Source organism: Flavobacterium frigidum (assembly GCF_048286735.1).
GTDB lineage: Bacteria > Bacteroidota > Bacteroidia > Flavobacteriales > Flavobacteriaceae > Flavobacterium.
This window is the reverse complement of sequence record NZ_JBLVPU010000007.1, coordinates 1-57671: the sequence shown is the minus strand read 5'-3', so window position 1 is coordinate 57671 and position 57671 is coordinate 1. Positions and strand designations below refer to the sequence as shown.

Genomic DNA, 57671 nt, shown 5'->3' with positions numbered 1-57671 from the left:
AAAATATGCATCAAAAAATCAAACCTACAATACATTATAGTTATATTTTCAGCAAACAAAATTCCACAAATCAGATTGACAGCATATTTAATGATGTAAAGAAAAACAATTTAGATTTTATAAAATTATTTTCTGTTAAGGATGAAAATACATTTGATGAATTAATGGTTCGTGCAAATCAAGAAAAGAAAATCGTTTGCGGACACTATCCATCCAGCGTTTCAATGAGCAAAGTTTTAAAATCAGGTTTTAAAAGTATTGAACACTTATCTGCTTATCCAAATGATGAAAACATTAACAACTTAGATGAAAATATAAAATTAACTAAAGAAAACAACGTTTATAATTGCCCAACATTTGATTATTTTGTTACTGTTTTTAATTATCAATATCCATATGATTACAAAACTAGATTAACTTATCAAAAAGCACCAAAATCCTATATAGACAAATGGGAAAAAGATTTGAAAGCAAAAATTGAAAAAGTCGGAGAACAAAAGTTTTTAGAATATGGTGAAAATTACAAGGCAAAATTTGAAAAACAAAAATTAATTTTTACAAAATTGTATAAAAACGAATGTCTATTACTTGTTGGAAGTGATCCATCAGGTTTGTTTCAAATAAGTGGTTTTTCAATGCACGACGAAATGTTATTTTGGTCAAAGTTAGGAATTGATAATTATACTATTTTAAAATCAGCAACCTTAATTCCTGCTCAATTCTTCGAGGAACAAAATGAATGGGGAAGTGTCGAAGTTGACAAAGTTGCAGATTTAATAATTTTAAATAAAAATCCACTTGAGGATATTAGAAATCTATCAACAATAGAAACTATTATCAAACAAGGAAATGTATATAACCAAAAGGAACTATTAAATAAATTTAAATAACACCCCTAGGTCCGCAGTATCTTTTTATAAAGCAACTCTCTCTCGAGTTTCATTTATAAAAAGCGTATTTGCTCCCATCTGGGCTATTTGACAACGATTTTTTTCAGAATAAAGTTTTCGAATAAAGTGCTTTATTAGAGTATAGAATCTGTTACTTTTCATATTTGATAAAAAGACGATTACTTATTTGTAAGAAAATTATAATGTATTTAAAAAGAAATAAACCGAAACAAACCTTTGTCAATTTATCTATTTTTAGGTGGATATACGAAGGTTTATTTCGTATGTATATGAGTTGTGTACCATTTTACCAAAACGAACCAAAAAACGAAAAAACAAAAACTTAAAATTTTAAAATGAAATTATTCTTAAAAGTTATTATCTTTTTTACACTATTTAGTTCAATAAAAAGTCAATCTCAAACAATTGATACTTTGGTGGATGTAGGAAATCATAAACTACATTTTACCATTATAAAAGGTTCAGGAATTCCAATTCTTTTTGAAGCAGGTGCTGGAAGTGCTGGAAGAGTTTGGAATTCTATTCTGCAACCAATTGCAGATTTAACTGGAGCAACAATAATAACATATGATAGAGAAGGTTTAGGTAAAAGCACTATGAATACTTTAGAAACTGAAGACTCAAAACACGGTATGTTAAATAGCCTTGTTGATTTAGAAACAGGATTAAAAAAATTGGGTTACAATAAACAAATTATGTTAGTTTCTCATTCTTTTGGCGGTTACTTTTCAACTTTATATTCAGTAAGGAATCCAAATCTTGTAAAATCGATTGTATTAATAGATGTAAACCATAATTTTATGGAAAAGTTTGTAGAAAGCGATTTAAAAAATCAAGAACTACTTATTCCAGAATGGAAAAAAAACAATCTCCCTATATATTACATGGCGGCAAATATACGCGAAACTGTTAAAATGATGAGTGAAATTTCAATTCCACAAAATATTCCAGTTGTAGATTTAATTAGTGGAATTGCATCTTTTAAAGAAACTGAAAAAGTAGAACATTGGAAAGAATGTCATAAAAATTTTGTTGCTAGTCATCCAAAAAGTATCGGTATTACCGCATTTGAATGTGGTCACGGAATTTGGTTTGATAATCCAACTTTAGTCATAACAACAATAGCTAAAAGTTATGCTGAAACTCTAGATAAAAAACAGAAAACAGAAGTTTATGAACGTACTCTAAATTATGCCATTAGTTCATCAAACAACGTCAAAAAAGAAAATATTACTTACATACATTCGGAAGACAATCTGAATAATTTAGGTTACGAATATTTAAACAAGAACGAGAATGAAAAAGCTTTAGAAATTTTCAAATTAAACGTATTATTATATCCTACCAGTGGAAATGCTTACGATAGTTATGGGGAAATACTATTAAAAATTAACAAAAAAGAAGAAGCAATTAAAATGTATAAAAAGTCTATTGAATTAAATCCCGAAAATGAAAATGGCAAAAGAGTTTTAGAAGAACTTTTAAAACAATAGTAAATGAAAAAACGTACGCAAAACAGCCATTTTGAGCTAGCTGGAATTTAGTGGAATTATCGTTTCGCATCAAGTTTTCGTTAAGCCGATAATCAATGGTTACAAATTTTCAGCCATCTCAAAGTGGCAAAACATTGACATTAAACACCTCAAATATCGAATAAAATATGAACTACATTAGCGAAATAGAAAATATTCTAGTGAATAAAGAAAATTTTATGCAAATAGAATATCAGAAAACAGAAAATGGTGATCAAATAATATTCACTCCAAAAAATCATCAAACAGCAGTTCTAATACTCGTTCATGTTTTGCCTTTTTTCTTATTGTACTTTTATATTAAAGACGGTTTAAAATCCGAACAAATACTTTATTTCTTCGGTATACTAATTTTTCAATACGTGATTGCCTATAAATATTTCGAAAAATTGAATAAAGTAATTATTGATTTTAAAATTAAAGAAGTCAAGATTGAAAACAATTCTATGATTAGGAAAATTTATGATAAAAAGGCTATAAATTTTAAAGATATAAATTGCATTGAAGCTAAATATTCAAATAAGCATCAAGATAAATTCATATTAAAAACTACTAAAGAAGTTGAACATTATATGTTTGCAGGAAGTACAATAATGTTTAATGGTAGAGAATACACAAAAAAAGTTGCTAATAATCTAACATATTTAATCAAATTACAGAAAATATAATAGCTACTGCCAAAAGTTAGAGTTCTTCGTTTCCTGCGTCGCACGAACAATGAAGACGCTGTTGAACGCTACAGATTATATGCAGTAAACACTTAAGGATTTATCGAAATCCTTTTAAAAGAATAACAAAATGCATGTGAGTCTCTATTTATATGCGGTAAAATCAAGATGGTTTTTACGTGTTTTCCTTCACATTTGGACATAAATCTAAAATTTTACTAAGTCTCCCAACTTCAATATCGATATACAAAAGCCGAAAGCTAGTATTTTCAAATTCGGATTTAGGTGTACTACCTTAATACTATTTTCCGGTATAGTTAGGGCAACCAAAACACTTTCTATCCAAATTAAATTGATAGGTCAAAGAAAGTTCATAGATACCACCAGTTTTTCCAATTTTGGATGTATTAAAATCATAAGCGAGTCCCAATCGTAAATGATTGTATTGCAACCCCGTAAAAAGATTGACAGAGGTAAGCAACTGGTTATTAAAACCATTTTTAGCAGGATTTGTTACGGCAGTTGCCCCAAAAAACATTTTTTCGAATAAAATAGAAGCCCCAATATCAAGTCGGTTATAGCGGCCTTGTTGCATGTAATTTGAAATTACAAACATTTAAGTAGTGTACGGAAAAAATTTCATGTCGATAAATTTTTTAGCTTCTAATAGTGATGTGTCAAAAACCTAAAAAAACGCATTGCCCCTATTTTCTACTCTTTATAAAATTCCCTATTTTTGCAATCTAAAATTTTAGTCATGCCAAATAAAAAGTACAAAATAGCGGTCATTCAATTGAATCTTAATGATATTGCCGAAAACAACTTGAAAAAATGCATCAGTTGGGTTCGTGATGCCGCAAAATTGGGAGCCGAAGTGATTTCGTTACCGGAATTATACAGCAGTCATTATTTTTGTCAAAGCGAAGATGTAGATAATTTTGCTTTGGCAGAGCCTTTATATAGTACTTCGTTTATTGCTTTTAGCGCTTTGGCAAAAGAATTAGGTGTGGTTATTATTGTTCCTTTCTTCGAAAAAAGAATGGCAGGAATTTACCACAATAGCGCGTACATAATCGATACCGATGGATCAGAAGCGGGATTGTACCGTAAAATGCACATTCCGGATGATCCTCATTTTTATGAAAAATTCTATTTTACACCTGGTGATTTAGGTTTTAAAACCATTCCAACTAAAAAAGGAAAAATAGGAACCTTAATTTGTTGGGATCAATGGTACCCAGAAGCAGCTCGTTTGACTGCTTTGCAAGGTGCTGAAGTCTTGTTTTACCCAACAGCAATTGGATGGCATCCTCAAGAAAAAGAACAATATGGAGAAAATCAGCATGGTGCTTGGATGAGTGTCATGAAAGGTCATGCCGTGGCAAACGGTGTATACGTTGCAGCAGCAAACCGTATTGGTGTAGAACAATACTTACCAGATACGGCGGGAATTCAGTTTTGGGGATCTTCCTTTATTGCGGGACCACAAGGTGAAATTTTGGCGCAAGCCTCACACGACAAAGAGGAAATTCTGATTGCTGAAGTAGATTTAGACTTACAAGAAAATGTGCGTCAGAACTGGCCTTTCTTTAGAGATAGAAGAATAGATGCTTTTGGAGATATTACAAAAAGAGCGATTGACTAATTTGTCTTTCGAAAATTAAAAAATCCCTGCTGAAAAATAATTCTTAGCAGGGATTTTTGTTTAAAGAAAACGTATAAATCTAATTCAAATCTGGTTGGAATATTTTAACGACACCATCGCCTTCACTGCTCACTACGATCAAACTTCTTTTGGTAGGACTTTTCGAAGCTGGAATAAAAAGTAAGCCCTCAGGCGCATCGCCCGTTTTAAAAGTCTGTAAAAATTTTGGAGCAGCAGGATTCGAAACATCATATACCATAACCGCATCAGCTCTTTCTAAACCGACGAAAAGAATCGTCTTGTCGCCCATTTTAGTTACCACAACTGATTCTGGCTCTACAGATTTATCATCACTTCTAGCATCATCATATATACCCAATTCTTGTGCTTTCTTGTCTAATTCATTTTTACTGTCGAATACAATCTCTCCAGTGTTTCCATTCCAAATGGAGAAAGAACGGGCTCCAAAAGAAACTAATTCATCAAAATCACCATCACCATCCGTATCACCCATTTTTGTATTGATATTCAATCTACCCATACTTGCCTCAACTTTTAAAGCTGCAGCATTAGGGAATACTATTGGATCAAGCACAACAGTAGAACTACTGATTCTTTTTACATCAACAAAACCAGTATACTCTCTAGCATCTCCTTCATTTGCAGTTACAAAATAAGGGATTTTATTAATTTCAAAATTAGTTATAGCATCCGGCTGAAACATTCCTTTGAGTTTCCATGCAGTAGCCAAGACACTACCATCTTTATCGCTGATATCAATAGCATTTTCGGCAAGATTGTAGTTTTTATAGCCTAACGGAAAAATATTCGTAATCGTTTTGGTTGCCAAATCAATTTTAGCCACTCCGTTATTCTCCTGTAAAGTAACCCAAGCCGTTTTAGAATCCGCAGATATCGTAATATATTCCGGTTCAATATCAGAAGCAAAATTATTAGTTGGACTTGCAATTCTGAATCCTTTCGTTTTCAACGTACTTAATTGATTGCTAAAACTTTCGAAACTTAAAGTCGTTACTGCATAATTAGCATTAACGGCAATAATAGATACAGAACCGTCCGGATCTATTGAATATGTATCATTTGGTTCTCCTTCATTAGCAGTCATGATGAAATTTCCGTCTGGAGAAAAAGTAATCATATCCGGCAAAGCACCAACCGTAATTTCTTTGATGACACTGTAATTAGCCGTATCAAAAACAACTACTTTTCCAGGATCTTGCTTATTAGGTTTTGCTTCTAATGCCACTGCTAATTTACCATTATAAGTCGCCACACTATTTGAAGTTCCATTGAACGGAGTTAAATCGATACTTGTTACAAATACTGGACTGGACGGATTCGATAAATCGATAACATCAATCCTATTCGTATTACTGTTATTTACAGTAAATAACTTTTTAGAAACTTCATCATATGCACTTATTTCAGCTGCTCCAGCGCCACCGATTGTAATGGAACCAATTTCTTTGAAAGTGGCAGCGTTTTCATTTACAACTAACTCAGGAGATTCCTCTTTATTAGAGTCATTTTCGCAACTTAATAAAATCATAATTGCAGCTAATAGTGTAATACCATATTTTTTCATAAGTATATTTTTTTTCCAAAAATAACTAGCCGAAGCCCAACAAAAATTAACTCAATATTATATAATCATTACCAAAACTATTCTTATAAATTTATAGAATGTCTGAAATGAATGGTTGCCAACTATTTTAAAATCCTACTGAATGTTTATATTTGCAGTCTTTATAATTAGAAACGCTGTATGACTACAAATAATAGAAGATTTCCCGCCGAATGGGAAAAGCAACAAGGAATGTTACTGTGTTTTCCGCACAACGGTAAGGATTGGCCAGGAAAATACGAAGCGATTCAATGGGCTTTTGTAGAATTTATTAAAAAAGTAGCCACTTTCGAGCAAGTATTTTTAGTAGTTGCCGATGAAAACCAAAAAGAAAAAGTAAATACGATGCTGGAAACAGCTCATGTTGCGCTAACCAATGTTTCTTACATCATTCATAAAACCAATAGAAGTTGGATGCGTGATTCGGGTCCGATTATTGTAAAAAACGGAACCGAAAGAGAAGCTTTGAACTTTAATTTTAATGGTTGGGCCAAATATAAAAACATTCAATTAGACAAATTTGTTCCTGCCAAAGTGGGCGAATTCTTAAATATTCCTTTGACGCAAGTTATGTACAAAGGAAAACCGGTAATTGTAGAAGGTGGTGCGATTGACACTAACGGTCGTGGAACTTTATTGACATCAGAAGAATGCTTGATGCATCCTGATATTCAAGTTCGGAATCCAAATTTTACCAAAGCAGATTACGAAGCCGTTTTCAAGGAATACCTCGGAATTACCAATGTGATTTGGCTAGGCGACGGAATTGAAGGTGACGATACTCACGGTCATATTGATGATTTATGCCGATTTGTAAACGAAGATACGATTGTGACTATTGTAGAAACAGATCCAAAGGATCATAACTACAAACCATTACAAGACAATTTAAAACGCTTGCAAAACGCCAAACTGGAAAATGGAAAATCACCGGTAATCGTGGTTTTACCGATGCCAAAACGTTTGGAATTTGACGGCTTACGATTGCCAGCCAGTTATGCCAATTTCCTGATTTTGAACAATTGTGTTTTGGTTCCTACTTTTAACGACAGTAATGACCGAAAAGCGTTGAACATCCTTGCAGAATGTTTTCCGGATAGAGAAATAATCGGGATCAGCGCTACTGATTTAATTTGGGGATTTGGAACTTTGCATTGCTTAAGCCAACAAATTCCAGAATAGATTTAGAAAAAAAGTAAAAAAAAAGACTTGTAGAATAATTTTCTACAAGTCTTTTTTCATATCTATAATACCTGTTTATTTATCTCTTGTAAACGGTATTTTCTTTCCGTCAGGAACCAACATTTCAAACCCACTTAAACTTTCATTAAACTCAAAGGTAAGTCCAGCTTGTTTTGATTCAAATTTGTTTTTGCCAACTGATTCTGCTGAAAAACTTGGATAGCCTGTAATCAAAACATTCAAGGTACCGTTTTTCTCTGAAAGCGTAATTTTAATTGGAGCCATAACTGTCGAGAAGGTACCAAGATAACCATCTAAGATGACATCTTTTTCAATCGTGTCTTTGTCATCTTTCCACACGTTATTTGCTGTATTACTATCCGGTAAAACATGGTCTGGATCTAATGTAATACTTGCAATTTCCTCAGTCGAATTGTGCTTGAAAGACCACACTTTATTTTTTTGCCATACTTCTACAGGCAAAGTAACTCGGGTTATTTTACCACTTTTCGTTTTTACGTCTAAACTTACTGGCATAGCCATTTTTTCGAAATTTTCAATCGTAATTACTACACCTTGTTTGGGATCATTTTTTACATATTTGATTCCATTAATACCTTGGTCTAAACGCCAGTTGTATTGAAACCAACCTCTCCAAAACCAACTCAAATCCTCACCTGCAACATTTTCAATTGTTCTGAAGAAATCGTCTGGTTGCGGATGTTTGTATGCCCAACGCTCAATGTAAGTTCTTAGAGCTAAATCAAAACGCTCTTTACCAAGTACTTGCTCTCTTAAAATAACTAATCCTGAACTTGGCTTCGAATACGCCAATAGTCCAATGTTTTTCTCCTTCATATTATCTGGAGAACTCATGATCGTTTCAAGATTTGGGCTCGTATATACTTCTGCTCTTTGCTGCATATCCGCTTTTGGTTCTTTATACTCACCATTATTAAAATCAAGGGAACTCAATGAATTAATAAACGTATTAAAACCTTCATCCATCCAAGCAAACAATCTTTCATTAGAACCCACTATCATAGGAAACCAAATGTGACCAAATTCATGATCTGTAACTCCCCATAAATCTGCTCCTTTAGACTCCCAACTGCAAAAAACGATTCCAGGATATTCCATTCCGCCCTCGTTTCCAGCCACGTTAGTAGCTGCAGGATAAGGATATTCAAACCATCTTTTAGAATAATTTTCTATCGAAGCTTTAGTATATTCGGTAGAACGACCCCAAGCAGCGTTACCTGCACTTTCTACTGGATAAACTGAAATAGCTAATGATTTTTTACCGCTTGGTAAATTAATTTTTGCAGCGTCTAAAATAAATGATGCAGAAGAAGACCATGAAAAATCACGAGAATTCTTGATTTTATAATTCCACGTTTTTGTAGTTGTAGCTGCATTTTTTGATGAAACGGCTACTTCTTCAGCAGTACGTATAAAAACCGTTTTGTCACTTTGTTTAGCTTGAGCCAATCTACCTTGTTCAACAGTTGAATAAACAGCTGTAGGATTTATTAATTCACCTGAACCCACCACTACATGATTAGCAGGCGCTGTAATACTTACATCAAAATCTCCATATTCTAAGTAAAATTCTGAAGCTCCTAAATATGGATTGGTATTCCAGCCTCGTACATCATCATACACGCACATACGCGGATACCATTGTGCAATAGTAAATATTTTACCGTTTTTAGTTTCTAAAATACCCATTCTATCTGAACCTTCGTAAGGAGCTATAAACGAAAAATCAATTTTAATTTTTACCAAACCGCCTTTTGCGTTTAATCCTTGCGGAAGAAAAACCTGCATTCTAGTATCTGTTATTAGGTACTTGGCATCGACTTCGGTAGATTTTCCGTTTGCGGTGGCAATTACTTTTACAGATTTAATTTTGTGACCGCCATCAAAAACTTGACCTCTTGCCCCATTTCGACTGCCAGTTAAAGGCACTAAAGCGTTTCCACGCGAATCTGCACTAAATAAATTTTGATCTAAATTCATCCAAACAAAAGCCATTTTATCAGGACTGTTATTTGTGTATGTAATAATTCCTGTTCCAGAAATTTCGTTGTTTTTTTCATCTAGTTTAGCCGTCAATTGATAATCAGCTCTGTTTTGCCAATATTCGGCACCCGGCTGACCACTTGCTGAACGAGTACTTGTTCCATTTTTAGAATAAAAATGTGTAGCAAAAGCATCGTGATAATCATACTTTGAAACTGCAGTATTAGCAGAATTTGTTGGGGTTTGTTGCGCCCAAACAGACGCAACTCCGAATAATAAAGTCAAATGTAATAAGACTCCGAAGCGAATATTTTTCATTTTTATAAAATTTATATCACAAATAAATGAAAAAAAAGAGGATTTTGAGCTATTTTAAAAATAGATTTTAATCAAAACAATAAAATCTTGGTGCGGTAGAATCAGAATTAAAAATTATAAAATATATTTACAATAAAATTTAACTTCAAATACCTCTTGTGATAACTACACTGAAAAACAATACGCTTACCGCGCAAATTCAACATTTAGGAGCTGAATTGATTTCATTAAAATCGAATCAAGGGAAAGAATACATTTGGGAGGGAAATCCTGAATTTTGGGGAAAACATTCTCCAGTTTTATTTCCAATTGTTGGCACTTTAAAAAACAATACTTTTCATCATAACGAAAAAAACTACCACTTGTCTAGGCATGGATTTGCTAGAGAAATGGAATTTCAATTAATTGATTCGACAGAAAATAGCGCAACTTTCTCTATTCAATCTTCTGAAGAAACATTAAAAGTATATCCTTTTGAATTTGAATTGCATTTGATTTACACCTTGGAAGAAATGACCTTATCAATAGCTTATCAAGTTATTAACATGGGGTCATCAAAAATGCCTTTTTCTATTGGTGCGCATCCTGCTTTTGCTTTACCAAACAAATTTGAAAACTATGCTGTTGCTTTCGATTCAGATGAATCTTTGGAATATTACCTTTTGGAGAATAATTTAATTTCGAATAAAACGAAGAAATTAGACCTTCAGAATAAACAAATTCCACTGACGTATGAATTGTTTAAAAACGACGCTTTGATTTTTAAATCAATACAATCTAAATCGTTGACTATTTTAGAAAATGAAAATCCAATTTTAAGAGTACATTTTGAGGATTTTCCAAGTTTAGGAATTTGGACAAAAATGAACGCGCCCTTTATTTGTATTGAACCTTGGTTTGGCTACTCTGACACCAAAGAAAATTCTGGAAATTTATTTGAAAAAGAAGGCATTCAAGTTTTAGAATCCAATGCAACTTTCCATTCAAAATTCAGTATTGAAATCCTTTAATTAAAAAATGCAAATATGTTAACTATAAATTTCAATCCATTTCCAAATTTAGAAACCGAACGCCTGCTTTTAAGAAGAGTAGATTCTAATGACATAAAGGAGATTTTCGCCTTGCGATCCAATCCAGAAACGATGACGTACATACCAAGGCCTTTGGTAAAAACCGATGAAGAAGCTTTAGCACACATTGCCATGATAGATGGCAAAATAGACAGTAATGAAGGGATAAATTGGGCGATTACTTTGAAAGATAATGCAAAATTAATTGGGATAATTGGTCATTATATGATCAAGCCAGAACACTATCGTGCAGAGATTGGATATATGTTACTCCCGGAATACCATGGAAAAGGAATTGTAACTGAAGCAGTGAAAGAAGTGGTTAAATACGGATTTGAGGTGATGAAATTACATTCTATCGAGGCTGTCCTTGACCCTGAAAATTATGGATCTGCAAAGGTTTTAGAAAAAAATGGCTTTGTAAAAGAAGCGCATTTAAAAGAAAATAGTTTTTTTGAAGGACGGTTTTTAGACACTCTAATTTATTGTATTCTAAATAAATAGTTTCCACACTAGCATCTATTTAATATCTTAACATACGTTAAAACATACACGAAGCACAAAAACTTAAAACTAAACAAAACATTAAGCGCTACATTTGCGTTTCTTTTAAACTCCGTAAAACATTAAAAGTACGATTTTACAACCTATGAAAAAATTATTCATCCTTTCTTTTGCTCTAAGCTCTATGCTATTGACTGCACAAACCTACATAAAAGCAAATGCTTTTACAACAATTTTGACGCTACCCAATATAGGTATCGAAACGAGCATTGGAGAAAAATCGACGTTACAAGTTGATGTGCTAGCGTCGTTTTGGAAATCAGTAAACGGTAAACCTCGGGAATTTTACACGTTCACGCCTGAATATCGATACCATTTCAAAGAAAAGCATAATGGCTTTTATGCAGGTGCACACATTGGGGCAAGTATTTATAATTTTCAAAAATGGAACTATCTAAATACAGATCTATATGAAAAGGGTTTTGGATACTTTATCGGTTCAACAATTGGTTATCAAGTGAAAATAAATGAGAAATTTATGTTGGATTGTTTTTTAGGAGGTGGCTGGCATCAAGGATACTATAAAGGTTATTATATCAGTACAGGAGAGCGTTATGAAACTGTAAAAAACTATAATAAAAGTGGCGAATGGTTGCCATATCGTGGAGGCGTAATGGTCTCTTATAAATTAAACTAAACGTTTTGAACGAACTTTGACTGTGATTTAAGGTATAACTCCTCAACTTGTTTTCGAGCCCAATCCGTTTTGCGTAGAAAAGTTAAACTAGATTTTACGCTTGGATTAGCAGTGAAACACTTAATTTTAATGAGTTCCCCTAAAGTGTCAAACCCATAATGTGCTACTAATTGTTCTACTATTTTTTGAAGTGTAATACCGTGAAGCGGATCTTTTGATTTTAAATTTTCCATTTTGTAAAGATATAAAATCAGTAAATACTAATTTTTTAAAATTCATTTTTATGAAAAAACTACTTTTGATATTCGCTTTTTTCGTTTTCCAATTGAATTTTGGACAACAAAAAGCAACTACTTATTACTTCATTCGACATACTGAAAAAGTAGATAATTCTCAAAATCCAGACTTGTCCGAAAAAGGTTTAGAAAGAGCCAAACTTTGGAACGAGATATTTGCTGAAATTAATTTTGATCAAATATATGCTACTGATTATAAGAGAACAGTTCAAACTGCTCATGTTACTGCTGCTACAAAAAAAATAGAAATCAAACTATACAATCCTAAAAACATCATTAAAAATGATTTCCTTAAAGAAACTGTAGGCAAAACAATTCTTATTGTTGGACACAGTAATACTACTCCAAATTTTGTCAATCAAATAATCAACCAAAATATATATACAGATATTCCTGATAGCACTTTTGGAAATCTTTATATTGTGACTATAATAGGCGATGTGATTACGCACCAACTCTTGAAATTGCCCTAAACCGTTGCTAAATCTTTAATTTTTGTTACCTTTGTATTATGCTAAAAACTGTAAACATATTCAATAAGAGAGCTAAATTCGACTATGAAATAATTGAAACATTCAATGCTGGAATTGTATTAGCAGGTACGGAAATAAAATCCATTCGATTGGGAAAAGCGAATATCACTGAGAGCTTTTGTGAATTCAGCAACAGCGAACTTTTTGCAATAAATACATATATTGAAGAATATACTTTTGGAAACCAATTCAACCACAAAGCGAGAAGCGAACGAAAATTGCTTTTGAAAAAAAAGGAATTGAAAGGGCTACTAAAAAGTGTTCAAGCCAAAGGTCTTACCATAGTTCCTTTGAAATTGTTTACCAATGAAAAAGGGTTGGCAAAACTACAAATTGGTCTTTGCAAAGGAAAGAAAACCTACGACAAACGCGAATCCCTTAAAGAACAAGACACAAAACGCGATCTAGACCGAATCAAAAAATCATTTTAAATTGAAAAAAGAATGAATTAAATTTTTTTATTTGTCAAAAAATGACTAAATTTGTCAAGACAATATAAAACATATTTAAAATGAAAACACTTCTCAAAAATGCAAGAGAACAAAAAGGGCTCAAAACCAGAGAAGTGGCGCAACTTTTAGGAATTGACCAAGCTTTAATAAGCAAGTTTGAAAGTGGCACTAGAAAACCCACTCGAGAACAGGTGGTCAAGCTTGCGGCTCTTCTAGAAATAGATCTAGAGACCATCATGGTTGCTTGGCTGAAAGAAAAAATACTTTACGAAATAGGTCAAGATGAGTTTGCACTTAAAGCATTATTGGTCGCAGAGCAGGAAATTAGATATCAAAGCAAACCCACAAAGAAAAAAATATCAGTAACACTTCAGAAAATTTTAGATGAAATAGATACTTTAAAGACACAACTAGATGGGTTTCGCCAGTTTGATAGCTACAGGATCGCACAAGCATTAGAGCTAGAATATACGTTTGAAAGTAATCGCATCGAGGGAAATACAATGACTTTGCGCGAAACAGATTTGGTTATCAATGAAGGTTTAACGATTTCCGGAAAAAGTATGCGGGAACATCTAGAAGTCATTAATCATCAAGAAGCAATTGCTTACATCAAAGATTTAATGCAAAAAAATAGTTCTATAAATGAACGCGAAGTACTGTCTATACACAATCTAATTTTGAGAGGAATTCAACCCGAAGATGCTGGACGTTATAGAAAAGTTCAAGTAATGATCCAAGGTAGCAGTCACATGCCACCCCAACCTTTTTTGGTAGCTAAGGAAATGGAAGATTTCTATATTTGGTATGAAACTAATAAATCAACACTACATCCGATAGTTTTGGCTGCCGAAATGCATGAACGTTTGGTTACTATTCATCCCTTTATTGATGGCAATGGTAGGACTTCGCGCTTAGTCATGAACTTGATTTTATTGCAACATGGCTACATCATTGCTAATATCAAAGGGGATTATGAAAGTAGAATGCGCTATTATCAAACACTGGAAACCGCACAAACTAAAAACAATAAAGAAGATTTTTTACTATTCATCGCCCAAATAGAGAAAGAAAGTCTAGAACGCTATTTGAGTATTATTGGTCAATAAAATCCATCTTCTGCTCCCTTCCCTTTGGGAAGGGCTGGGGATGGGATTTTAGTTTTTATCTTCTAATAATGGAACAAATCGAAATTCTCCAAACTCATGTTTTTCAAATTGAGTTTCATTTTTTCGAATAAGTAACGTCATTATTTGAACATCTTCTCCTAAAGGAATAACAAGCCTACCACCTATTTTTAATTGCGCCATCAACGGCTGAGGAATAAACGGCGCTCCTGCTGTAACTATAATACTATCAAATGGAGCATAACTTGGCAAGCCCTTGTAACCATCACCAAAAGAAAGATGTTTGGGACGAATATTCAATTTTGGAAATAATATTGAAGTTTGTTTGAACAATTCTTTCTGTCTTTCAATACTATAAACCTTAGCACCTAATAAGCACAAAACGGCAGTTTGATATCCTGAACCTGTTCCGATTTCTAAAACTTTATGCTCTTTTTTTACCTCTAATAGTTGAGATTGAAAAGCAACAGTGTAAGGTTGCGAAATTGTTTGGCCTGCGCCAATGGGAAACGCTTTGTCTTGATAGGCGTAATCTTCAAAACTGGAATTCAAAAATAAGTGTCTTGGGATTTTTTTTATAGCATCCAAAACATTTTTATCGACAATCCCTTTTTGCTCTAAAACGTTTACTAATTGATTGCGAAGTCCTTGATGCTTGGCTGTATCTTTCAAAATTTACTATTTTATTTTGGTAAAAATAGCAAAGAATTTCTGATTTCAAATGTTAGATTTTAAAATTAAATTTAACGGAATAATTGTCTCATATCGATAATAGATTAATCATTTTATTGCTATTTTTGTAAAAATTACATCGTTATGCTGAAAATTGGAGTATTAGGTGCTGGTCATCTAGGAAAAATACATTTGCGTTTATTACAACAATCTGATCAATACGAATTGGTTGGTTTTTATGATCCCAATCAAGAAAATGCAGAAAAGGTTTCGAAAGAATTTGGATACAAACATTTTAGTACCATCGCCACTCTTATTCACGCAGTAGATGTAATTGATATTGTAACACCAACGCTTTCTCATTATAAATGTGCAAAAGTTGCAATTAAATCAGGCAAACACGTTTTTATCGAAAAACCCATTTCAAATACCGTTGAAGAAGCTGAAGAAATTATCGCTTTAGCCAATGAATACAATGTAAAAGGGCAAGTAGGTCATGTGGAGCGTTTCAATCCAGCATTTATCGCTACAAAAAACATGATTGAAAACCCAATGTTTATTGAAGCACACCGTCTGGCTGAATTTAATCCTCGTGGAACCGATGTTCCTGTAGTTTTAGATTTGATGATTCATGATATTGATGCTATTTTGAGTGTTGTTAAGTCTAAAGTAAAAAATATTAGTGCCAGCGGCGTTTCGGTTATTAGTGACACACCAGATATTGCAAATGCTAGAATTGAATTCGAAAATGGTTGCGTAGCTAATTTAACAGCAAGCCGAATTTCGATGAAAAACATGCGTAAATCTCGTTTTTTCCAAAAAGACGCTTACATTTCAGTGGATTTCTTGGAAAAGAAATGTGAAGTGGTAAAAATGAAAGATGCTCCGGAAGTTCCTGGCGATTTTGATATGATTTTACAAAATGCCGAAGGTGTAAAAAAACAAATTTACTTCTCGAATCCAGATGTAGAACAAAACAATGCCATTCTGGATGAACTAGAATCGTTTGCCGATGCTATCAATACTAACTCAACTCCAACAGTGACTTTAGATCAAGCTACAGAAGCACTTCGCGTAGCCTATCAAATTATTGATTGTTTTAAGAGATAATCTTTCCATTTTAAACTTTAAAATATTTAAATCCAAAATAAATAATGAAGACAATAGCCGTAATCGGAGCAGGAACAATGGGTAATGGAATTGCTCATACTTTTGCACAAAGTGGTTTTACCGTAAAATTAATAGATGTTTCTGAGCAATCTTTAGATAAAGGTATGGCTACTATTGCCGCAAATTTAGATCGAATGATCGCAAAGGGAACGATCACCGAGGAAGATAAAGCCAAAACAATAACTAACATAATAACCTATACCGATATAAAAGATGGTGTTGTAGGTGTCGATTTAGTGGTTGAAGCAGCTACTGAAAACGTAGAATTAAAGCTAAATATTTTCAAGCAATTGAATGATGCTTGTTCTCATGATACCATTTTAGCAACCAATACGTCTTCCATTTCTATTACTCAAATTGGGGCTGTTGTGGCACATCCAGAACGTGTTATCGGAATGCATTTTATGAATCCAGTGCCAATTATGAAACTGGTAGAAATCATTCGTGGGTACAATACTAGTGCTGAAGTGACAAAAACCATCATGACACTCTCAGAGAAACTGGGAAAAACACCTGTTGAAGTAAATGATTATCCTGGTTTTGTTGCTAATAGAATTTTGATGCCGATGATTAATGAAGCAATCGAAACATTATACAACAAAGTAGCTGGAGTTTATGAAATTGATACCGTAATGAAATTAGGAATGGGTCAACCTATGGGGCCATTACAATTAGCTGATTTTATTGGGCTTGATGTGTGTCTAGCTATTTTAAATGTGATGTATGATGGGTTTAAAAATCCAAAATATGCCCCTTGCCCATTATTAGTAAATATGGTTCGAGCAGGAAAAATGGGAGTTAAATCTGGTGAAGGTTTCTATGATTATTCTGAAAGTAAAAAAGCCGAGAAGATTTCTAAACAATTTATATAGTCTCAATGTTTAAAAGTCGAAAGTCTTAAAGTCCGTTTCTTTAGACATTCGACTTTAAGACTTTAAGACTTCTGACATAATTATGGCTAAAATAGTTCCTTTTAAAGCAGTGAGACCTACGCGTGACAAAGTTTGTCTCGTAACGTGTAGATCTTATGAAGAATACGTAAATGCAGAGCTTGCAGCGCAATTAGATTTTAATCCGCTGTCTTTTTTACACATTCTAAAACCCGCGTATACCAATCAAGAAAGCGTATCTTTTGAGAAACGATACCGACAGGTACATCAAAAATATGAAGATTTCAAAAATGAGGTCATTTTGGTAAAAGATAAAAAACCAGCCTTATACATTCATAAAATTGTGACCAAAACACAATCATTTACAGGGATTATTGCCGGAACAAGTGTAGCTGATTATTGCAATAATATCATAAAAAAACACGAAGATATTATTGCATTCCGTGTGCGATTACTCAAAGACTACATGAAATATTCAAGGTTCAATACCGAACCGGTTTTGATGACGTATCCAGATAATAAAACCATTGAGAACTGGATTTTTAACTGTACTCAAAAATTAGCGGATTTTGAATTTTCGACGACCAAAAAGGAAATTCATTACTTATGGAAAATTGAAGATACCTTAGAAATAAATTGGCTTCAGAACATTTTCGAAAAAACGGAAAGTCTTTATATTGCAGATGGACATCATCGAACTGAAGCTCTTAAATTGCTGTCAGAAGAAAATAAGGGTGCTGAAAATCAAGCAACAAATCATATTCTTAGTTATTTAATTGCTGAGAATAATGTAAAAATATATGAATTCAATCGCTTGGTAAAAGACTTAAACGGACTATCAAAAGAGGATTTTTTAATAGCACTTGCAAAGGATTTTACTGTAAACAACAAATTACAGCAACCATTTCAGCCAACGGAAAAGCATCAATTTGGGATGTATCTTGATACTGAATTCTATAGTTTAGATTTAAAATCTAAAAATGAAAATTTTGATACTGCCTTAGACAGTTTAGACACTCAGATTCTTTATAAAAAAGTATTACTTCCTATTCTTGCAATCGAAGATTTACGTAACGATGAACGAATCGAGTATCTCTCTGGAAAGCAATCTGTGCAAGAAGTAAAAAATAAAATAGATCAAGGAGAATTTGAAATTGGTTTTATTATGTTTCCTTCTAATATAAGTGAGATAAAAGCTTTAGCCGACGCTAATCTTATCATGCCGCCAAAAAGTACCTATATTGAACCTAAATTTAGAAGCGGATTAGTGGTTTACGAACTTTAAAAATAATGCTACTATTAAAAAAATAAAAATATTTAAAAATGTCAATAGCTCAAAATTTACTTAATATACTTACATCTTTACCGCAAAATGTTACTCTTGTTGCCGTTTCTAAAACAAAACCAATTCCTGACTTGATGCAAGCTTATGAAGCCAGTCAACGCATTTTTGGAGAAAATAAAATTCAGGAAATGGCAGAGAAATGGGAAGCTATGCCTAAGGACATTCAATGGCACATGATAGGTCATGTTCAGACCAATAAAGTAAAATCTATGGCTCCGTTTGTAAGCTTAATTCATGGAGTCGAAAGTTTTAAATTACTACAAGAAATTAATAAACAAGCGCTAAAAAACAACCGAGTAATAGACTGCTTACTTCAAATTTACATAGCCAAGGAAGATACTAAATTTGGACTTGATCAAGCTGAACTAGATGAAATACTAGCATCAAATGAATTTCAATTTCTGAAAAACATTCGCGTGGTCGGTTTAATGGGAATGGCAACTTTTACAGACAATAACGACCAAATAAAAAATGAATTCACCTATTTGAAATCAATTTTCGACAAAACAAAAAAACTGAAAATTGAAAATTGTCAACTAGAAATTATCTCCATGGGAATGTCAGGCGATTACCAATTAGCAATAGAATGTGGTAGTACCATGGTTCGTATAGGAAGTAGTATCTTTGGAGGAAGATAAATTTCAATGGCAATGGCAATTTCAATAAAAAAATAAAAGCAAATGGAAGTTAACGAACCCAATTTTGATAAAATCTACAATTTTGAAGACCGTTTAGTTAGATTTGCAGGTGAATGCATTTTTTTTGTTAGAAAATTAGAAAAGTCTTATGAGATTGATTATTACAAAAATCAACTGATACGATCCTCTGGAAGTTCCTCCTTAAATTATGGAGAAGCTCAAGGAACGATAACAAATAAAGATTTTATTTTTAAAGTTTCTCTTTCCGTCAAGGAGCTCAAAGAGTCTAGAAATTCATTAAAAGTTCTAGATTATATAAAAGCAGGAGATTTAGAAGAAAGAAAGTGGCTTTTAACAGAAGTTGAAGAACTAATAGCTATCGCTTCAAAAATGATAAACAATAAAAAATAATTCAATTACAATTACAATTGCAATACCAATATTCAATTTTTTAAAATTGACTTTTAAAATTGCTATTGCTATTGATTTTTGACATTGACATTGAAAATGTACGCAATACTAGACATAGAAACCACTGGAGGACAGTTCAACGAAGAGGGAATCACTGAAATCGCTATCTATAAATTTGATGGTCATGAAATAGTGGATCAATTCATCAGTTTAGTTAATCCTGAAATCCCAATTCAACCTTTTGTAGTCAAACTTACTGGCATCAACAATACCATGTTGCAGGGTGCTCCCAAGTTTTTTGAGGTTGCAAAACGCATCATCGAAATGACCAATGACTGTATTGTTGTGGCTCATAACGCATCTTTTGATTACAGAATCCTACGAACTGAGTTCAGACGATTAGGGTACGATTTTGAAGCACGAACGCTCTGCACCGTAGAATTATCAAAAAAATTATTGCCAGAACAGCCTTCCCACAGCCTAGGAAAACTAGTTCGCGCACTTGGCATCCCAATGGCAGATAGACATAGAGCCAGCGGAGACGCACTAGCTACAGTCAAATTGTTTAAAATTCTTTTAGAAAAAGATTTAGAGAAAGAGATTGTTAAGGATTTTATAAAGCTAGAAATTGAGAAAGGAATTACGCCAAAATTATTGGATATCGTGGCTAGCCTACCTGCAAAAACAGGAATCTATTACATCCACAACGAAAAAGGAAAACTGATTTATATTGGCAAAAGCCGAAACATCAAAAAGCGAATTAACCAGCATTTTACTGGGACAACTACAAAGTGCAAGAAAATACAAGATGAAGTATTTACAGTTACCTATGATGAAACAGGTAGTGAATTGATCGCCTTACTCAAAGAAAGTGAGGAAATAAAAATCAATAAACCAATTTATAACAGAGCACAACGAAAAAGTATTTTTCAACTCGCTTTATATGCCGAGAAAGATGAAAAGGGCTATCTTAACCTAAAATTACAGAAAGCAGACGGTCGAAAAAAAGAAATCACCTCTTTTACTTCCATCCAAGAAGGAAAAAACGCCCTGTTTAGAATAACGTCTCATTATCAATTATGCCAAAAATTGACAGGCTTGTATGTCACTAAAACCAACTGTTTTCAATATACTATAAAAGAGTGTGATGGTGCCTGTATTGGAGCAGTATCATCAGAAGAATACAACGCTAGAGTACAAAATTTCATCGATAAAAATAGTTTCGAAAACCAAAATATGCTGCTTATCGATAAGGGAAGAACCATCAGCGAACGATCAGTTGTTATGATCGAAAACGGCATCTATAAAGGATTTGCCTTTTACGATTTAAATTACCAAATCAATAATATAGAGATCCTCCGTAACATTATCATCCCAATGCAAAATAATCGTGACACAAAAAACATCATTCAAGGTCATGTACGAAGAAACAAAACGCTGAAAATAATAAAATTTTAAAAGTCTAATTTAATTTGTAGCTATTCCAGCTGTGCACTGCAACTCCTCATTATTCCAGTTGTTTTTCTAGGGCATAAAAGGAACTTCCTTTGGTCGTTCTTTTAAACCCATAAAAACTAACTTTCATAATTCCGGGGTTTTCGCTACCATCTGGGCTAAAAAAAATGAAATACTTAATCACTATTATCGGACCAACAGCCATCGGGAAAACTTCCTTAAGTATCGTTTTGGCTAATTACTTCAAATGCGAAATCATTTCCTGCGACAGTAGACAGTTTTTCAAGGAAATGACAATTGGGACAGCAGTGCCAAGCAAATCAGAGCTTGAAAGTGTAAAACACCATTTTATCCAGAACAAATCTATTTTTGAAAACTATACAGTAGGTGATTTCGAAAAAGAAGCAATTACAAAACTAGACGAATTATTTTTAACAAATGATTATGCCATAGTAGTAGGTGGATCAGGTTTGTATGTAGACGCCATTTTAAAAGGTTTTGATGAATTTCCAGAAATAGAAGCTTCAGTTCGCACTACTATAAACACTAATTACGAAAAACTGGGCATCGGATATTTACAACAAAACCTCGAAGTACTAGACCCTAATTATTATAAAACACTATCCATCGAAAATCCACAAACCTTGCAAAATCCGCAACGCATGATGCGTTTTGTAGAAGTATGTGTAGGTTCCGGAAAACCATATTCTTCCTTTATAAATCAAAAACAAAACAGTCGCAGCTTTACACCTATTTTAATTGGTCTGGAAGCCGACAGAAAAATAATTTATAACCGAATCAATCATCGCGTAGACCTCATGATAAATGACGGACTTCTAGCTGAAGCAAAAACGTTATTCCCAAATAAAGAGCTGAATGCACTGCTAACGGTAGGTTACAGAGAACTATTCAGTTATTTTGATAGAGAAATTTCATTAGAATTTGCTATCGAAGAAATAAAGAAAAACACCAGACGATTTTCTAAACGCCAACTGACCTGGTTTAAAAGAAATGAAAATACAAAATGGTTTGATTTTGAAACGCCTTATGAAACTGTTATTGCATACATTAATTCAAAGAAATAATCCATAATTTCTATACCTACAATTCAAATTTATAATTTATAATTCATAATTCTCAACATGCCTATCTCTCCAAATTTCACCTCAATTTTAAGCAAAGACTGGGAAATCAACTTTACACAATGTACCCCAAATGGCTATTTAAAATTCACGGATCTGTGTAATATTTTGCAGTTAACAGCGGCAGCACATTCAGAAGTTGGTGGCATCAGTTTTACAGACATGCAGGAATTCGACCAAGCATGGGTTTTGAGCCGAATGCGTGTTGAAATCTCTAAATTACCAAAATGGGGAGATACTGTAACCGTAAAAACATGGATCAACTCCTTAGAGAACTCGCGTTCCGTTCGGGCATTGGAAATGCATGTAAATGGAGAAAAAATTGTGGGTTCTGAAACTTTTTGGGCAGTTTTTAACACAAAAAAACGTCGGCCAGAAGGGTTGGCTTTACCGTATGAACATTTTGAATTATATCCTGAAAAAAGAGCAACACTAAATGGTTTTTCTAAAATAAACTTCAACAATGAGAAGGAAATCCTTTTTGAAAAAATAGTATTCCTATCTGATTTAGATATTGTAAACCATGTCAATAATGTCAAATACCTAGAATGGTGTTTGGATTTGATTGATGAAAATATAATATTAAATCAAAAAATTGAAAGTTTTGAAATGAACTTTTTAAAAGAATTATCCCTGAAAGACAAAGTGATAATTCATGAAAGTATTTCCAAAACTGAAACGGTTTTTAGCATCACAAAAGAGGATAAGACCTGTTTTGCTCTACAATTGAACTGGAGATAGCACAATTTCATTTGGAATTTTTCCGAAAACTTTCTGCTACAAAATAAAAGTACTTTATTCTACAAAGTCCTAGCCCTGATAGCAGTGAAAATCCTTTTTTCTCGTTTCTTTAAGGAGAAAAAAGATTGAAACGAATAGCAGGAAATGGCTTCAAAAAAAAGCCTCAATTTCTTGAGGCTTATATCTATTTATTGTGCTACTTTATTCTTAACCACTAATCTAAATCCTTCTCCGTGAATGTTCAAAATTTCAACATCTTCATCCAGTTTTAGATATTTTCTCAACTTAGCGATGTAAACATCCATACTTCTAGATGTAAAATAGTTGTCATCTCTCCAGATTTTTGTCAATGCTAACTCTCTTGGCATCAAATCATTTTCGTGAAGAATCAACATTTTCAATAATTCATTCTCTTTTGGAGATAATTTTATTGGTTCTTCAGTACTAAAAGTTAAAAAACGTAGTTTAGAATTCAAATGAAATTTACCAATATTAAATTCAAATTGAACTTGTTCCGCTTTTGTATCAGATGCTTTTCTTTGAATTATTGCTTTAATTTTCATAAGCAAAACTTCAGAGTCAAAAGGTTTATTCAAGTAATCATCAGCACCAGCTTTATATCCTTTAAGCACATCTTCTTTCATTGATTTTGCTGTCAAAAATATAATTGGAACTTCATTATTTTTCTCTCTAATTTCTTTTGCTAAGGTATAACCGTCTTTATACGGCATCATTACATCCAGAATACATAAGTCATACGTATCCTTTTTGAACTTTTCAAATCCTTCCATCCCATTCTTTGCCAAGGTTACATCAAAATCATTTAGCATTAAATAATCTTTTAAAACCGCACCAAAATTTAAGTCATCTTCAACTAAAAGTATTTTTTTATTTACATTTTCCATATACTAATTTATTAATGGTAATTTTATTATGAAGGTACTTCCCTTTCCCTTTTCACTTTCTACGTATACTTGACCATTATGGTCTTCAACAATTCTCTTCACGTAAGCTAGACCTAAACCATGTCCTTTTACATTATGAATATCTCCCGTATGCTCTCTGTAAAATTTTTCAAAAATTCTTTTTTGAGCTATTTTACTCATACCTAGACCACTATCTTTTACTTTGATAATAATCATGTCTTTTACGTTCTCGGTAAAAATTTCAATTTCGGGAACATTAGGAGAATACTTGATAGCATTTTCTAAAATATTCACAATCACATTCGTAAAATGAACGTCATTAATTAAAACTGTTGTTCTAATGGCTTTAAAGTAGCAGGTTATTGTCCCTTGCCTATCTTCTAAAATTAAATTCACGTGATCTATTGCATCTTCAATAGTTTCATGAATGTTATTTGATTCTTTGGTTATATCTAACTCTTTCTTTTCTAATTTTGAGATTCGCAATACGTTTTCTACTTGAGCATGCATGCGTTTATTTTCATCTTTAATCATCTGAAGGTATCTTAAAACCTTCTCCTTGTCATCTATTATCTTTGGATTCTTTATCGCATCCAAGGCTAAATTTATTGTTGCAATTGGTGTTTTAAATTCATGAGTCATATTATTTATAAAATCATTCTTGATTTCAGAAATCTGACGCTGACGAATTAATTGATTCAATGCACTTGTATACGCAATCAAAATAATTAATGTAAAAACAATAGAAAGCACAGTAATACTAACAAGTTCCGACAATAAAAATTTCTTTTTTAAAGGAAAAGTGACCAATAATTGGTATTTACTATTTCCTTCATTATCCGTAAAAATTGGAATGGTATACGTAGCATCTTTATCGTATTCAAAATCGCTAGACTTAATATTCGTTGCTAAATTGCCACTATAAATACCAAATTCAAATTTTGTTTCGATGCCATACTCTTCTAATTCTTTTTTAATTAATTTTTGCAAAACCTCAGTAGAAACACGTTCTTCCAGAGGCATTGCTGATAAAACATCCTTAGCCGAAATTTCAAAAAGAGCGTTATCCAAAATATCTAAATTTCCGGACTTCTCAATCCTAACGTCTGGTATCAAACTCTGATTAACACCAGATTTATCCAGATTATTATTGTTGTAAACTTCGGTTACCCGTTTGGAACTAAAATTTTTAAATTTTTCACTATCAAATTTTTTATTAAGAAACGTTGGCGAAATATTATAGTCTTCAGAAATAATACTGTTAGAGTATATTATTGTTTTATTAGTTCGTGAATTTTTTTGAACATAATAAAACTCTAAAATATCATCCTTTTTTGGAACTTTCCCCGTACTATCCTTGTAATGGTTTATTTTATCATAAAAATTATACGACTCTTGTTTCTGAAGTTTATCTGCCACATTACCAATGATTTGCGTAACATGGAATTTAAACTGCTCATCATTATTTTTGAAAGAAGTATTAAACCAATACACTTGAACAAGAATTATCCCTATTAGGGATAGACTCATTAATACAACAAGTAATTTAAAAAAAAATTTATTCATTGAAACAAATTTAGTATTTTAACGATATATTAAATAATACATTAACCAAACATTAACACCTATGGTTGTTTTTATGTAATCTTTAATAATTTAAGAATTTTATCAACTTCTAATTCTGTAGATTCGATCGTGATATTTTGAATGATAAAATCACTTTTTGAAATGCGCTGTTCATCAGTCCACTGCGCCTTAATCCGTTTCAAAACAAGTTCTTTTGTAGTGTGATCTCGAGCAATTACGCGCTGTATCCTTGATTCTAAAGGAGCTGTGACAGTTATTATATAGTCACAATTTTTATAATTACCGCTTTCAAATAAAATAGCTGCTTCATAAATAATTATAGGATGATCTTGCTGTAGAGATAACCACTGCGAAAAATGTTTTCGAACTGCTGGATGTACTATACTGTTAAGATTTTCTAATTTTTCAGTATTATCAAATACAATTTTGGCTAATTCTTCTCTGTTCAATGTATCATGATCAAAAACAGTAGTGCCAAAGACTTTTTTGATTTCGGCTATAATGGTTTGAGATTCCATAATTTTCCTAGCTTCATCATCAGCAATATAAACAGGCACACCATGTGATTTAAAATGATTTGCAATGGTCGTTTTCCCGCTTCCAATACCTCCAGTTAAACCTACTATTTTAGTCATACTACACTTTAAAAAATAATTCTGGAAATGCAACTTGTGGTTTCTGCTTCAAAATAATAATCTTGTAATACGATTTCATAAAACCTGTTCCATATCCGTAAAATTGTTTCCAAACCGCTATCAGCGATAAATATGCAATTTTAATACTTTTATTTTGGTACGCTGATGTTAAAAATAGCACCAAAAAGTAGACAAAATACAGTTGTAAGGGCAAATCAAAATTAAAAATAAGCATTACTAGAAAGGAACAAAAGAGTCCAATTATAAATACGGATGGAAAGAAAAAAGTAAGCTTATTGTGTTTTGGATACCAACTGTTAAGTATTGGCCTTGCTTTGCCAAATTTATTCACCTGAGCAGAAAATTTATCCCAATCAATTCTTCGCTTGTGGTACACGTAGGCATCAGGAATCAGTCTGGTTTCAAAACCCAAATTCCACAATCGAATAGACAAATCAGGATCCTCGCCAGGATGAATATTTCCAAAACCATTTGAAGCTTCAAATGCTCTTCGAGACAATCCCATATTGAAACTTCTAGGTTGAAACTTATCTATTTTCTCTGAACCACCGCGAATTCCGCCAGTAGTCAAGAAAGAAGTCATTGCAAAATTGATAGCTTTTTGAATATCTGAAAAACTGTCTAAAGCCCTATCTGGACCACCAAAACAATCTACAAAGTTTTTACTTAAAGCTGCATCAACTGCTGATAAATACTCTTTTGGAATAATACAATCTGAATCAAAGATGATAAAATAGTCACCTCTGGCTTTTTTCATTCCATAATTTCGAGAATCTCCAGGTCCTGAATTTTCCTTAAAATAATAGGAAATATCAAGTCTGTCTCCATATTTACTAGCAACATCCTTGGAGGCTAACGTAGATCCATCTTCTATTAAAACAATTTCAAAAATATCGGTATAAGTAGACTGGGACAAGCTCTCTAAAAGTTCATCCACTTCATCTGGACGATTATAAACTGGAATAATTAAGGAAAATAACATAACGTAGAAATGTGGTATTAAAGAAATTTTAAAGCTCAAAAAATTTTAACAAAGATAATCTTTATCCATAAAAAAACCATCAACAATTAAGTGATGGTTTTAGATATATTTCGTTTGCTAGAGTACCATTAACTTATACTGTCAATGTGAACCAATTCATTTGTATCCGTTTTATAATCAATTCCTTCTACGTCAAATCCAAATAAATTATAAAAATCCTTTCTGTATCCTTCTAAATCTCCTATTTTAGATAAATTTTCAGTTACAGCCTCAATCCACAATTTTGCTACTTTTTCTTGAACATCAGGACGCATTTCTAAATCATCAATGCGAATTCTTCCGCTTTCATCAACTGGAATTTCAGTACCAGTATACAATCTTTCTTGATACAAGCGTTGAATTTGTTCAATACATCCTTCATGAATTCCTTCTTCTTTCATTATTTTATATAATAAAGAAATATACAATGGAATAACCGGAATGGCAGAACTAGCCTGCGTTACCAGCGCTTTATTTACCGAAACAAAAGCTTTTCCATCAATGGCTTTTAAGCTATCTGTGATTGCAAATGCCGTTGCTTCAAGATGATCTTTGGCACGACCAATAGTTCCTTTTCTATACACTGCCTCTGTTAATGAGGGTCCAATATAAGAATAAGCTACAGTTGTAGCGCCAGGAGCCAGCAAGTTTTCTGCTTTTAAAGCATCAATCCATATGGCCCAATCCTCGCCGCCCATTACGGCAACTGTATTTTCAATATCGTCACCACTACACGGTTCAATAGAGATTTCAGAAACTTTACCCGAATGAAAATCGACTGTTTTATTAGTAAATGTTCCTCCAATTGGTTTCAAAGTAGAACGATGCAAAACTCCAGTAACTGGATGCAGACGAACTGGCGACGCTAAACTATAAATAACTAAGTCCACTTGTCCTAAATCGGCTTTTATAAGGTTTATTGTTTGTTGCTTTACTTCATTAGAAAAGGCATCTCCGTTGACACTTTTTGCATATAAACCGGCAGCATGCGCCTCTTGTTCAAATGCTGCAGAATTGTACCAACCTGGCGAAGCTGTTTTTCCTTCGGTTGGAGGTTTTTCAAAAAACACCCCAATAGTTCCTGCATTCGAACCAAACGCACTTGTGATTCTCGAAGCCAACCCAAATCCAGTTGAAGCTCCAATCACCAAGACTTTTTTAGCTCCGTTTATCGCTCCTTTTGATTTGATATATTCTATTTGATTTTTAACATTTTGCGCGCATCCTGTAGGGTGAGAAGTCGTGCATATAAATCCTCTCATTCTTGGTTCTATGATCATATTCTTGCTTATTCGTTTTTATAAATTTTATTAAAATTGTTCGATTATAATTAAAAAAAGACTCGTTTTAAAAGAAACAAATATAGAAGAAAATATTAGTTCAACAAGGCCTTGGCATGATTTAAGGCCGAATCAGAGACAACGGTTCCTGATAACATTTGAGCAATCTCTACCAATCGCTCCTCGTCATTTAATAACTTTAATTCAGATAATGTATCATCGCCAACCGTAGATTTAAATACTTTGAAATGCGCATTTCCTTTGGCAGCAATTTGTGGCAAATGTGTAATGGCAAAAATTTGCATTTCCAGACTCATCTCTTTCATAATTTCTCCCATTCTAATGGCAATTTCTCCAGAAACTCCGGTGTCAATTTCGTCAAAAATCAGCGTTGGTAATTTCGAATATTTCGCTAATATGGCTTTAACAGCGAGCATAATTCGCGACATTTCTCCACCAGAAGCAACTTTTTTTAATAATCCAAAATCAGTTCCCTTATTTGCAGAAAATAGAAACTGAAGGGAATCTTTACCATTTTGAAAATACGTTTCAGTTGCATTAATATCAATATTGAATCGAACATTTGGCATTCCAAGTGTTTCTAAAATCGTGGTAAGCTGTTGCGATAAAACAGGTACAGAATCCAATCTATTAGCATGAATAGTATTCGAAAAAGTGTCTAGCTCTATTGTTTTTTGCTCAATAGCAACCGTTAACGCTGCAATATCTTCTTCCATGCTACCTAATTCTAAAACTGAATTTTCAAGGTTAGATTGAATTTCTAGTAATTCCGCTACAGTTGAAACTTGATGTTTCTTTTGCAAATTAAAAATCACTTGAAGCTTTTGACTAATCAAATCTAATTGTTCCGGATCATTTATCAACTTTTCTGCACTGCGATTCATTTCGCTTGCTATATCATCAAATTCGATGGTAATACTCGTAATTCGCTCCAACAAAGAATGATATTCTGAAGAAAATGGAGCGATCTTTTGTAAGGAAACCTTAATTTCATTCAAATTATGCAATACTCCTATTTGATCTTCATTGGCAATAGCCAACGATTTATCAATTGCTTCTTTTATCACTTCTACATTGTTCAACTGCTCAAAATCTGCCTCAAGCAATTCTTGTTCCCCTGCTTTTAATTGTGCAGCAACTAGCTCATCTAATAAAAAAGTATTGTATTCTTGTTCTTTTTTAGATTCGCTTTGTTTTTTTAAAAGCGAATTTAATTTCGATTTATCCGATTTATAGCTTTTTAAAACCGCCTGATATTCAATTATAGTTTCTTTATTATTGGCAATGGCATCGATAATCTCGAACTGTACATTTTCATCTGAAAGTTCTTGGGTTTGCTGTTGCGAATGAATATCAATCAAGAACAAGCTCAATTCCTGAAGCTCTTGAAGGTTGACCGGACTATCATTGATAAAAGCACGAGATTTCCCAGACGGAAGAATTTCACGTCTAATTATGGTCTCATTCTCATAATCTAGATCGTTTTCTTCAAAGAATGGAATCAAATTGTATTTTGAAATTTCAAAATGTGCCTCTATAACACACTTTTCTTCTTTGTTTTTTAAAGAAGTTAAATCGGCTCTTTTACCTAAAACCAAACCTATTGCTCCTAATATAATTGATTTTCCAGCTCCAGTTTCTCCAGTTATTATTGAAAAACCTTTTGAAAAATCGATGGACAATTTTTCAATTAAAGCATAGTTTTTTATCGAAAGTGACGTTATCATTTACTGTTGTATTTTGTGATGTGAAACTGAATTACCTAAAAATTGAAAACCAATTAATATTTTATCAGCATCCATTTACTTGAATTCAAAGGAGAGACTTTATTCAGATTATTGACCAAATCAGAAATGGTAATGCTAGGACCACCAGAAAAAATAGACACAATTTCATCTGATTTAGCATCGAAGAAAACACGAGTCAAAAAAGCGTTTGGTCGTGCAGTATTTAGTTTAACTAAATCACTAACAGATACTTTTACTTTATCTTTGGAGGCTTTCAAATCTCGATGCATCAAATCTAAACCAGTATGATAGTCTAGCATGGTTTGACGTATTTGTTTAAAAGCAGGTGATAAAATATCGTTAACTAAAAAGTATCGATTTTGATTTCCGTCAGCCTGACTCCATCCTTTTGAACCGCCTTGTTGAGCAACGTTTAGTATGTTTTGAGCCGTTTCGAAGTAAAAATTTCCAGATTCAGAAACAAATGTGTCTGCATCCAATCCTAAAATCATATAGCTGTAAAAGGCCAAAACTGAAACTAAATTTGAATCAAATGTTGTCGGACTAAATACTAAATTTTCAAACTCGGTATATCTAAAATTAAAATCCTTATCGTTATAATTTAATACTGGAGACGAATACGACGAATTAAATATTGGTCTTGACGATTGAACTTGAATGGTGGCTGTAAATTGATCAGAACTATTAGCCGAAACCGTAATGTACATCGAACAATTAATTTTTTCGTTTTGCTTTACTGCTTGACCTGTCCAATCTGTTTTGTTTACAAATTCACTAATTGATGTTTGCAACGTTTTAAAAACTTGTTGATTGGTTACGCTCAGTTTCTGAGAATCTACTGTTACAATGCAGTTCAATTGTTGTGCCTTTGTAAATCCAAAAGTAAAAAGAAGCAAAAAAATAATTATATTTTTCATCTGTAGATTTGTATTGTTGTAGAACGGTTGGCAATTGTTCAAACCTAGCATTTGTATTACAAATCCGTTTCACTTATTTCGATAAATGATTTTTTACTTTTTGTAAAATATCATCAGCAACTGCTTCTTTCGATTTCAATTCCATGGGTTCAATATTCAAATACTTATCAATAAAGGTAACTTTATTTGTTGGTTTACCAAAACCTGCCCCTTGATCTTGAAGCGAATTTAAAACAATTAAATCTAAGTTTTTTTTCTGAATTTTCAAGATGGCATTTTCAATTTCATTCTCTGTTTCTAAAGCAAAACCAATCAAAAACTGATTTATCTTGCGCTCTCCCAAAGATGCTAAAATATCTTTCGTTTTTTCGAGCTCAATTGAAAAATTATCTGCTGTCTTTTTTATTTTTTGGTTTGCAACATTTTTAGGTCGATAGTCGGCAACGGCAGCTGCAGCAATTGCCACGTCTATATCATTGTATACATCATGACAGGCATCATACATTTCTTGTGCAGAAACAACATTAATGACCTGTATCAATGGATTTGAAACTTTACAATTAGTAGGACCTGAAACTAAAATTACAGACGCTCCTAAATTAGCAGCACTAATGGCTATATCAAAACCCATTTTACCTGATGAGTGATTGCCTATAAAGCGAACCGGATCAATTGATTCGTATGTTGGACCGGCAGTGATTAAGATTTTTTTACCTTTCAGCGGCAGTTTACTGTTTAAATCATCTTCAATAAAAGCCACTATATTTTCTGGCTCTGCCATTCTTCCTTCACCTGATAAACCACTTGCTAATTCACCACTTTCAGCAGGAATTATTGTATTACCAAATTGAGTTAAACTAGAAAAATTTGCAATAGTAGAGGGATGTTTGTACATATCTAAATCCATTGCAGGAGCAAAATAAACAGGACATTTAGCTGATAAATACGCCGCTACTAATAAATTGTCACACGTACCATTTGTCATTTTCGACAAGGTATTGGCAGTAGCTGGAGCAATTACCATTAAATCTGCCCAAAGTGCTAGTTCAACATGGTTGTTCCATTTTTCATTTTCATCATCTTGATTGTAAAAACTGGAATGTACTGGATTTTTGGATAAAGTTGATAATGTAAGCGGTGTTACAAAATCCTTGGAAGCAGGTGTCATTATCACTTGGACATGTGCACCTGCTTTTATAAAAAGTCGAACTAATGTTGCTGTTTTATAGGCTGCAATTCCACCAGAAATTCCAAGTAGAATTTTCTTACCGCTTAAAACTGACATAGAACTATTATTTATTAGAATCTCTGTGGTATATTTTGCCATCTAACCATTCTTGAACAGCTAAAGCATGTGGCTTTGGTAATTTTTCGTAAAATTTTGAAACTTCAATTTGCTCTTTGTTTTCAAAAACTTCTTCAAGACTGTCATTATATGTAGCAAATTCTTCCAGTTTCTCTGTCAATTCTTTTTTAATTTCAGAGTTAATTTGGTTTGCTCTTTTAGCCATAATTGTTATCGCTTCATATACGTTACCAGTAGGCTCTTCAATAACAGTTTTGTTGTATGTTATTGTATTTACTGGAGCATTCGTCTTTTTTAAATCCATGACTTTTTTTATTTAGTAAATTTTTGTAAATCTTTGTCTATTCGAGCTAACATTTCAGTTGCCTCTTGCTTGTATTTAGTATCTGCTTTAAACTTAACCAAGTTTATCTGAGCTGCTTTTGCAACATTTAAACGCTCTTCCATTTTTGAAGGAATACTGTTAATTGCTAATTTATAAGCTGAATCTAATTTGTAGTACAACGCGTCTTCTTTATACGGAGTTCCTGGGTAATCAGCAACAAAATTCTCTAGTGCAACAATTGCTGATTTGTAATCAGAAATTGTGTTGTACCCTTTTGCGTTTTCATATACCTTTTGTTCAATTTTTTCGCTCAGTATTTTTACAGCTGCATTTGCTTCTGCCAAGTATTGCGAGTTAGGATAATTATCTATAAAGGCTTGTAGTTTATCTAATGCTTTGGTTGTGTCTGATTGGTCTAAGCTGTACACGGGAGACAACATGGAGTAACTTTTTGCTCCTAGATAGGCAGCTTCTTCAAGTTTTTCACTTTTTGGATAACCCGAAACAAAACTTTCAAATTGATAACCTGCTAATGTATATTGTTTTGTTTTGTAATACGATTGAGAGAACATATAAAACAATTTTTCCGCTTGAGGCTTTCCTCTGTAGGCTGGGGCAATTTGTTCAAAAATACGAATAGCTTTAGAATATTTCCCAGCATCATATAATTTAGTCGCCATTTCGAATTTTACAGCAACGTCTTCAGATTTTAATGCTTTTTGATATTCGTTGCAGGAACTAAACAAAGCTACTAGCAATAATAAAGATACTATTTTTTTCATTTTTTTACTTTTTTGATGATTTCTTGGTTGAAATAATCCTTAAAATCATACCGAAGTTTCGGTGGCAAATTTAGTGATTAATTTAGCGACTTCAAAATATATTTTTTGTTTAAAAAAAGCTTCTTTTTTATCCTTTTTTACTAATTTTTTGGACAAATTCATCAATTCTAACAGCAAGTGAATTGTCTACCTTTACAAGTGGTAAACGCACTGTGTTTTCTGCTATTCCTAAAGAATGAAAAACCTGTTTGATTCCTGCTGGATTGCCTTGCTCAAAAATCATATCAATACAATCTGCTAAAAGGTACTGCGATTTGAATGCTTCATCGACTTTGCGATTTAAACCCAACCGAATCATTTCGGAAAATTCTTTGGGAAAACCTTGCCCTATTACAGAAATAACACCGGCTCCACCAGCCAAAACCATTGGTAAAGCGATCATATCATCCCCAGAAATTACTAGAAAATCTTCGGGTTTGTTTTTTAATAGTTGCATTGCTTGTACCATATCTCCCGCAGCTTCTTTTATGGCCACAACATTTGTAAAATCGTTGGCTAAACGCACTACTGTAGAAGGTAACATATTACTAGCAGTTCTTCCGGGAACATTATATAAAATTACAGGGATTGGCGATGCTTCAGCAACTGCTTTAAAATGCTGATAGATTCCTTCCTGCGTAGGTTTATTATAATATGGTGAAACAGAAAGTATCGCCGCAAATGCTGACAAATCTCTTGTCTTTAACTCTTCAACAACTTTTAAGGTATTATTCCCCCCTACTCCAAGTACTAATGGCAAACTACCATTGTTTGCTTCGATTACAGTTTTAATTACTATTTCTTTCTCATCTTGGGATAATGTTGCATTTTCAGCCGTTGTACCCAAAACCACCAAATACTCAATTCCTCCATCTATCGAAAAATGTACAATTCTTTTTAATGCTTCGATGTCTAAAGAAAAGTCTTCTTTAAATGGGGTCACAAGAGCAACACCAGTTCCTATTAATGCTTGCATATTATCATTTATATTTTGTTAAGTATTTTTAAATATTTGAATAACTCGCTTATGAAAAGTTTAAAATCACTCCCATCTGTTTGAATCATAAAATGATTCAATCTTTTATCAATCGACGAAAATCCAACTTTGAACAATGCCCGTGAGCTGTGGGTAACTTTTAGTAGAATTGTCTTTTCTATATTGTAATAACTTATTAATAAATCGAATTCCTTATTGACAAAATCATTGACTTCTACCGAAGATATTTTTCCATTCCATCTTAAATGTTTTGCTCCAAAAGCAATTCGTTTTTTAGTTTCTAATGTATTAAAAGCATCACTGTAAATGATGACTGATATATTCTCTGCAAGGATTCCGTTGACTTCCAGCTGTTTCACTAAAGATTCTGTCTCGCTAAAAACACTTGCATCTACAAGTACTCCAATTTTTTTTATAGCCTGAATAGATTCACTATTTTTTAAATTTTGAAAGCTTTTTTTTAATGTTTTTTTTACAATAAAATCTTTAAAATAATTTAAAAACATAGTACTTTTACTTGATTACAAAATTAATTAATTAAGTCGCATTTAAAATGGTAAATCTAAAAAAGTATAACGATGTTTCTAAACTTTTTGTTATATTCTTAACATTTTTTTTTGTTGCTTCCTGCAGCAAACAAAACTACAACGTTACTAAGATCGAAGGAAAACGGATTACAATTACTGAAAAAGAAAACCAAGTTCCTGAAATTGAAAATTTTATCAAACCATATCGAGAACATATCAATAATGATTTAGACAGTATTTTAGCGTATTGCCCAGAAACATTAGATAAAAGTACTGGAAAATGGCAAACTACAATTGGAAACCTAATGGCTGATGTTACGTTAAGTAGAGGAAACACTGTTTTTCAATCCCAAGAAAAAAAGAATATAGATATTTGTTTACTGAACAGCGGCGGTATTCGTTCGATACTACCAAAAGGTAATGTTACAGCTAGAACGGCTTTTGAAATAATGCCTTTTGAAAATAGTTTGGTTGTCATTGCATTAAAAGGAGATCAAATTATTGAAATGGTTGATTTCTTTATCGCTGAAAAAAAATCACATCCGTTAGCAGGAGTCACTTTTACAATTGACAAAAATAAAGTTGCCAAAAATATTCTCGTGCAAGGAAAGCCAGTTCAAAAAGAAACTATTTATTATGTAGGAACCAATGACTACTTGTCTAATGGTGGGGACAATATGAACTTCTTTAAAAAAGGAGTTCAAAAATTTGATTTACAATACAAGTTGCGAAATATACTAATTGATTATTTTAAAGAAGTAGATACCATACCTGTAATAAAGGATATCAGAATTACAGAAGAATAAAAAATTCGAATTTAGATAATAAAATAGTTTTAGAAAACATAAAGCCCTAGCCCCGATTGAAGGGAAAATCATTTTTTATCGTTTTTCACGATAAAAAATATTGCACCAAAAAGCGGGAAATAGCTCCAAAAAAATATAAAATGAAAAGAAGAGAATTTATAGAAAAAACAGCTGCAAGTTCAGCTTTACTTAGTTTAGGTTTATCATTAAGTAGTTTTGAAACTTCACAGAAAAAACACCTGACCGTGTTACACACAAATGATGTACACAGTTATATTGATCCATTTCCTGCGGATCATCCCAGAAATGCTAATATGGGCGGTGTAGCAAGAAGGGCAGCCTTAATTGAAATCATTAGAAAAGAGAACCCAAATGTATTACTACTTGATGCAGGCGATATTTTTCAGGGAACTCCGTACTTTAATTATTATGGTGGAGAATTAGAATTTAAATTGATGAGTATGATGCAATACGATGCATCGACCATAGGAAATCACGATTTTGATAATGGTGTAGAAGGCCTGTACGCACAACTACCGCATGCTAAATTTGAGTTTCTATCTGCCAACTACGATTTTAAAAATACCGTTATGGACGGACAGGTAAAACCATATAAAATTTTCAATAAAAACGGTATTAAAGTAGGTGTTTTTGGACTTGGGATTGAACTTGCAGGATTAGTTGACAAAGGCATGTACAAGGAAACCGTTTATAATGATCCTATTGAGGCCGCTCAGGATATGATACGTATATTAAAGAAAGAGCAACATTGTGATTTAGTTATATGTTTGTCGCATCTGGGATATAAATATCGAGATGAGCCTAATAAACTTTGTGACTTAAATTTGGCCGAAATGACGCAGGATATTGACTTAATTATTGGCGGACACACACATACTTTCCTCGATAAACCAACTGTAGTAAAGAATCAAGTTGGCAAAGAAGTATTAGTAAACCAAGTAGGTTGTTACGGTATTAACCTTGGAAGAATTGATTTTTATCTAGACAACGATAAAGCTAAAGCCTTTGAAGGGAAATCGTTTATTGTTTAACAGTAATCGATTTATTTCAGTTTTTTGTTACTAATAATGGTCTTATTAACTACCTGCTTTTTGAAAGTCGTTTAATTGCTCAGCATCCATTACAAATTTGTAAAAAGTATAATAACTAGTGGCAAACAAAACCATACCCAACGGCCTTAAATAGGTTGGCGGAAAATCAGCTAAAAAACATTTTTCAATAAAAACTATAAAATACAAGGCTATCGACACTAATCCAAAAATGGATAACCACGGAGTATAACTGTCTAAATTCATAAAATAATTAGACAAAACAAGGCCAGCAAGAATAGATACTAAAATGTTTTGCACTACTAACGGAAAAAACTGTCTTTTGTAATTTCATCTGAAATGGTGAGTAAATATGAAAAAACAAAAATAAAGGGAACAGTCGCGATTATAACTGGCACAAAATCTTTTATTTTGTTTAATTTAACGACACAAAATATAATTAACATCCTATGAATCAGAATACTAACCAATCCTATATTTAAAAAGAGTTCTGAATCAAAAAGAATAAGAATACTGGTCAACAACAAAAAAAACAGAGTACATAAAAAAAGCCAACTTCTTTCCTTAGAACTTATCCAATACAAATACATTAACAGTAGTGCTACCAATGGTTTGAATGCAAAAACAATTGCTTCAAATGAAAATAGATTAGCTAAAACTTCAACAATAACAACCGCAAAAAACAACCAAACAATGGTCTTGTCTTGAAAAAAACTATTTTTTGGGGTTTGTATTTTCATGTTTTTTCACTGAATTAAATTCATAAAATCATCTTCTGAAATTATTGAAACATTTAGTTTATTCGCTTTTTCTAATTTGGCTGGACCCATACTATCACCTGCAACTACATAATCTGTTTTAGCAGAAATAGAACTTCCTACTTTTCCTCCATTATCTTCAATTGCCTTTTTTAAATCATCACGAGAAAATTTTTCGAAAACTCCTGAAACTATAAAGATTTTTCCGGAAAGTTTTTCAGTAGCATTTAGATTTATCTTCTCTATAATTTCAAATTGAATATCGAATTTCTTGAGCCTCTCAATGATTACTATATTTTCTTGATTTTCAAAGAATTCAACTACACTTTGCGCAATTCGATCTCCAATTTCATCGACTAAAACCAAATCGGATACCGATGCGTGACTCAAGGCGTCAATATTTTTATAATGCTTGGCCAGTTTTTTAGCGACCGTTTCTCCCACGAATCGAATGCCTAATGCAAACAAGACACTTTCGAAAGGTATGTGTACTGAGTTTGCTACTCCTTTTACCAAATTTTCAGCTGATTTTTGAGCCATTCGCTCCAAAGGAAGAATTTGATCTACTGTCAATTCATATAAATCAGCATAATTATGAACCAATCCATTATTGAAAAGCAAAGCTACCGTTTCGCCTCCAAGTCCTTCTATATCCATTGCTTTCCTTGAAATAAAATGCTGGATCCTCCCTATAATCTGCGGTGGACAACCATAAAAGTTAGGACAATAATGGTTTGCTTCGCCTTGACTTCTCACTAATTCAGTCTGACATTCCGGGCATTGTGTAATGTATTTTGTTGGCTCTGTATTTCCTGGGCGTTTGCTTAAATCAACAGCTATAATCTTAGGAATGATCTCTCCTCCTTTTTCTACAAAAACAGTATCATCTATTCGAATGTCTAATTTTTCAATTTGATCTGCATTGTGTAACGAAGCTCTTTTTACAATTGTTCCCGCTAATTGCACTGGTTCTAAATTGGCGACAGGAGTTATAGATCCGGTGCGACCTACTTGATAGGAAATTGAATTCAACCGTGTAGCAACTTGTTCTGATTTGAATTTATAGGCAATAGCCCAACGCGGTGATTTTGCAGTATACCCTAATTCCTCTTGATGGTGAAAAGAATTTACTTTGATCACAACTCCATCTGTTTCATATGGCAGATTGTGCCTATGAACATCCCAAAATGCTATAAATTCGAAAACCTCTGATAAATTTTGAGCTAGTTTAGTTTCCTTTGGAACTTTAAAACCCCAATTTCTGGCAGTTTGCAATCCATCAAACTGTGATTGAAAAGGAAGGTTATTTCCAATTAAAAAATACAGGAGACAATCTAAGGATCTTTTGGCCACCTCGGCACTATCTTGCAATTTTAAACTACCAGAAGCTGTATTCCTGGGATTAGAATACGGTGTTTCACCAATTTCTATCAAATCTTGATTCATTTTTTCGAAAGCAGCAAATGGTAAAATAATTTCACCACGAACATCAAATATAGCCGGAAAATTGCCTTTCAATTGCAACGGAATCGATTTTATGGTTTTAATATTGTTGGTAACATCATCCCCTTGGAAACCATCTCCTCGAGTCACGGCACGTTTTAATTGTCCGTTTTCATAAGTAATACTTATTGATGCACCATCATATTTCAATTCACACGTATATTCGAGAGGGACTGCCCCTAAAACTTTTTGAATACGATTTTCCCACTCTATTAAATCTTCCTTCGAATAGGAATTATCTAAGGAATACATGCGATGGTCGTGAGCTACTGTTTGAAAATTTTTTGTAATAGCACCCCCCACTCGCTGAGATGGTGAATTGGCATCAAAATATTCCGGGTATTTATTTTCTAAATCTTGAAGTTCTTTTAATTTTAAATCAAAATCAAAATCTGAAATTAATGGTGTGTCCAACACATAATAATTATAGTTGTGTTGGTTTAATTCTTCCCTTAATTTTTGAATTGAATTTTGAATATCCATAGAAATAAAAATTGGCTATTTTAGTTTTGAAAAAGTGTACTAAAATAACCAATTAAAAATAAATAGCAATACAATTACGAGGTGATAATCGTATTTATTTGTTGGTATAACTGACCGTCACTTAGGAATGAACCTTGCTGAATCAACTCAAAAATAGAACTATTGCGTTCCTCAGTAAACTCTTTTTTTCCTATTTTCATTTCGATAGTTTCGGTAAACATATTATCGCTAAGCCATTGTAAACCATCTTTAGTTAAAAAATCAACATCGGTAACTAATGATTTCAAAACAATGGACTGCACATACGTATCAAAACAATGAAATAGGAAAATATGATTTTTAGAAAAATGTTCTAAATACGTTGCTTTTGACAGAACACCTTCCCAGATCAAATCGGAAAATACATCTAGCTCTTGCTCTGCAACTTCTGGCTTTTCTGCCTTAATCTTGTCCCACTCTGCTTTATCTATTGCTTGAGTAGCTAGAAAATTTGTAAATTCTTGTGTTAATTCTTCAAATTGTTCTTTTGTTAATCTTGAATATTTCATGAAATATAATTTTGCTGTATTTCCTATTATAGTCTTTATTGAATATAAAAATGCGTGCAAATTTATAATTTTAAAAACAAAAAAGCCTTCTTTTTCAAGAAGGCTTTTAAGAACTATTTATAAAGATTAGAAAATATATCTAATTCCAAATTGCGCTTGCCATCTGGACAATAAACTAGCGTCGTAATTGAATGTTTTAGTTTGGGTTCCATTAAAAGTGTAAGTAGGCTCTTTTGTGTTTTGATCAACAGAAACTCCTATTGGTTGTATACTAGTAGGAACTTGTACTAATCCCCAATCTGAATTTAATAAATTTCCAACATTTAAGATATCAACACTAAACTGAATTGTATTTGTTTTATCTGAACTTGAAGAAGGTTTAAAATTATAATCTTGGATTAATTTCATATCCCATTTTCCTCTCCATGGCGCTAAAGCTCCGTAGCGCTCTGCATACTGACCCCTTCTACCGCTTAAATATTTATCTTGACTGATAAAAGCATCAAAAGCAGCGCCTTGACCTGGAGCGCTAAACGTCATTGCACCAATTTGGGCTGTTGTAGGTACAAAAATTAAATCATTAGTAGGTGAACCATCATTATTCACATCACCACCATAGATGTAATTAAAACGTCCACCTTGAGCATACTCAAAGAAAGTTGATATTGTAGTAGCCCAAGCATCATTAGACCCATATTTCCATTTCTTAGAACCTACACCAATAAAACGGTGTGTATCTCCATATTTAGAATTAGATAGAACTGCATTATTTACATTCCCTAAAGCTGGATTAAATGCAAAAGCATCACCCGTAATTTCAGCTTCGATAGAGTTCACATCTTTAGCAACTAAGTAATTATACGCTACACTACCATACGAACCATTATCAAAAGTTTTTTGAAGCTTAACTGATGTATTTAAAACATATCCTTTATTAGAATTTGTCATGACGAAAGCACCAATAGGCTTAGGTCCACCATCGGAAACTGGAGTATTATCATAAATTTTATCCGAATCAGTGTAAATGGCTCTATTATCAGTTCCCGCTAATATACCGGATGGCGTTCTCAATCCCCAGTTTTGAACGTGTACCCCATTAATATCTTTGTTATAAGCAACATCAAGTGTAGCAATATAATTATATTTGAAACGGTGATCTAAACCTAAACTACTTCTCCATACTTGTGGCCATTTAAAGTCTTTATCCATAATTTGCAAGAAACCATCATCAGCACCACTTACTTGATTTCCTAACCATACGAAAGGAAGTTTTCCTGTAAAAATTCCAGAACCCCCACGCAATTGTGTTGTTTTATCACCTTTTACATCCCAATTGAAACCAAATCTAGGAGACCACAATAATTTATCAGTAGGTAATGTTGTAGAAATTAAAGGTTCGTTAGTCTTCGTTTTAGGATTATAGTACAAAATACTATTATCTCTAGTTGCACCGTTTTGAGTAGTAATATATTTCTGAATCAAATCAGAAGTATCAAAATACAACGGTTTGTCAACTCTTAATCCTAATGAAAGTTTTAAATTATCTGTAATATTCCAATCATCTTGAGCATATAATGCAGCTTGACCTACATTAAGCTCAGCTAATTTCCATCCATTATCTGCACCTACTTCAAAGTTGTTCTTAGCTTTATTAGTAGTTTGTGCAAATAATAAATTTTGTTTTATAACTCCATTAGGATCCGCAGCATCATCCAAGAAAGATTGAACACTTGGATAAGGACCACCAAAACCAGGAATATTAAAAGTCCCTCGATAAGGGAATACAAAACGATCATAACCACCTAAATTAAATGAATTTTCAAATTGATATTTCTCAAAAGAAGCACCAAAAGTAAAAGCATGTTTCCCTACATTATAACTTAAATTATTCGTGATTTGAAATACTTTTTGATCTAATGTATTGTTTATTGAAAAAGGTTCGTGACCAGCAATGATATAATTTGAACCATTACTTTGAATATTTATTACCGGAGCTGGTTCAGAAAAAGGATTTCTAAAATCATTAAAATGAGTATAACCTGCTTGTAATTTATTAGAAACAGTTTCACTTATTTTTGAGTTTAACTCCACCAAGACAGATCTTAATTCGTTGTTAATTTGATATCCTGATTTTTCGAATTGAAGTGTGTTTGCGTCTGGACCTCTAAATCCTAAAGCAGATGGATGAGCTGGTTTGTCTTTTGCTGCATTCAAAAAGTTATAAATAACAGCAAGCTTATTGTTGTCATTAATGTTCCAATCTAATTTTATAATCCCTTTATTAGAATTGGTATTATGTTTAAAACCTTGGTAAGCTCCTGTATTGTATCCCAATCTACTTAAAGCAGCAGATACTGCAACCAAATCAGATTCTAAAACTCTTGATTCATTTACACCTGTTACACCATCACCATTATTAGCAACAAAATTAGATCCTAAGTCACTGCGCTTATCGATTTCATAATTGGCAAAGAAAAACAATTTGTCTTTTACTATCGGACCTCCGAAGCTAAAACCAGCTTGCGTTTGTTCTAAAGAAGGTACAAAAATCTCTTGTCCTTTTATTTTACTTCCTGTTAGATCTTGATTTCTAAAGAAAGCATAAGCAGTTCCATGAAATTCATTGGTACCTGATTTAGTAACTGCATTTACAGATGCACCAGTAAAACCAGATAACGTTACATCATAAGGTGCTGTAGCAACCTGAATTTGCTCTATTGCATCTAATGAAATAGGTTGCGAACCAGTTTGTCCTCCCGGAGTAGCAGCATCTAATCCGAATGGATTGTTAAAAACAGCTCCGTTTAAAGAGTAACTGTTGTATTGATCATTACGTCCTCCAAAAGAACCTCCATTTGCAGATGGCTCTAAACGTGTAAAATCATCCGCTGACCTTGATATTGTTGGCAACGAAGTTAATTCTTTCCTTCCAATAGTAGTTTCGGCACCTGTTCTTCCATTACCGAATACTTTATTCTTAGAACCTGTAACTTTTACTTCCGTCAGTTGCTGACTCACATCATTTAGTTGCGCATCCAAAATTAATGGTTTACCTAACTCTAAATATACTTCATTGTATACTTGAGATTCATAACCTACAAAGGAAATGGTAATTTTGTAGGGCCCGCCAATACGCATATTTAGCATATTGTATCTACCATCTTCATTTGAAACTCCCGAGTACTTTGAACCTGTAGGAGTATGAATAGCTAAAATAGAAGCAGCTGGAAGTGTTTCACCCGCAGTACTTTTTACAATTCCTTTAATACTTGATGTTGTCGTTTGCCCCAATATGGTAACAGAACTACAAAAAATCAGCAGTAGTGTGATAATTTTTTTCATTTGTTTGTTTGTGTGTTATTTGTGGTGCAAAATTAGGCAAAAAAAAATCACTCCGAAGAGTGATTTTAATATTTTATTAACAGAAAGTTAATGTTTTTTTATTTTTCTGCAACAATTTCGTAATCTAATTCAACGATAACATCTCTGTGCAAACGAACACTAGCAGTATATTTACCAGTACGCTTAACGATTCCGCTAGTTATGAATTTTCTATCAATGTTTTGACCACCTTTAGCTAAAGCTATTGCGATATCTATATTGGTAATTGAACCAAATAATTTTTCACCACCTGCTTTTGCAAAGATTTTAATTTCGATAGCTTTTAATGCTTCTGCTAATGATTTTGCATCAGCAACTACTTTAGCTTCTTTATGCGCTCTTTGTTTTAGGTTTTCAGCTAATACTTTCTTTGCAGATGAAGTAGCTAAATGAGCAAAACCTTGTGGTATTAAAAAGTTACGACCGTATCCATTTTTCACAGAAACGATATCATCTTTAAATCCTAAATTTTGAACGTCTTGTCTTAAAATAAGTTCCATGTTGTTGTCCTTTGTTATAGAAGTTAGGTTTCATATGTTTAAATGTTACTTTTTATAGGTAACATATGTTATCGCTTTTTAAATTTTGTTTGTTTTACAACAAACTCTTTTTTTGAAAGCGATTTCATGTTTCAGAAAACCAACAACTGATTTTAATAATTATTTAAGTAAATCCGCCACATATGGCATTAAAGCTAAGTGACGTGCTCTTTTCACAGCAACTGAAACTTTTCTTTGGTATTTTAATGAAGTACCTGTTAAACGACGAGGAAGAATTTTTCCTTGCTCATTAACAAATTTCAATAAGAAATCAGCATCTTTATAATCAATATATTTGATTCCTGATTTTTTGAAACGACAATATTTCTTTTGTTTGTTTGTTTCTATGTTCAAAGGCGTAAGATATCTGATATCTCCGTCTTTTTTTCCTGAAGCCGATTGTTGTAATGTTGCCATGATAATTAAGCTTTTGTAGATTTTAATTTAGTTCTTCTTCTTTCAGCCCAAGAAATAGCGTGTTTGTCAAGACTTACAGTCAAGAAACGCATAACTCTTTCGTCACGTCTAAATTCAGTTTCAAAAGCAATCAGAACTTCTCCAGCTACTTTGAATTCGAAAAGGTGGTAAAAACCAGATTTTTTGTTTTGAATTTCGTAAGCCATTTTTTTAAGGCCCCAGTCTTCTTTAGACACCATTTCTGCTCCTCTACTAGTAAGAAAATCTTCAAATTTGCTTACTGTTTCCTTTACCTGAACTTCAGATAAAACGGGATTTAAAATGAAAACAGTTTCATAATGATTCATAAATATATATTTATTTGTTATTTGGGTGCAAAAGTAATCAATAAAACTTAGAAAACAAGTTTGATTTGATTTTATTCGATGTAAGGTAAAAAAATCCGCTTAATTGATGGTAGATATCCGAAAAAGTAATATATTTACTCAGTCAAAGCTAAAAATCAAATTTATGAAACTAAACTGTGTTGTAGTAGATGATAGTTCTATACAAAGAATGATTATCGCAAAGTTAGTAAATAATCATCAAAATCTGAATTTAATTGGTGATTTTTCAAATGCAATTGAAGCCAGGAGTTGTATGTCTATTCATAATGTAGATCTTATTTTCTTAGATATAGAGATGCCTGTTATTAGCGGTTTTGATTTCTTAGATGGACTCAAAGTTAAACCACAAATTGTTTTCATTACTTCAAAAGCAGAGTATGCGATGAAAGCTTTTGATTATGATGCCACGGATTACTTGCAAAAACCTATTGCAATCGATCGGTTCAACGCATCGGTGAAAAGAGCTATCGATTTGCATTTGTTAAAGAAAGAAAATAAAGAAGAAGAAGGCGAACATATTTTTATAAAAAGTAATCTAAAAAAGTTAAAAATATTCACTTCTAAAATAAAATGGATTGAAGCCTTTGGTGATTACGTTAGAGTTGTTACCGAAGAAGATAGCAATCTAGTACTTTCTACCATGAAAGCTTTTGAAAGCGATTTACCTAAGGAAAAATTTGTTCGTGTTCATAAATCATACATCATTAATATTGATAAAGTAGAACGATTTAATAGTAAGTTTGCTGAAATTGGGGTAACTAAAATTCCATTAAGCCGCCATAAAAAAGAAGATTTAGTAAAAGCACTTGCCGTTTCATAAGCATTGGTTTTAATAAAAATCTACATTTAACGAAACCTTTATAGCTCTGTATTGAGCTATCGCCTCAAAACTATTCAATATTTTTTGGATAGTTTTTTTTGTGGTTACTATCGATATATTTTGTGGTATTTTAATAATGATTGTTCGTATGTATTCATTCCTAATTCGGCTAATTGCTGGTTCTTCAGGTCCTAACACGGGCATATTTAAATTTTGACTTAATACTTGATACAACCACATCGAACCTTCTTTTAATTTATCAAAATCACGTTGTTTCAAGGTGAGCTTTATAATCCTAAAATACGGAGGATATTTATAAATCTGGCGGTCATACAGCTGCTCCTTATACATCCCTACATAATCCGTATTGGTCACTTGCTGAATGGTATTATGGGCGGGATTATAGGTTTGAATCACTACTTTCCCCTGCTTAGCGGCGCGTCCTGCTCTACCTGCAACTTGTGTCATCATTTGAAAACTTCTTTCAAATGCCCTAAAATCTGGATGGTACAACATATTATCGGCATTCATAATCCCAACCAAACTAACATTATCAAAATCCAGACCCTTAGCGAGCATTTGGGTACCTACTAAAACATCCATTTCCCTATTCTTAAAACTGTCGATGATTTTTTCGAAACCAAATTTACCTCGAGTTGTATCCTGATCCATCCTCCCAATTTTTGCGTTAGGGAAAATAGTGATCAGCTCCTGCTCTATTTGCTCCGTTCCAAAACCTTTTGTAGTCAAATCAACACTAGAACAAGCTTGGCAATGCGTAGGTTTAGCCATGGTAAATCCGCAATAATGACAACGCAATTGATTTTTATGTTTATGATACGTTAAACTTACATCGCATTGCTGGCATTGCGGCACGTGACCACAAGTAATGCATTCAATAATAGGTGAATAACCCCGTCGGTTTTGAAATAAAATCACTTGCTCTCCTAATGATAATGCAGTATTTATTGCTTCAATTAAAACATCACTAAAATGTCCTATCATTTTTTTACGAAAGTACTTGTCTTTTAAATCTACCAATTCAATTGTAGGCATCAATACGTTTCCAAAACGTTCCGTTATTTCTACGAGACCAAATTTATCTGATTTGGCATTAAAATAGGTTTCAATACTTGGCGTAGCCGAACCCAAAAGTACTTTTGCGTGATGTGATTGCGCCAAAACAATAGCAGCGTCCCTTGCATGATACCGCGGTGCGGGATCGACTTGTTTAAAAGTTTGTTCGTGTTCCTCATCAACAATTATGAATCCGAGGTTGTAAAAAGGTAAAAACAAAGACGACCTTGCTCCAATTACCACTTGTGCTTTCTCAGAATTGATCAGAACTTGGTTCCAAACTTCAACCCGTTCGTTGTTGCTGTATTTAGAATGAAAAACGGCTACTTTATTTCCAAAATAAGTTCGCAAACGACCAACTAACTGTGTCGTTAAAGCAATTTCAGGTAACAAATACAAGATTTGTTTTCCAGTTTGTAAATATTCTTGGATTAATTTAATATAAATTTCTGTTTTTCCGCTCGAAGTAACGCCATGCAATAAAGAAACATCTTTTTGAATAAAACTTGCTTTAATCCCTTCAAACGCTATTTGTTGAGCCGTGCTGAGTAGCAATTGATCTTCCCAAATTTTTCCGTTAAAATGCACGCGATCTTCTTGAATAAAATAATCTTCGAATATCTCTTTTTCAATTAATGCTTTAATAATGGCTGTAGAAGAATTAGCCGTTTCAAGAAGTTTTTTCACTGTAATTGGTTTAGCTCCGCTCTGCTCGGCTTCGCCTCGGGTCTTTTCGACAGCAATTAATTGAAAATAGTGTAGTACAATTTCTTTCTGTTTAGTGGCATTTTTGAGTAACTCTAACAAATCGCCTAATCCTGCATTTGATTCATATTTAGAATGCAAACGAATATAACGTACTACTTTCGGTTTGTACGTTTCTTGAATTTCTTCTTGTAAAACAACTAAATTTTTATCGATTAATTTTTGAATGACAGGAAAGATATTCTTCTTGTTCAGAATAGAAATAATATCCAGAACTTTTAGAGCACTTTGCTGTTGCAAAGCTTCGTAAACTAAAAATTCATCATCAGAAAGCAGACTAGTATCTGCAATAGTATTCGTTTTTTGAGAAATTACCGTTTCACTTTCCAGCAAAAGCGCACTCGGCATAGCTCCTCGATATACATCGCCAATGGAACACATATAATAGGAAGAAATCCATTTCCAATGTGCAATTTGAATTTCAGTAACGATTGGTTGTTCCTCTAAAATTTGATGAATTTCCTTGGCTTCGTACAAAGCGGGTTTGTTTTGATGTATATCAATTACTAATGCTGTGTAGATTTTACTTTTACCAAAAGGAACTGCTAGCCGCATTCCAATTTTTATAAAATGAAATTCTGCTTCAGAGACGCTATAAGTAAAGGTTTTAGCTAGTGAAAGTGGTAAAATTACATCAACGAAATGCATTTGTACTTTAGTATTGGTTATAAATTTCTAGTAGTTATAATGCTTTGCATCAATACCTCAATACTTATAATTATTTTACTCTATTCCAGATTTGTGTTCTACCAAATAATGACACGCCAATATAACCGCGGACTTTTAATTTGTCATGTCCTTCAAGCGCTAGAAAACATTTGTATAGTTTTCCTGTTGTTGGATCTAAAATTTTTCCATCGTTGTACTCTTTACCGTCTTTTTTGAGTCCTTTGATGATAACGAGTCCCATTACTGGTTTGTTTTTTTCCTCGCCAGAGCATGCAGTACATAAACTTTTTCTCTTTTCGGCATCTACTATATCTACAATTTTGCCATAGATTTTACCAGAACGCTCGTAAATTTCCACAACTGATTTTGCTTTGCCCGTTTCATCATCAATGGTCTTCCATTTACCAATAACACTGTGGCTTTGCGCATAAAAAGCCATTGAAATAAATAAAGCGAGAATTGTAATAGTGTTTTTCATTTTTTAATTTTTAGCCCTGATTCTAGTAAAAATATTTTTCTCTGTTACTCTAAAGGTAGATCAGATTTAAAAGTATTCTTATGTCGGGATCAGGAAATAGCATCTTATTATGAAGCCTTTTTTAATTTTAATAATTTATTTATTTTTAACCTTTAACTTATTTACTGTTGCATTCAATTCAAAACCCAAAAGTAAAATCATACAATTGATCCAAATGTAAAACATCAAAATCAATAATGTACCTATCGAACCATATAATTCATTGTATTTTGAAAATTTTATAACCCATATCCCAAAAGCATACGAATCTAAAAGTATCAATATAGTCGTAAACACAGATCCTATAGATATAAATGCTCTGTTTTTATCGTGTTTTGTGCCAAACTTGAACAATACAGATGTAGTTATTAAAATCATCAAAATAACAAATGCGTAACGTCCTAAAACGATAAGTTGTACTTGATCACTGAATACTGTTTTTTGTATAAGTACTTCAAAAACAACAATTATCGATACTGTAACTATCAGTAAAAGTGACAGTAATAAGGACATTCCTAATGCTACTATATACTGACGAATAAAACCTCTTTTAATTAGAACGTGCCTAGAGGTTTCAAAACCACCTAAAATTCCGTTTAATCCATTTGCCATCAAAAATATAGACAATATAAACCCAGAAGATAACAAACCAGAATCACTATTGTTTAGAATATCACTAATGATTTTATAAATTGCATCGTATGTATTGGGCGGAACGCCATCTTTTACAAACAACAAAAAATCTTCCTGAAAACCTTCAATAGGTATAAATGGAATGAGATTTAAAATGAATAATGCAAAGGGAAATAAGGCCATAAAAAAACTAAATGCAATAGCACTAGCATGATACGTTAAAGCGCTTTCTACAATTCCAAGTCCGTACAGTTCCAGCAAATCATATAATGATAAACCTTGCAACCAGGGAAGCTCAACTTTTTTTAGCACATTTACTAAATTCCGAATTATTGGAATTCTTTGCAATTTAATCTCTATTTCTGTACTCATATCGCTTTTAAACTCAAATCCATGTTATAGACAGAGTGTGTTAAAGCTCCTGAAGAAATATAATCTACACCACATTCTGCATAATGACGAATAGTGTTTTCATTAATATTTCCAGAAGATTCAGTCAGGCATTTATCGCCTATCAAAGCTACTGCTTTTTTAGTATCTCCAAAATTAAAATTATCAATTAAAATTCTAAAAACGCCTTCATTTTCTAATATTTCGGCTATTTCATCTAGATTTCTTGCTTCGACTATAATTTTTAAATCCAGGTTATTTGCTTCTAAAAAAGCTTTAGTTTTGGTAATGGCCAACGTTATACCTCCAGCAAAATCATTGTGATTGTCTTTTAGCATAATCATGTCATACAAAGCAAATCGATGATTTTCACCACCACCAATTTTTACTGCCCATTTTTCACAAGCTCTAAATCCCGGTGTAGTTTTGCGTGTATCAAGAATTTTAGCTTTAGTTCCTTCTAACAATCGAACATATTCTTTCGTTTTAGTAGCTATTGCAGACATTCTTTGCATGGAATTAAGAACGACCCGTTCTGCTTTCAAGATAGATTGGGAACTTCCAGAAACATGAAAAACGACATCTCCTTTTTGAACCAAACTCCCGTCCTCAATAAAAATTTCTATTTTCAAAGTAGGGTCAACGAATTCAAAGATCATTTTAGCAAAAGCCACACCTGCAATAATACCATTCTCCTTAACCAATAACTTTGCTTTCCCCATTGCTGTCGATGGGATGCAAGCCAAAGAACTAAAATCACCAGGACCTACATCTTCCCGAATGGCATTTTGTATCACTAGATTTAACTCATTTTTGAACTGTATATCGCTAATCATTTTATAAGAAATTTATAGAATGCTAAAGTATGATATATTTTGTGGATTTGAAAATAGGAATGCTTTGTTATTTTAAAAAAAGAGGGAATTCAATGACTTACAACAAAGAATCGTTTTTACAAGGAATGTTTAAAACTATTATTTTTAAGCATACAATCAAATTCACTTTCTTCAGCTTTATAAAATCAATTATTCCTTAGAGTAGTTTATTAATTAAATCCTTATATTTGATTGTGAAACTAAAAAACAGAGCATGAAATCCTTTTTAACACTTCTTTTTGCATCATCGATTGTATTGACCTCTTGTAAAAAAGAAACAGAGGCTCAAAATAGCACAACACCAACAAACGTTGTTCCCTTTACTGAAGTTGGTAACCAAATGAAAAATGAAGCCATAGCAAATCAGCCACAACAACCAACAAACAAGGTAAATTCAACAAATGTAATGCCTACAACTACTGCTACAGTAGCCGATGGAAAAAATCCGGCACATGGACAACCATCACATCGTTGCGATATTCCCGTAGGCGCACCTTTAAATTCTCCACCAGCCACAACAACACCTAAACCTGCAGTACAACAACAACAAACACAATCGATAACGGTTCCTACCGTAGTCCCAACCGCACCTGCGGTTGCAACAACGCCAACTCCTGAGGGTATGAATCCGCCACATGGTCAAACGAACCACAGATGCGATATTGCTGTAGGTGCTCCTTTACCTAAATCATAAATTTATATAAAACCAATCTAATGTATCCTGTTGTCATCTTTGATTTTGATTTAAAAAGCAACCTACAAAACTGGAAAATCGTAAATGATTCTGTCATGGGAGGCATTTCCAAAAGTAAATTCTATCTGAATTCAGGCGGAGAGGGAGCTTTTGAAGGTGAGGTTTCGTTAGCAAATAACGGCGGTTTCTGTGCCGTAAAATATGTTCTTGAACCAATTGAATTAATAGGAACAACTCATTTTTCTATCCGCATCAAAGGCGATGGAACTACTTATCAATTTCGAGTGAAGTCTAATAAAAATGATTCCCATTCTTATGTTTTTCCCTTCAAAACGGATACTAACTGGCAAACTATTAAAATTCCATTCTCAAAATTGTATCCAGTATTTAGAGGCCAAAATTTAGACTTACAAAATTTCGAAGGTACAACTGTATCAGAAATCACTTTCTTAATTGGTAACAAAAAAGAAGAATCTTTTGAATTACTAATTGATGCTATTGTTTTAGAATAAAAGAGGAACCAAATATATTTTTTCATTTAAAAAAATGCTGAAGTTCCTTATATTTGCGATTCAGAAACACATCAAATATGAACATCAAATTGATTGCTATTGGTAAAACTGATAATAAATCCCTTCAATCATTGATTGATGATTATACCAAGCGTTTGTCGTTTTATATCAAATTTGATTTGGATATTATTCCCGATATCAAAAACGTAAAAAACTTATCTGAAAGTCAACAAAAAGAAAAAGAAGGCGAATTGATTTTAGCTAAAATCACGCCAACAGACCAATTGATTTTATTGGACGAAAACGGAAAAAATTTTTCTAGTGTAGGTTTTTCAGAAGAGTTACAAAAGAAAATGAACTCTGGAGTAAAGACTTTAGTTTTTGTTATTGGCGGTCCTTATGGTTTTTCGGATACCGTTTATGCCAAAGCACAAGGCAAAATATCTCTGTCTTTAATGACGTTCTCCCATCAAATGGTGCGGTTGTTTTTTATCGAACAATTGTATCGCGGCTTCACAATTTTGAGAAATGAACCGTATCACCATCAGTAAAAATAGTCAGTTTTCAGTAATCATTAGTTGAGAAAGTAAAAGGTACGTTTTAAAATTTTAGTAGATGAATTCTTTTGGAACTTCATCATTATAGGAATCAAATTTTCTAACTAAAATTTTAGTCTGAATATATTCTTCGTAAGACATATTTTTATCAAAAACCAAGAATATAATAGGCTGAACTATATGAGCTATACTATAAACATAATTCACTAGTTCACTCTTTTGAATCACTTTATCACCAACTTTCACTAAATCATTTCTTTTTTCAAATCTAATAATCATATTACCAGCCGCAGGTTCTCCAATTGTATAAAACACATCAGTAAAAGGGATAAAAGCTAGGTTTTTACAAATCGTATCGGCGTAGGAATAATAGTTTTCGGCTTTTTCATTCTTATGTGCTTTTTCTTCACGCTTTTTTTGTTGCAACTTCATAATTTCTGGAATAACAAGTCGCAACGGCAAACGCTTGTCTACATTCAGAATCCAATTAGTCGAAATAATACTGTTCTTCCGGTTTACTTCAGCCAGCGTATCTCTTCCTTTTGTTCTAAAAAAAATATAGATTGGAGAGAGATCATCTACATTTTTGACAATTGTTACAGCGGCTTTTGGCAATAAAACATCTTCTTTATTACCACAGCTAAACAAAGTAAAAAGAACAATCAGAGTATAATATTTCATTTTTACAAATTGATTTTATTAAATAATGTAACACACTCCATGGCTTCTTTTACATCGTGAACCCTCAAAATTTTGGCTCCTTTGGTCAATGCTAAAGTATTTAAAACCGTTGTTCCGTTTAACGCATTTTCAATAGAAGTATCTAGCGTTTTATAAATCATGGATTTTCTGGAGACTCCAATTAGAAGCGGAAGTTCAAGTATATTGAACAATTCCATTTTTTGAAAAACTTCGTAATTTTGCGCTATTGTTTTGGCAAAGCCAAAGCCCGGATCGATAATCAAATCATTAATTCCAAAACTTCTTGCCATAGCCACTTTCTCCGAAAAATAGAATAACATTTCTTTTACAATATCCTCATAATTTGTCAATGTTTGCATCGTTTGCGGATTGCCACGCATGTGCATCATAATATAAGGAACGTTATATTTTGCTATTATCTCAAACATTTTCTCGTCCAAATTTCCGGCTGAAATATCGTTTATGATAGCTGCACCACTTTCAATAGAAGCTTTTGCCACTTCACTTCTAAAGGTGTCAATCGAAATTATGGTTTCTGGAAAATGTTTTAGAATCAAATTTACTACTGGAACAATTCTAGAAATTTCTTCTTGTTCCGATACGAATTCTGCATTTGGCTTGCTGGAATAGGCTCCAACATCTATGAAAGTAGCGCCATCGAGCAGCATTTTTTCTACTTGAGATAGAATTTCAGTTTCATTTTTATATTTACCACCATCAAAAAAAGAGTTGGGTGTTACATTCAAAATACCCATTATTTTTGGGGCAACAAGATCAACAAGTATACCTTTGCAGTTAATCGTCATTCGTTTACAGTTTTAAATACATCAAGAATCTACATTAAAAAAAATTATCTTATTTTTGAAAAAATTTGAATACAAATATACACCAATAATGAAGAATACTTCAAAAGAATACGATTCAGTAATTGCGACTTGTCGTGCACTGTTTATCAATAAAATGAAAGATTACGGATGTGCTTGGCGTATTTTAAGACTGCCTTCCTTGACGGATCAAATCTATATCAAAGCACAAAGAATTAGAAGCTTACAAGAAAACGAGGTTCGTAAAATTGATGAAGATGAAACGGGCGAATTCATAGGGATTATCAATTATTCGATTATGGCTTTGATACAATTGGAACTTGGATTAGTAGATCAACCTGATTTAGAGGTGGCGAAAGCAACTGAATTATACGATGCCAAAGTCAAACTGACCAAAGATTTAATGGAAGATAAAAATCATGATTATGGAGAAGCTTGGCGCGAAATGCGTGTAAGTTCACTAACTGATTTAATTTTACAAAAACTACTACGCGTCAAACAAATTGAAGACAATAAAGGAAAAACTCTCGTATCTGAAGGGATCGATGCTAATTATCAAGACATGATTAATTATTCTATTTTCGCATTGATTCTAATGGGTTTTGGAACTAAATAAAAAAAGCAATAACGCATTATGAAAAATATAAGTACTCAATTTTCTAGAATTTTCGTTGGTATCCTATTCATTATCTCAGGATTAATCAAACTAAATGACCCTATCGGGTTTTCCTATAAACTGGCCGAATATTTCAGTGAACCCGTTTTCAACATACCGTTTTTTGTACCCTTTGCACTCGGGATAGCCTTATTTTTGGTAATTCTTGAAGTGGTTCTGGGTATTATGTTGCTCATTGGTTCCAAAACTAAATTCACGATTTGGAGTTTATTAATTCTGATTGTATTGTTTACTTTCCTAACTTTTTACTCTGCTTATTTTAATGTGGTAAAAGATTGTGGTTGTTTTGGTGATGCTTTAAAACTGACACCTTGGCAATCGTTTACCAAGGACATCGTTTTACTTTTCTTTATTTTGATCTTATTTTTCAATCAAAAATTGGTGAAACCTTTGTTTACCAATAATGTACAAAACATAGTTATTTATGCCAGTATTGTTTTGTCCTCATTGATGGGCGTTTGGGTTTTAAATCATTTGCCGTTAATAGATTTTCGACCATACAAAGTGGGGAATAATATTCAAAAAGGAATGCGAATTCCTGACGGAGCAGAAAAATCAGTGGTAGAAATGGTCTTTATTTACAAAGTTGGTGGTGTCGATAAAGAATTTACTGAAAAAGACTTGATGGCAATTCCAGAAGGGGCTGTTTTCGTTGACCGAAAAGACAAAGTGATCACAGAAGGATACGTTCCTCCTATCCATGATTTTACAATGGAAAAAGACGGTTCTGACTTTAAAGAGGAATTTCTTGAGGCTCCAAAAGTCTTATTGATCACCGCTTATGATTTAGCGTATGCTGATCAAAATGGAATGGCAAAATTAGAGCAACTAAATAAAGATGCTACAGCCAAAGGATACAAGGTGGTTGGAATGACTGCCTCTTCACCAGAAGAAATAGCTGCTGCAAAAAAACAATTCGGATTGACATTTGACTTCTATTTTTGTGATGCAATAACTGTAAAAACGATCGAAAGAGCCAATCCAAGTCTTGTTTTACTGGAAAAAGGAACAATAGTACAAAAAGTACATCACAACGATAGCGCTGATTTAAAATTTTAAAAAATAGACTTTCAAAATTTAAAGTCGTAAAGTCTCTTTTTTGAAACTTTACGACTTTTGATTTGTATAAATAGCACGATACTTTCAACACACAACCAGAGAATTAAAATCATTACAGTATTAACAAACTATAACGATATTGCATTATCATTTTCGAATAATGTTTTCAAAATTTCTTGTTCTTTATACCGCATTCAAATTGTTTGTTTAACTTTGTTAAAAACATATCTAAAATGAAAAAAATAATAGCACTACTGGTTGCATTTGCAACATTTTCCTGCACTTCAAATGCACAAAAAACAGAATTCTCCAAAAAAGCGCTTTCGACAACATTATTAGCTACAGATGGAAGCCAAGTTTCATTCAAAAATATTTTAAAAAAATACAAAGGAAAAACTTTGGTTATTGAAGTTTGGGCTTCTTGGTGCGGCGATTGTGTAAAAGCAATGCCAAAACTTAAGGATTTACAAGCGAACAACCCTAACGTATCCTACCTATTTCTTTCTATGGATAAAACGGCAGATAAATGGAAAGCAGGTATTGAAAAACACGAATTAAAAGGAGATCATTTTATGGCCAATGATCAAATGAAAGGTGTATTTGCAAAAGCTATAGATGTAGATTGGATTCCAAGGTATATTATCGTAAATAAAAATGGTAAAATTGTCTTGTACCGCGCCATTGAAACTGATTTTGACAAGATTAATGATACTTTGAAAAAACTACAATAACAGGTATAAAAAACAATATTTAAAATATAAAATATTAAATTAAAGATCACTACAATGAGAAAGAAGATTGTTGCTGGAAACTGGAAAATGCATAAAAATTCAGAGCAAACTGAAGATTTGTTAAATGAATTAATTGCAAAAATACCTACGGATACAAAAGCCCAAGTTATTGTTGCTCCTACCTTTGTGAATTTAGCCACTGCTGTTGATCATTTAGAATTCACTACTATAGATGTAGCTGCACAGAACGTACATGAAGCGGAAAGTGGCGCCTTTACTGGCGAAATTTCTGCAGATATGTTAAAAAGTGTTGGAGTAGACATCGTAATTTTAGGACATTCAGAACGCAGAGCGATTTTTAATGAAACCGATGCTTTAATTGCTAATAAGGTAAATACAGCTTTGGAACATGACATGACAGTTATTTTTTGCTTTGGAGAAGAATTAAAAGACCGCCAATCAGAAAATCATTTTAATGTGGTAGAAAACCAATTGCGAGATGGATTGTTTCATATCGAATCAAAAGATTGGGAACGTATTGTTTTGGCTTACGAGCCAGTTTGGGCAATTGGGACAGGAGAAACAGCTTCTCCGGAACAAGCACAGGAAATGCATGAATTCATCAGAGAAACAGTTCGAAAAGCTTTTGGAAGTCACATTGCTGAAAGCGTCTCTATCCTTTACGGCGGAAGCGTAAAACCGGATAATGCCAAAGAAATATTCTCAAAACCAGATGTAGACGGTGGTCTTATTGGTGGTGCTGCACTAAAAGCAGACGATTTTGTAGCAATCGTAAATGCTATCTAAATTTCATATTTAAACTTTATAAAAAAGCGGTGATTTTAGACTGAACCCAAAAGTTTGGACAAATTTATAATTAATTTTGATAATAATGAGCTCGATATTGTATCGGGCTCATTTTGTTTAAATTAGACTTACTTCTGTCATTATTATAATAATTTATATACTCCTTTATTTCCCCTTTTAATTGGTCAATTGATGTGTATTTTTTCAGATAAAACAATTCTGATTTTAATATACCGAAGAAATTCTCAATAATTGCGTTATCAAGACAGTT

60 protein-coding genes and 1 pseudogene (1 of these 61 running past the window's edge) are annotated in these 57671 nt (G+C 32.8%); 29 read left to right on the top strand and 32 right to left on the bottom strand.

Going from position 1 to position 57671, the window contains the following annotated elements; all coding sequences use genetic code 11:
• From ACNQGO_RS06065 to ACNQGO_RS06055, 3 genes are all read left to right on the top strand, one after another.
• Positions 1–890, top strand: the 3' portion of a protein-coding gene (locus tag ACNQGO_RS06065; protein WP_417984680.1) for an amidohydrolase family protein. Its footprint begins 361 nt before the window's first position; the window shows 890 of its 1251 coding nt (coding positions 362–1251); its start codon lies beyond the left edge, outside the window; its stop codon occupies positions 888–890.
• A 356-nt stretch (positions 891–1246) separates the two neighbouring features.
• A complete protein-coding gene (locus tag ACNQGO_RS06060; RefSeq protein ID WP_417947758.1) occupies positions 1247–2404 on the top strand; it encodes an alpha/beta fold hydrolase in 1158 nt (385 codons plus the stop codon).
• Between the two features lie 167 nt (positions 2405–2571).
• Complete coding sequence (locus tag ACNQGO_RS06055) at positions 2572–3111, top strand: hypothetical protein (protein WP_417984679.1); 540 nt, start codon at positions 2572–2574, stop codon at positions 3109–3111.
• 301 nt (positions 3112–3412) lie between these two features.
• On the opposite strand, the gene ACNQGO_RS06050 is transcribed toward ACNQGO_RS06055, so the two are convergent.
• On the bottom strand, positions 3413–3727 hold the full coding sequence (locus ACNQGO_RS06050) for a type IX secretion system membrane protein PorP/SprF (RefSeq protein ID WP_417984678.1): 315 nt from the start codon (positions 3725–3727) through the stop codon (positions 3413–3415).
• A 141-nt stretch (positions 3728–3868) separates the two neighbouring features.
• Here ACNQGO_RS06050 and ACNQGO_RS06045 point away from each other — a divergent pair, with 141 nt between their 5' ends.
• Positions 3869–4756 carry a carbon-nitrogen hydrolase gene (locus tag ACNQGO_RS06045; RefSeq protein WP_417967923.1) on the top strand — a complete coding sequence of 296 codons (888 nt, stop codon included), beginning with the start codon at positions 3869–3871 and terminating at the stop codon, positions 4754–4756.
• A gap of 79 nt (positions 4757–4835) precedes the next feature.
• Here the strand turns inward: ACNQGO_RS06045 and ACNQGO_RS06040 are convergent, their stop codons facing one another.
• Complete coding sequence (locus ACNQGO_RS06040) at positions 4836–6362, bottom strand: choice-of-anchor I family protein (protein WP_417984677.1); 1527 nt, start codon at positions 6360–6362, stop codon at positions 4836–4838.
• A gap of 180 nt (positions 6363–6542) precedes the next feature.
• Between ACNQGO_RS06040 and ACNQGO_RS06035 the strand changes: the two genes are divergently transcribed.
• Entirely contained in the window at positions 6543–7583 is a 1041-nt protein-coding gene (locus ACNQGO_RS06035) for an agmatine deiminase family protein (protein ID WP_417984676.1), read from the top strand.
• 75 nt (positions 7584–7658) lie between these two features.
• Here the strand turns inward: ACNQGO_RS06035 and ACNQGO_RS06030 are convergent, their stop codons facing one another.
• A complete protein-coding gene (locus ACNQGO_RS06030; RefSeq protein WP_417984675.1) occupies positions 7659–9926 on the bottom strand; it encodes a M1 family metallopeptidase in 2268 nt (755 codons plus the stop codon).
• Between the two features lie 158 nt (positions 9927–10084).
• Between ACNQGO_RS06030 and ACNQGO_RS06025 the strand changes: the two genes are divergently transcribed.
• The 3 genes from ACNQGO_RS06025 to ACNQGO_RS06015 all read left to right on the top strand — a co-directional run bounded on the left by ACNQGO_RS06025 (position 10085) and on the right by ACNQGO_RS06015 (position 12197).
• On the top strand, positions 10085–10936 hold the full coding sequence (locus tag ACNQGO_RS06025) for an aldose 1-epimerase family protein (RefSeq protein WP_417984674.1): 852 nt from the start codon (positions 10085–10087) through the stop codon (positions 10934–10936).
• 15 nt (positions 10937–10951) lie between these two features.
• On the top strand, positions 10952–11500 hold the full coding sequence (locus ACNQGO_RS06020; RefSeq protein WP_417984673.1) for a GNAT family N-acetyltransferase: 549 nt from the start codon (positions 10952–10954) through the stop codon (positions 11498–11500).
• A 145-nt stretch (positions 11501–11645) separates the two neighbouring features.
• Positions 11646–12197 (top strand): DUF3575 domain-containing protein, encoded by a 552-nt coding sequence (locus ACNQGO_RS06015; RefSeq protein WP_417984672.1) that lies wholly within the window; start codon positions 11646–11648, stop codon positions 12195–12197.
• On the opposite strand, the gene ACNQGO_RS06010 is transcribed toward ACNQGO_RS06015, so the two are convergent.
• Entirely contained in the window at positions 12194–12430 is a 237-nt protein-coding gene (locus tag ACNQGO_RS06010; RefSeq protein ID WP_417967905.1) for a VF530 family protein, read from the bottom strand. The two genes, ACNQGO_RS06015 and ACNQGO_RS06010, sit on opposite strands and share 4 nt — an antisense overlap.
• Positions 12431–12480: 50 nt before the next feature.
• Between ACNQGO_RS06010 and ACNQGO_RS06005 the strand changes: the two genes are divergently transcribed.
• From ACNQGO_RS06005 to ACNQGO_RS05995, 3 genes are all read left to right on the top strand, one after another.
• A complete protein-coding gene (locus ACNQGO_RS06005; protein ID WP_417984671.1) occupies positions 12481–12966 on the top strand; it encodes a phosphoglycerate mutase family protein in 486 nt (161 codons plus the stop codon).
• 38 nt (positions 12967–13004) lie between these two features.
• Positions 13005–13457 carry an SsrA-binding protein SmpB gene (gene smpB / locus ACNQGO_RS06000; protein WP_309760254.1) on the top strand — a complete coding sequence of 151 codons (453 nt, stop codon included), beginning with the start codon at positions 13005–13007 and terminating at the stop codon, positions 13455–13457.
• Between the two features lie 80 nt (positions 13458–13537).
• A complete protein-coding gene (locus ACNQGO_RS05995) occupies positions 13538–14587 on the top strand; it encodes a Fic family protein (protein WP_417984670.1) in 1050 nt (349 codons plus the stop codon).
• Positions 14588–14635: 48 nt separating this feature from the next.
• Here the strand turns inward: ACNQGO_RS05995 and ACNQGO_RS05990 are convergent, their stop codons facing one another.
• Positions 14636–15277 carry a protein-L-isoaspartate(D-aspartate) O-methyltransferase gene (locus ACNQGO_RS05990; protein WP_417948269.1) on the bottom strand — a complete coding sequence of 214 codons (642 nt, stop codon included), beginning with the start codon at positions 15275–15277 and terminating at the stop codon, positions 14636–14638.
• A 144-nt stretch (positions 15278–15421) separates the two neighbouring features.
• Here ACNQGO_RS05990 and ACNQGO_RS05985 point away from each other — a divergent pair, with 144 nt between their 5' ends.
• The 8 genes from ACNQGO_RS05985 (at position 15422) to ACNQGO_RS05950 (ending at position 23069) form a co-directional block, all read left to right on the top strand.
• Entirely contained in the window at positions 15422–16387 is a 966-nt protein-coding gene (locus tag ACNQGO_RS05985; RefSeq protein WP_417967897.1) for a Gfo/Idh/MocA family oxidoreductase, read from the top strand.
• Between the two features lie 44 nt (positions 16388–16431).
• Complete coding sequence (locus ACNQGO_RS05980; protein WP_417984669.1) at positions 16432–17319, top strand: 3-hydroxyacyl-CoA dehydrogenase family protein; 888 nt, start codon at positions 16432–16434, stop codon at positions 17317–17319.
• Positions 17320–17401: 82 nt separating this feature from the next.
• Positions 17402–18622 carry a DUF1015 domain-containing protein gene (locus tag ACNQGO_RS05975; RefSeq protein WP_417984668.1) on the top strand — a complete coding sequence of 407 codons (1221 nt, stop codon included), beginning with the start codon at positions 17402–17404 and terminating at the stop codon, positions 18620–18622.
• Between the two features lie 38 nt (positions 18623–18660).
• A complete protein-coding gene (locus ACNQGO_RS05970; protein ID WP_417984667.1) occupies positions 18661–19320 on the top strand; it encodes a YggS family pyridoxal phosphate-dependent enzyme in 660 nt (219 codons plus the stop codon).
• A 42-nt stretch (positions 19321–19362) separates the two neighbouring features.
• Positions 19363–19731, top strand: coding sequence for a four helix bundle protein (locus ACNQGO_RS05965; protein ID WP_417947124.1), 369 nt, complete (start codon positions 19363–19365; stop codon positions 19729–19731).
• 96 nt (positions 19732–19827) lie between these two features.
• On the top strand, positions 19828–21189 hold the full coding sequence (locus ACNQGO_RS05960; RefSeq protein WP_417984666.1) for an exonuclease domain-containing protein: 1362 nt from the start codon (positions 19828–19830) through the stop codon (positions 21187–21189).
• Positions 21190–21353: 164 nt separating this feature from the next.
• Entirely contained in the window at positions 21354–22271 is a 918-nt protein-coding gene (gene miaA, locus ACNQGO_RS05955) for a tRNA (adenosine(37)-N6)-dimethylallyltransferase MiaA (protein ID WP_417984665.1), read from the top strand.
• Between the two features lie 57 nt (positions 22272–22328).
• A complete protein-coding gene (locus ACNQGO_RS05950; RefSeq protein WP_417984664.1) occupies positions 22329–23069 on the top strand; it encodes an acyl-[acyl-carrier-protein] thioesterase in 741 nt (246 codons plus the stop codon).
• 188 nt (positions 23070–23257) lie between these two features.
• Here ACNQGO_RS05950 and ACNQGO_RS05945 read toward each other — a convergent pair whose 3' ends face one another.
• The 12 genes from ACNQGO_RS05945 to ACNQGO_RS05890 all read right to left on the bottom strand — a co-directional run bounded on the left by ACNQGO_RS05945 (position 23258) and on the right by ACNQGO_RS05890 (position 35180).
• Positions 23258–23974 carry a response regulator transcription factor gene (locus tag ACNQGO_RS05945; protein ID WP_309759815.1) on the bottom strand — a complete coding sequence of 239 codons (717 nt, stop codon included), beginning with the start codon at positions 23972–23974 and terminating at the stop codon, positions 23258–23260.
• Positions 23975–23977: 3 nt separating this feature from the next.
• The gene (locus ACNQGO_RS05940) at positions 23978–25561 is read right to left on the bottom strand and encodes a sensor histidine kinase (protein WP_417984663.1); all 1584 of its coding nucleotides are present in this window, start codon (positions 25559–25561) and stop codon (positions 23978–23980) included.
• A gap of 71 nt (positions 25562–25632) precedes the next feature.
• Positions 25633–26217 carry a dephospho-CoA kinase gene (gene coaE / locus ACNQGO_RS05935; RefSeq protein WP_417967878.1) on the bottom strand — a complete coding sequence of 195 codons (585 nt, stop codon included), beginning with the start codon at positions 26215–26217 and terminating at the stop codon, positions 25633–25635.
• 1 nt (position 26218) lies between these two features.
• Positions 26219–27220 (bottom strand): glycosyltransferase family 2 protein, encoded by a 1002-nt coding sequence (locus tag ACNQGO_RS05930; protein WP_417967877.1) that lies wholly within the window; start codon positions 27218–27220, stop codon positions 26219–26221.
• Positions 27221–27348: 128 nt separating this feature from the next.
• Positions 27349–28539, bottom strand: coding sequence for an enoyl-ACP reductase FabV (gene fabV, locus ACNQGO_RS05925; RefSeq protein ID WP_417943299.1), 1191 nt, complete (start codon positions 28537–28539; stop codon positions 27349–27351).
• Positions 28540–28634: 95 nt separating this feature from the next.
• Positions 28635–30287 (bottom strand): DNA repair protein RecN, encoded by a 1653-nt coding sequence (gene recN, locus ACNQGO_RS05920; RefSeq protein WP_417984662.1) that lies wholly within the window; start codon positions 30285–30287, stop codon positions 28635–28637.
• Positions 30288–30340: 53 nt separating this feature from the next.
• Entirely contained in the window at positions 30341–31225 is an 885-nt protein-coding gene (gene porD, locus ACNQGO_RS05915; protein ID WP_417984661.1) for a type IX secretion system protein PorD, read from the bottom strand.
• 73 nt (positions 31226–31298) lie between these two features.
• Positions 31299–32510, bottom strand: a complete 1212-nt coding sequence (gene coaBC / locus ACNQGO_RS05910; protein ID WP_417984660.1) for a bifunctional phosphopantothenoylcysteine decarboxylase/phosphopantothenate--cysteine ligase CoaBC — start codon at positions 32508–32510, stop codon at positions 31299–31301.
• Between the two features lie 7 nt (positions 32511–32517).
• Positions 32518–32835, bottom strand: a complete 318-nt coding sequence (locus ACNQGO_RS05905) for a DNA-directed RNA polymerase subunit omega (protein WP_026709525.1) — start codon at positions 32833–32835, stop codon at positions 32518–32520.
• An 8-nt stretch (positions 32836–32843) separates the two neighbouring features.
• Positions 32844–33638, bottom strand: a complete 795-nt coding sequence (locus ACNQGO_RS05900; RefSeq protein WP_417948075.1) for an outer membrane protein assembly factor BamD — start codon at positions 33636–33638, stop codon at positions 32844–32846.
• A 127-nt stretch (positions 33639–33765) separates the two neighbouring features.
• The gene (gene dapA / locus ACNQGO_RS05895; RefSeq protein ID WP_417984659.1) at positions 33766–34653 is read right to left on the bottom strand and encodes a 4-hydroxy-tetrahydrodipicolinate synthase; all 888 of its coding nucleotides are present in this window, start codon (positions 34651–34653) and stop codon (positions 33766–33768) included.
• A gap of 8 nt (positions 34654–34661) precedes the next feature.
• Positions 34662–35180: a DUF6913 domain-containing protein gene (locus tag ACNQGO_RS05890; RefSeq protein WP_417984658.1), complete on the bottom strand. Its 519-nt coding sequence runs from the start codon at positions 35178–35180 to the stop codon at positions 34662–34664.
• A gap of 47 nt (positions 35181–35227) precedes the next feature.
• On the opposite strand from ACNQGO_RS05890, the gene ACNQGO_RS05885 reads away from it, so the two are divergent.
• Positions 35228–36007, top strand: coding sequence for a 5'-nucleotidase C-terminal domain-containing protein (locus ACNQGO_RS05885; protein ID WP_417984657.1), 780 nt, complete (start codon positions 35228–35230; stop codon positions 36005–36007).
• 140 nt (positions 36008–36147) lie between these two features.
• A complete protein-coding gene (locus ACNQGO_RS05880; RefSeq protein WP_417984656.1) occupies positions 36148–37059 on the top strand; it encodes a bifunctional metallophosphatase/5'-nucleotidase in 912 nt (303 codons plus the stop codon).
• A gap of 45 nt (positions 37060–37104) precedes the next feature.
• On the opposite strand, the gene ACNQGO_RS05875 is transcribed toward ACNQGO_RS05880, so the two are convergent.
• The 8 genes from ACNQGO_RS05875 to rpsF all read right to left on the bottom strand — a co-directional run bounded on the left by ACNQGO_RS05875 (position 37105) and on the right by rpsF (position 45053).
• Entirely contained in the window at positions 37105–37323 is a 219-nt protein-coding gene (locus ACNQGO_RS05875; protein ID WP_417984655.1) for a hypothetical protein, read from the bottom strand.
• A gap of 56 nt (positions 37324–37379) precedes the next feature.
• Entirely contained in the window at positions 37380–37817 is a 438-nt protein-coding gene (locus ACNQGO_RS05870; protein WP_417947811.1) for a hypothetical protein, read from the bottom strand.
• A 6-nt stretch (positions 37818–37823) separates the two neighbouring features.
• Positions 37824–39821, bottom strand: a complete 1998-nt coding sequence (gene ligA / locus ACNQGO_RS05865; RefSeq protein WP_417984654.1) for an NAD-dependent DNA ligase LigA — start codon at positions 39819–39821, stop codon at positions 37824–37826.
• A 74-nt stretch (positions 39822–39895) separates the two neighbouring features.
• Positions 39896–40369 (bottom strand): DUF6495 family protein, encoded by a 474-nt coding sequence (locus ACNQGO_RS05860; RefSeq protein WP_417984653.1) that lies wholly within the window; start codon positions 40367–40369, stop codon positions 39896–39898.
• Positions 40370–40495: 126 nt separating this feature from the next.
• The gene (locus ACNQGO_RS05855) at positions 40496–43711 is read right to left on the bottom strand and encodes a TonB-dependent receptor (RefSeq protein ID WP_417984652.1); all 3216 of its coding nucleotides are present in this window, start codon (positions 43709–43711) and stop codon (positions 40496–40498) included.
• Between the two features lie 98 nt (positions 43712–43809).
• A complete protein-coding gene (rplI, locus tag ACNQGO_RS05850; protein WP_417984651.1) occupies positions 43810–44250 on the bottom strand; it encodes a 50S ribosomal protein L9 in 441 nt (146 codons plus the stop codon).
• A 159-nt stretch (positions 44251–44409) separates the two neighbouring features.
• The gene (gene rpsR / locus ACNQGO_RS05845) at positions 44410–44706 is read right to left on the bottom strand and encodes a 30S ribosomal protein S18 (protein ID WP_066077030.1); all 297 of its coding nucleotides are present in this window, start codon (positions 44704–44706) and stop codon (positions 44410–44412) included.
• 5 nt (positions 44707–44711) lie between these two features.
• On the bottom strand, positions 44712–45053 hold the full coding sequence (gene rpsF / locus ACNQGO_RS05840) for a 30S ribosomal protein S6 (protein WP_035671622.1): 342 nt from the start codon (positions 45051–45053) through the stop codon (positions 44712–44714).
• A gap of 163 nt (positions 45054–45216) precedes the next feature.
• On the opposite strand from rpsF, the gene ACNQGO_RS05835 reads away from it, so the two are divergent.
• Positions 45217–45912, top strand: a complete 696-nt coding sequence (locus tag ACNQGO_RS05835) for a LytR/AlgR family response regulator transcription factor (RefSeq protein WP_309757176.1) — start codon at positions 45217–45219, stop codon at positions 45910–45912.
• Between the two features lie 9 nt (positions 45913–45921).
• Here the strand turns inward: ACNQGO_RS05835 and priA are convergent, their stop codons facing one another.
• From priA to nadC, 4 genes are all read right to left on the bottom strand, one after another.
• On the bottom strand, positions 45922–48402 hold the full coding sequence (gene priA, locus ACNQGO_RS05830; RefSeq protein WP_417984650.1) for a replication restart helicase PriA: 2481 nt from the start codon (positions 48400–48402) through the stop codon (positions 45922–45924).
• 70 nt (positions 48403–48472) lie between these two features.
• Positions 48473–48901, bottom strand: coding sequence for a DUF2147 domain-containing protein (locus ACNQGO_RS05825; protein WP_309757181.1), 429 nt, complete (start codon positions 48899–48901; stop codon positions 48473–48475).
• A gap of 135 nt (positions 48902–49036) precedes the next feature.
• Entirely contained in the window at positions 49037–49945 is a 909-nt protein-coding gene (locus ACNQGO_RS05820) for a YihY/virulence factor BrkB family protein (protein ID WP_417967842.1), read from the bottom strand.
• The gene (gene nadC / locus ACNQGO_RS05815) at positions 49942–50799 is read right to left on the bottom strand and encodes a carboxylating nicotinate-nucleotide diphosphorylase (RefSeq protein WP_417984649.1); all 858 of its coding nucleotides are present in this window, start codon (positions 50797–50799) and stop codon (positions 49942–49944) included. Before nadC ends, ACNQGO_RS05820 begins: the two co-directional genes overlap by 4 nt.
• Positions 50800–51280: 481 nt before the next feature.
• Between nadC and ACNQGO_RS05810 the strand changes: the two are divergent.
• The 3 genes and pseudogenes from ACNQGO_RS05810 to rlmH form a co-directional block, all read left to right on the top strand.
• Positions 51281–51532, top strand: a pseudogene (locus tag ACNQGO_RS05810) (hypothetical protein); the annotation flags it as partial.
• A gap of 20 nt (positions 51533–51552) precedes the next feature.
• Entirely contained in the window at positions 51553–52044 is a 492-nt protein-coding gene (locus ACNQGO_RS05805) for a CIA30 family protein (RefSeq protein ID WP_417984648.1), read from the top strand.
• Positions 52045–52121: 77 nt separating this feature from the next.
• Positions 52122–52595 carry a 23S rRNA (pseudouridine(1915)-N(3))-methyltransferase RlmH gene (rlmH, locus tag ACNQGO_RS05800; protein WP_417984647.1) on the top strand — a complete coding sequence of 158 codons (474 nt, stop codon included), beginning with the start codon at positions 52122–52124 and terminating at the stop codon, positions 52593–52595.
• Positions 52596–52652: 57 nt separating this feature from the next.
• Here rlmH and ACNQGO_RS05795 read toward each other — a convergent pair whose 3' ends face one another.
• Positions 52653–53282, bottom strand: coding sequence for a hypothetical protein (locus ACNQGO_RS05795; RefSeq protein WP_417984646.1), 630 nt, complete (start codon positions 53280–53282; stop codon positions 52653–52655).
• Positions 53283–53284: 2 nt separating this feature from the next.
• Positions 53285–54109 carry a dihydropteroate synthase gene (folP, locus tag ACNQGO_RS05790; RefSeq protein ID WP_417967832.1) on the bottom strand — a complete coding sequence of 275 codons (825 nt, stop codon included), beginning with the start codon at positions 54107–54109 and terminating at the stop codon, positions 53285–53287.
• Positions 54110–54197: 88 nt separating this feature from the next.
• On the opposite strand from folP, the gene ACNQGO_RS05785 reads away from it, so the two are divergent.
• From ACNQGO_RS05785 to tpiA, 4 genes are all read left to right on the top strand, one after another.
• Positions 54198–54743, top strand: a complete 546-nt coding sequence (locus ACNQGO_RS05785; RefSeq protein WP_417967830.1) for a DUF1599 domain-containing protein — start codon at positions 54198–54200, stop codon at positions 54741–54743.
• An 18-nt stretch (positions 54744–54761) separates the two neighbouring features.
• On the top strand, positions 54762–55862 hold the full coding sequence (locus ACNQGO_RS05780) for a BT_3928 family protein (RefSeq protein ID WP_417967829.1): 1101 nt from the start codon (positions 54762–54764) through the stop codon (positions 55860–55862).
• Between the two features lie 233 nt (positions 55863–56095).
• The gene (locus ACNQGO_RS05775; protein ID WP_417984645.1) at positions 56096–56593 is read left to right on the top strand and encodes a TlpA family protein disulfide reductase; all 498 of its coding nucleotides are present in this window, start codon (positions 56096–56098) and stop codon (positions 56591–56593) included.
• Between the two features lie 54 nt (positions 56594–56647).
• Complete coding sequence (gene tpiA, locus ACNQGO_RS05770) at positions 56648–57400, top strand: triose-phosphate isomerase (protein WP_417984644.1); 753 nt, start codon at positions 56648–56650, stop codon at positions 57398–57400.
• Between the two features lie 70 nt (positions 57401–57470).
• On the opposite strand, the gene ACNQGO_RS05765 is transcribed toward tpiA, so the two are convergent.
• Positions 57471–57671, bottom strand: a 201-nt coding sequence (locus tag ACNQGO_RS05765) for an IS3 family transposase (protein ID WP_417984643.1), incomplete at its 5' end; no start/stop codon positions are given.

What these genes read in the sequence shown, in the direction of transcription:
- ACNQGO_RS06060 (WP_417947758.1), top strand. Translation starts at nt 1,247, where the DNA reads ATGAAATTATTCTTAAAAGTTATTATCTTTTTTACACTATTTAGTTCA.
- ACNQGO_RS06055 (WP_417984679.1), top strand. Translation starts at nt 2,572, where the DNA reads ATGAACTACATTAGCGAAATAGAAAATATTCTAGTGAATAAAGAAAAT.
- ACNQGO_RS06050 (WP_417984678.1), bottom strand. Translation starts at nt 3,727, where the DNA reads ATGTTTGTAATTTCAAATTACATGCAACAAGGCCGCTATAACCGACTT.
- ACNQGO_RS06045 (WP_417967923.1), top strand. Translation starts at nt 3,869, where the DNA reads ATGCCAAATAAAAAGTACAAAATAGCGGTCATTCAATTGAATCTTAAT.
- ACNQGO_RS06040 (WP_417984677.1), bottom strand. Translation starts at nt 6,362, where the DNA reads ATGAAAAAATATGGTATTACACTATTAGCTGCAATTATGATTTTATTA.
- ACNQGO_RS06035 (WP_417984676.1), top strand. Translation starts at nt 6,543, where the DNA reads ATGACTACAAATAATAGAAGATTTCCCGCCGAATGGGAAAAGCAACAA.
- ACNQGO_RS06030 (WP_417984675.1), bottom strand. Translation starts at nt 9,926, where the DNA reads ATGAAAAATATTCGCTTCGGAGTCTTATTACATTTGACTTTATTATTC.
- ACNQGO_RS06020 (WP_417984673.1), top strand. Translation starts at nt 10,952, where the DNA reads ATGTTAACTATAAATTTCAATCCATTTCCAAATTTAGAAACCGAACGC.
- ACNQGO_RS06015 (WP_417984672.1), top strand. Translation starts at nt 11,646, where the DNA reads ATGAAAAAATTATTCATCCTTTCTTTTGCTCTAAGCTCTATGCTATTG.
- ACNQGO_RS06010 (WP_417967905.1), bottom strand. Translation starts at nt 12,430, where the DNA reads ATGGAAAATTTAAAATCAAAAGATCCGCTTCACGGTATTACACTTCAA.
- ACNQGO_RS06005 (WP_417984671.1), top strand. Translation starts at nt 12,481, where the DNA reads ATGAAAAAACTACTTTTGATATTCGCTTTTTTCGTTTTCCAATTGAAT.
- smpB (WP_309760254.1), top strand. Translation starts at nt 13,005, where the DNA reads ATGCTAAAAACTGTAAACATATTCAATAAGAGAGCTAAATTCGACTAT.
- ACNQGO_RS05995 (WP_417984670.1), top strand. Translation starts at nt 13,538, where the DNA reads ATGAAAACACTTCTCAAAAATGCAAGAGAACAAAAAGGGCTCAAAACC.
- ACNQGO_RS05985 (WP_417967897.1), top strand. Translation starts at nt 15,422, where the DNA reads ATGCTGAAAATTGGAGTATTAGGTGCTGGTCATCTAGGAAAAATACAT.
- ACNQGO_RS05980 (WP_417984669.1), top strand. Translation starts at nt 16,432, where the DNA reads ATGAAGACAATAGCCGTAATCGGAGCAGGAACAATGGGTAATGGAATT.
- ACNQGO_RS05975 (WP_417984668.1), top strand. Translation starts at nt 17,402, where the DNA reads ATGGCTAAAATAGTTCCTTTTAAAGCAGTGAGACCTACGCGTGACAAA.
- ACNQGO_RS05970 (WP_417984667.1), top strand. Translation starts at nt 18,661, where the DNA reads ATGTCAATAGCTCAAAATTTACTTAATATACTTACATCTTTACCGCAA.
- ACNQGO_RS05965 (WP_417947124.1), top strand. Translation starts at nt 19,363, where the DNA reads ATGGAAGTTAACGAACCCAATTTTGATAAAATCTACAATTTTGAAGAC.
- ACNQGO_RS05960 (WP_417984666.1), top strand. Translation starts at nt 19,828, where the DNA reads ATGTACGCAATACTAGACATAGAAACCACTGGAGGACAGTTCAACGAA.
- miaA (WP_417984665.1), top strand. Translation starts at nt 21,354, where the DNA reads ATGAAATACTTAATCACTATTATCGGACCAACAGCCATCGGGAAAACT.
- ACNQGO_RS05950 (WP_417984664.1), top strand. Translation starts at nt 22,329, where the DNA reads ATGCCTATCTCTCCAAATTTCACCTCAATTTTAAGCAAAGACTGGGAA.
- ACNQGO_RS05945 (WP_309759815.1), bottom strand. Translation starts at nt 23,974, where the DNA reads ATGGAAAATGTAAATAAAAAAATACTTTTAGTTGAAGATGACTTAAAT.
- ACNQGO_RS05940 (WP_417984663.1), bottom strand. Translation starts at nt 25,561, where the DNA reads ATGAATAAATTTTTTTTTAAATTACTTGTTGTATTAATGAGTCTATCC.
- coaE (WP_417967878.1), bottom strand. Translation starts at nt 26,217, where the DNA reads ATGACTAAAATAGTAGGTTTAACTGGAGGTATTGGAAGCGGGAAAACG.
- ACNQGO_RS05930 (WP_417967877.1), bottom strand. Translation starts at nt 27,220, where the DNA reads ATGTTATTTTCCTTAATTATTCCAGTTTATAATCGTCCAGATGAAGTG.
- fabV (WP_417943299.1), bottom strand. Translation starts at nt 28,539, where the DNA reads ATGATCATAGAACCAAGAATGAGAGGATTTATATGCACGACTTCTCAC.
- recN (WP_417984662.1), bottom strand. Translation starts at nt 30,287, where the DNA reads ATGATAACGTCACTTTCGATAAAAAACTATGCTTTAATTGAAAAATTG.
- porD (WP_417984661.1), bottom strand. Translation starts at nt 31,225, where the DNA reads ATGAAAAATATAATTATTTTTTTGCTTCTTTTTACTTTTGGATTTACA.
- coaBC (WP_417984660.1), bottom strand. Translation starts at nt 32,510, where the DNA reads ATGTCAGTTTTAAGCGGTAAGAAAATTCTACTTGGAATTTCTGGTGGA.
- ACNQGO_RS05905 (WP_026709525.1), bottom strand. Translation starts at nt 32,835, where the DNA reads ATGGATTTAAAAAAGACGAATGCTCCAGTAAATACAATAACATACAAC.
- ACNQGO_RS05900 (WP_417948075.1), bottom strand. Translation starts at nt 33,638, where the DNA reads ATGAAAAAAATAGTATCTTTATTATTGCTAGTAGCTTTGTTTAGTTCC.
- dapA (WP_417984659.1), bottom strand. Translation starts at nt 34,653, where the DNA reads ATGCAAGCATTAATAGGAACTGGTGTTGCTCTTGTGACCCCATTTAAA.
- ACNQGO_RS05890 (WP_417984658.1), bottom strand. Translation starts at nt 35,180, where the DNA reads ATGTTTTTAAATTATTTTAAAGATTTTATTGTAAAAAAAACATTAAAA.
- ACNQGO_RS05885 (WP_417984657.1), top strand. Translation starts at nt 35,228, where the DNA reads ATGGTAAATCTAAAAAAGTATAACGATGTTTCTAAACTTTTTGTTATA.
- ACNQGO_RS05880 (WP_417984656.1), top strand. Translation starts at nt 36,148, where the DNA reads ATGAAAAGAAGAGAATTTATAGAAAAAACAGCTGCAAGTTCAGCTTTA.
- ACNQGO_RS05875 (WP_417984655.1), bottom strand. Translation starts at nt 37,323, where the DNA reads ATGAATTTAGACAGTTATACTCCGTGGTTATCCATTTTTGGATTAGTG.
- ACNQGO_RS05870 (WP_417947811.1), bottom strand. Translation starts at nt 37,817, where the DNA reads ATGAAAATACAAACCCCAAAAAATAGTTTTTTTCAAGACAAGACCATT.
- ligA (WP_417984654.1), bottom strand. Translation starts at nt 39,821, where the DNA reads ATGGATATTCAAAATTCAATTCAAAAATTAAGGGAAGAATTAAACCAA.
- ACNQGO_RS05860 (WP_417984653.1), bottom strand. Translation starts at nt 40,369, where the DNA reads ATGAAATATTCAAGATTAACAAAAGAACAATTTGAAGAATTAACACAA.
- ACNQGO_RS05855 (WP_417984652.1), bottom strand. Translation starts at nt 43,711, where the DNA reads ATGAAAAAAATTATCACACTACTGCTGATTTTTTGTAGTTCTGTTACC.
- rplI (WP_417984651.1), bottom strand. Translation starts at nt 44,250, where the DNA reads ATGGAACTTATTTTAAGACAAGACGTTCAAAATTTAGGATTTAAAGAT.
- rpsR (WP_066077030.1), bottom strand. Translation starts at nt 44,706, where the DNA reads ATGGCAACATTACAACAATCGGCTTCAGGAAAAAAAGACGGAGATATC.
- rpsF (WP_035671622.1), bottom strand. Translation starts at nt 45,053, where the DNA reads ATGAATCATTATGAAACTGTTTTCATTTTAAATCCCGTTTTATCTGAA.
- ACNQGO_RS05835 (WP_309757176.1), top strand. Translation starts at nt 45,217, where the DNA reads ATGAAACTAAACTGTGTTGTAGTAGATGATAGTTCTATACAAAGAATG.
- priA (WP_417984650.1), bottom strand. Translation starts at nt 48,402, where the DNA reads ATGCATTTCGTTGATGTAATTTTACCACTTTCACTAGCTAAAACCTTT.
- ACNQGO_RS05825 (WP_309757181.1), bottom strand. Translation starts at nt 48,901, where the DNA reads ATGAAAAACACTATTACAATTCTCGCTTTATTTATTTCAATGGCTTTT.
- ACNQGO_RS05820 (WP_417967842.1), bottom strand. Translation starts at nt 49,945, where the DNA reads ATGAGTACAGAAATAGAGATTAAATTGCAAAGAATTCCAATAATTCGG.
- nadC (WP_417984649.1), bottom strand. Translation starts at nt 50,799, where the DNA reads ATGATTAGCGATATACAGTTCAAAAATGAGTTAAATCTAGTGATACAA.
- ACNQGO_RS05805 (WP_417984648.1), top strand. Translation starts at nt 51,553, where the DNA reads ATGTATCCTGTTGTCATCTTTGATTTTGATTTAAAAAGCAACCTACAA.
- rlmH (WP_417984647.1), top strand. Translation starts at nt 52,122, where the DNA reads ATGAACATCAAATTGATTGCTATTGGTAAAACTGATAATAAATCCCTT.
- ACNQGO_RS05795 (WP_417984646.1), bottom strand. Translation starts at nt 53,282, where the DNA reads ATGAAATATTATACTCTGATTGTTCTTTTTACTTTGTTTAGCTGTGGT.
- folP (WP_417967832.1), bottom strand. Translation starts at nt 54,109, where the DNA reads ATGACGATTAACTGCAAAGGTATACTTGTTGATCTTGTTGCCCCAAAA.
- ACNQGO_RS05785 (WP_417967830.1), top strand. Translation starts at nt 54,198, where the DNA reads ATGAAGAATACTTCAAAAGAATACGATTCAGTAATTGCGACTTGTCGT.
- ACNQGO_RS05780 (WP_417967829.1), top strand. Translation starts at nt 54,762, where the DNA reads ATGAAAAATATAAGTACTCAATTTTCTAGAATTTTCGTTGGTATCCTA.
- ACNQGO_RS05775 (WP_417984645.1), top strand. Translation starts at nt 56,096, where the DNA reads ATGAAAAAAATAATAGCACTACTGGTTGCATTTGCAACATTTTCCTGC.
- tpiA (WP_417984644.1), top strand. Translation starts at nt 56,648, where the DNA reads ATGAGAAAGAAGATTGTTGCTGGAAACTGGAAAATGCATAAAAATTCA.